This window comes from Hydrogenophaga sp. OTU3427, assembly GCF_038440225.1.
GTDB lineage: Bacteria > Pseudomonadota > Gammaproteobacteria > Burkholderiales > Burkholderiaceae_C > Hydrogenophaga.
Genome location: NZ_JASATI010000030.1, coordinates 1 through 55081, shown reverse-complemented (window position 1 = coordinate 55081; position 55081 = coordinate 1). Strand labels below are relative to the sequence as shown.

52 protein-coding genes (1 of these 52 cut by a window edge) are annotated in these 55081 nt (G+C 69.6%); 25 read left to right on the top strand and 27 right to left on the bottom strand.

Annotation, left to right across the window (positions count from 1 at the left end; genetic code table 11):
- Window positions 1–215, bottom strand: partial view of an indolepyruvate ferredoxin oxidoreductase family protein gene (locus AAHB17_RS16765; protein ID WP_342131787.1) — the beginning only. 3355 nt of this gene lie to the left of the window's left edge; the window shows 215 of its 3570 coding nt (coding positions 1–215); it begins with the start codon at window positions 213–215; its stop codon lies beyond the left edge, outside the window.
- A 257-nt stretch (window positions 216–472) separates the two neighbouring features.
- On the opposite strand from AAHB17_RS16765, the gene AAHB17_RS16760 reads away from it, so the two are divergent.
- The gene (locus AAHB17_RS16760) at window positions 473–3427 is read left to right on the top strand and encodes a bifunctional diguanylate cyclase/phosphodiesterase (protein WP_342131786.1); all 2955 of its coding nucleotides are present in this window, start codon (window positions 473–475) and stop codon (window positions 3425–3427) included.
- A 17-nt stretch (window positions 3428–3444) separates the two neighbouring features.
- A complete protein-coding gene (locus AAHB17_RS16755) occupies window positions 3445–3933 on the top strand; it encodes an Lrp/AsnC family transcriptional regulator (RefSeq protein ID WP_342131784.1) in 489 nt (162 codons plus the stop codon).
- Between the two features lie 161 nt (window positions 3934–4094).
- Here the strand turns inward: AAHB17_RS16755 and AAHB17_RS16750 are convergent, their stop codons facing one another.
- The 3 genes from AAHB17_RS16750 to AAHB17_RS16740 are packed head-to-tail and all read right to left on the bottom strand — an operon-like array spanning window position 4095 to window position 6302.
- Window positions 4095–4994 (bottom strand): amidohydrolase family protein, encoded by a 900-nt coding sequence (locus tag AAHB17_RS16750; RefSeq protein WP_342131783.1) that lies wholly within the window; start codon window positions 4992–4994, stop codon window positions 4095–4097.
- A 5-nt stretch (window positions 4995–4999) separates the two neighbouring features.
- On the bottom strand, window positions 5000–5689 hold the full coding sequence (locus AAHB17_RS16745) for a dienelactone hydrolase family protein (protein ID WP_342131782.1): 690 nt from the start codon (window positions 5687–5689) through the stop codon (window positions 5000–5002).
- A 1-nt stretch (window position 5690) separates the two neighbouring features.
- Window positions 5691–6302 carry a 2-hydroxychromene-2-carboxylate isomerase gene (locus AAHB17_RS16740; RefSeq protein ID WP_342131781.1) on the bottom strand — a complete coding sequence of 204 codons (612 nt, stop codon included), beginning with the start codon at window positions 6300–6302 and terminating at the stop codon, window positions 5691–5693.
- A 95-nt stretch (window positions 6303–6397) separates the two neighbouring features.
- Between AAHB17_RS16740 and AAHB17_RS16735 the strand changes: the two genes are divergently transcribed.
- Both AAHB17_RS16735 and AAHB17_RS16730 read left to right on the top strand, forming a co-directional pair.
- Window positions 6398–7144 carry an SDR family oxidoreductase gene (locus AAHB17_RS16735; RefSeq protein ID WP_342131779.1) on the top strand — a complete coding sequence of 249 codons (747 nt, stop codon included), beginning with the start codon at window positions 6398–6400 and terminating at the stop codon, window positions 7142–7144.
- Between the two features lie 9 nt (window positions 7145–7153).
- A complete protein-coding gene (locus AAHB17_RS16730) occupies window positions 7154–7777 on the top strand; it encodes a MarC family protein (protein ID WP_342131777.1) in 624 nt (207 codons plus the stop codon).
- 142 nt (window positions 7778–7919) lie between these two features.
- On the opposite strand, the gene AAHB17_RS16725 is transcribed toward AAHB17_RS16730, so the two are convergent.
- Both AAHB17_RS16725 and AAHB17_RS16720 read right to left on the bottom strand, forming a co-directional pair.
- Entirely contained in the window at window positions 7920–8903 is a 984-nt protein-coding gene (locus AAHB17_RS16725; RefSeq protein ID WP_342131775.1) for a 2-dehydropantoate 2-reductase, read from the bottom strand.
- Window positions 8904–8939: 36 nt separating this feature from the next.
- Window positions 8940–9428 carry a universal stress protein gene (locus AAHB17_RS16720; protein WP_342131774.1) on the bottom strand — a complete coding sequence of 163 codons (489 nt, stop codon included), beginning with the start codon at window positions 9426–9428 and terminating at the stop codon, window positions 8940–8942.
- Window positions 9429–9535: 107 nt separating this feature from the next.
- Between AAHB17_RS16720 and AAHB17_RS16715 the strand changes: the two genes are divergently transcribed.
- Window positions 9536–11164, top strand: a complete 1629-nt coding sequence (locus AAHB17_RS16715; RefSeq protein WP_342131773.1) for an MFS transporter — start codon at window positions 9536–9538, stop codon at window positions 11162–11164.
- Window positions 11165–11242: 78 nt separating this feature from the next.
- Here AAHB17_RS16715 and AAHB17_RS16710 read toward each other — a convergent pair whose 3' ends face one another.
- From AAHB17_RS16710 to AAHB17_RS16670, 9 genes are all read right to left on the bottom strand, one after another.
- Window positions 11243–12901 carry a DUF5666 domain-containing protein gene (locus AAHB17_RS16710; RefSeq protein WP_342131772.1) on the bottom strand — a complete coding sequence of 553 codons (1659 nt, stop codon included), beginning with the start codon at window positions 12899–12901 and terminating at the stop codon, window positions 11243–11245.
- 25 nt (window positions 12902–12926) lie between these two features.
- On the bottom strand, window positions 12927–13748 hold the full coding sequence (locus AAHB17_RS16705) for a DUF6502 family protein (RefSeq protein ID WP_342131771.1): 822 nt from the start codon (window positions 13746–13748) through the stop codon (window positions 12927–12929).
- A gap of 65 nt (window positions 13749–13813) precedes the next feature.
- Complete coding sequence (locus AAHB17_RS16700; RefSeq protein ID WP_342131770.1) at window positions 13814–15418, bottom strand: acyl CoA:acetate/3-ketoacid CoA transferase; 1605 nt, start codon at window positions 15416–15418, stop codon at window positions 13814–13816.
- Between the two features lie 5 nt (window positions 15419–15423).
- On the bottom strand, window positions 15424–16587 hold the full coding sequence (locus tag AAHB17_RS16695; RefSeq protein WP_342131769.1) for an acyl-CoA dehydrogenase family protein: 1164 nt from the start codon (window positions 16585–16587) through the stop codon (window positions 15424–15426).
- A 145-nt stretch (window positions 16588–16732) separates the two neighbouring features.
- Window positions 16733–17548, bottom strand: a complete 816-nt coding sequence (locus AAHB17_RS16690) for a sugar phosphate isomerase/epimerase family protein (RefSeq protein ID WP_342131768.1) — start codon at window positions 17546–17548, stop codon at window positions 16733–16735.
- Between the two features lie 7 nt (window positions 17549–17555).
- A complete protein-coding gene (locus AAHB17_RS16685; RefSeq protein ID WP_342131767.1) occupies window positions 17556–18182 on the bottom strand; it encodes an NIPSNAP family protein in 627 nt (208 codons plus the stop codon).
- A 17-nt stretch (window positions 18183–18199) separates the two neighbouring features.
- Entirely contained in the window at window positions 18200–19921 is a 1722-nt protein-coding gene (locus AAHB17_RS16680; RefSeq protein ID WP_342131766.1) for an FAD-dependent oxidoreductase, read from the bottom strand.
- Window positions 19922–19933: 12 nt separating this feature from the next.
- The gene (locus AAHB17_RS16675; protein WP_342131765.1) at window positions 19934–20767 is read right to left on the bottom strand and encodes an IclR family transcriptional regulator; all 834 of its coding nucleotides are present in this window, start codon (window positions 20765–20767) and stop codon (window positions 19934–19936) included.
- Window positions 20768–20788: 21 nt separating this feature from the next.
- Window positions 20789–21838 carry a Gfo/Idh/MocA family protein gene (locus AAHB17_RS16670; protein ID WP_342131764.1) on the bottom strand — a complete coding sequence of 350 codons (1050 nt, stop codon included), beginning with the start codon at window positions 21836–21838 and terminating at the stop codon, window positions 20789–20791.
- A gap of 118 nt (window positions 21839–21956) precedes the next feature.
- On the opposite strand from AAHB17_RS16670, the gene AAHB17_RS16665 reads away from it, so the two are divergent.
- The 9 genes from AAHB17_RS16665 (at window position 21957) to AAHB17_RS16625 (ending at window position 31076) form a co-directional block, all read left to right on the top strand.
- Complete coding sequence (locus AAHB17_RS16665; RefSeq protein ID WP_342131763.1) at window positions 21957–22772, top strand: shikimate dehydrogenase family protein; 816 nt, start codon at window positions 21957–21959, stop codon at window positions 22770–22772.
- 63 nt (window positions 22773–22835) lie between these two features.
- Entirely contained in the window at window positions 22836–24584 is a 1749-nt protein-coding gene (locus AAHB17_RS16660; protein WP_446719613.1) for an FAD-dependent oxidoreductase, read from the top strand.
- 115 nt (window positions 24585–24699) lie between these two features.
- The gene (locus tag AAHB17_RS16655) at window positions 24700–25497 is read left to right on the top strand and encodes an SDR family NAD(P)-dependent oxidoreductase (protein WP_342131762.1); all 798 of its coding nucleotides are present in this window, start codon (window positions 24700–24702) and stop codon (window positions 25495–25497) included.
- A gap of 19 nt (window positions 25498–25516) precedes the next feature.
- Complete coding sequence (locus AAHB17_RS16650; protein ID WP_342131761.1) at window positions 25517–26368, top strand: branched-chain amino acid ABC transporter permease; 852 nt, start codon at window positions 25517–25519, stop codon at window positions 26366–26368.
- Window positions 26369–26390: 22 nt separating this feature from the next.
- A complete protein-coding gene (locus AAHB17_RS16645) occupies window positions 26391–27374 on the top strand; it encodes a branched-chain amino acid ABC transporter permease (RefSeq protein WP_342131760.1) in 984 nt (327 codons plus the stop codon).
- A gap of 10 nt (window positions 27375–27384) precedes the next feature.
- On the top strand, window positions 27385–28113 hold the full coding sequence (locus AAHB17_RS16640) for an ABC transporter ATP-binding protein (protein ID WP_342131759.1): 729 nt from the start codon (window positions 27385–27387) through the stop codon (window positions 28111–28113).
- Window positions 28110–28814 carry an ABC transporter ATP-binding protein gene (locus tag AAHB17_RS16635; RefSeq protein WP_342131758.1) on the top strand — a complete coding sequence of 235 codons (705 nt, stop codon included), beginning with the start codon at window positions 28110–28112 and terminating at the stop codon, window positions 28812–28814. Before AAHB17_RS16640 ends, AAHB17_RS16635 begins: the two co-directional genes overlap by 4 nt.
- A 121-nt stretch (window positions 28815–28935) precedes the next feature.
- The gene (locus AAHB17_RS16630) at window positions 28936–30126 is read left to right on the top strand and encodes an ABC transporter substrate-binding protein (protein WP_342131757.1); all 1191 of its coding nucleotides are present in this window, start codon (window positions 28936–28938) and stop codon (window positions 30124–30126) included.
- 29 nt (window positions 30127–30155) lie between these two features.
- A complete protein-coding gene (locus AAHB17_RS16625) occupies window positions 30156–31076 on the top strand; it encodes an NAD-dependent epimerase/dehydratase family protein (RefSeq protein WP_342131756.1) in 921 nt (306 codons plus the stop codon).
- Here AAHB17_RS16625 and AAHB17_RS16620 read toward each other — a convergent pair.
- A complete protein-coding gene (locus AAHB17_RS16620) occupies window positions 31073–31996 on the bottom strand; it encodes a helix-turn-helix domain-containing protein (RefSeq protein WP_342131755.1) in 924 nt (307 codons plus the stop codon). The two genes, AAHB17_RS16625 and AAHB17_RS16620, sit on opposite strands and share 4 nt — an antisense overlap.
- Window positions 31997–32106: 110 nt before the next feature.
- Here AAHB17_RS16620 and AAHB17_RS16615 point away from each other — a divergent pair, with 110 nt between their 5' ends.
- The 3 genes from AAHB17_RS16615 to AAHB17_RS16605 all read left to right on the top strand — a co-directional run bounded on the left by AAHB17_RS16615 (window position 32107) and on the right by AAHB17_RS16605 (window position 35125).
- Window positions 32107–32910: an SDR family NAD(P)-dependent oxidoreductase gene (locus AAHB17_RS16615; protein ID WP_342131754.1), complete on the top strand. Its 804-nt coding sequence runs from the start codon at window positions 32107–32109 to the stop codon at window positions 32908–32910.
- Window positions 32911–33042: 132 nt separating this feature from the next.
- On the top strand, window positions 33043–34728 hold the full coding sequence (locus AAHB17_RS16610) for an FAD-dependent oxidoreductase (RefSeq protein ID WP_446719612.1): 1686 nt from the start codon (window positions 33043–33045) through the stop codon (window positions 34726–34728).
- Window positions 34729–34747: 19 nt separating this feature from the next.
- Window positions 34748–35125, top strand: a complete 378-nt coding sequence (locus tag AAHB17_RS16605) for an NIPSNAP family protein (RefSeq protein WP_342131753.1) — start codon at window positions 34748–34750, stop codon at window positions 35123–35125.
- Here AAHB17_RS16605 and AAHB17_RS16600 read toward each other — a convergent pair.
- Window positions 35077–36180, bottom strand: a complete 1104-nt coding sequence (locus tag AAHB17_RS16600) for an ornithine cyclodeaminase (protein ID WP_342131752.1) — start codon at window positions 36178–36180, stop codon at window positions 35077–35079. The genes AAHB17_RS16605 and AAHB17_RS16600 overlap by 49 nt on opposite strands.
- Window positions 36181–36301: 121 nt before the next feature.
- Between AAHB17_RS16600 and AAHB17_RS16595 the strand changes: the two genes are divergently transcribed.
- Window positions 36302–36721, top strand: coding sequence for an Lrp/AsnC family transcriptional regulator (locus tag AAHB17_RS16595; RefSeq protein WP_342131751.1), 420 nt, complete (start codon window positions 36302–36304; stop codon window positions 36719–36721).
- A 128-nt stretch (window positions 36722–36849) separates the two neighbouring features.
- On the opposite strand, the gene AAHB17_RS16590 is transcribed toward AAHB17_RS16595, so the two are convergent.
- Both AAHB17_RS16590 and AAHB17_RS16585 read right to left on the bottom strand, forming a co-directional pair.
- A complete protein-coding gene (locus tag AAHB17_RS16590; protein WP_342131750.1) occupies window positions 36850–37695 on the bottom strand; it encodes a class III extradiol dioxygenase family protein in 846 nt (281 codons plus the stop codon).
- A gap of 13 nt (window positions 37696–37708) precedes the next feature.
- Window positions 37709–38059, bottom strand: coding sequence for a protocatechuate 4,5-dioxygenase subunit alpha (locus AAHB17_RS16585; RefSeq protein ID WP_342131749.1), 351 nt, complete (start codon window positions 38057–38059; stop codon window positions 37709–37711).
- A gap of 74 nt (window positions 38060–38133) precedes the next feature.
- Here AAHB17_RS16585 and AAHB17_RS16580 point away from each other — a divergent pair, with 74 nt between their 5' ends.
- The 5 genes from AAHB17_RS16580 to AAHB17_RS16560 all read left to right on the top strand — a co-directional run bounded on the left by AAHB17_RS16580 (window position 38134) and on the right by AAHB17_RS16560 (window position 45146).
- Window positions 38134–39054: a LysR family transcriptional regulator gene (locus AAHB17_RS16580; protein ID WP_342131748.1), complete on the top strand. Its 921-nt coding sequence runs from the start codon at window positions 38134–38136 to the stop codon at window positions 39052–39054.
- 336 nt (window positions 39055–39390) lie between these two features.
- On the top strand, window positions 39391–40722 hold the full coding sequence (locus tag AAHB17_RS16575) for a TolC family protein (RefSeq protein ID WP_342131747.1): 1332 nt from the start codon (window positions 39391–39393) through the stop codon (window positions 40720–40722).
- Window positions 40719–43031, top strand: a complete 2313-nt coding sequence (locus tag AAHB17_RS16570; RefSeq protein ID WP_342131746.1) for a type I secretion system permease/ATPase — start codon at window positions 40719–40721, stop codon at window positions 43029–43031. Before AAHB17_RS16575 ends, AAHB17_RS16570 begins: the two co-directional genes overlap by 4 nt.
- Complete coding sequence (locus AAHB17_RS16565; protein ID WP_446719611.1) at window positions 43028–44230, top strand: HlyD family efflux transporter periplasmic adaptor subunit; 1203 nt, start codon at window positions 43028–43030, stop codon at window positions 44228–44230. The genes AAHB17_RS16570 and AAHB17_RS16565 overlap by 4 nt, the downstream gene beginning before the upstream one ends.
- 82 nt (window positions 44231–44312) lie before the next feature.
- A complete protein-coding gene (locus AAHB17_RS16560) occupies window positions 44313–45146 on the top strand; it encodes a creatininase family protein (protein WP_342131745.1) in 834 nt (277 codons plus the stop codon).
- On the opposite strand, the gene AAHB17_RS16555 is transcribed toward AAHB17_RS16560, so the two are convergent.
- From AAHB17_RS16555 to AAHB17_RS16520, 8 genes are all read right to left on the bottom strand, one after another.
- Window positions 45143–45814: a histidine phosphatase family protein gene (locus tag AAHB17_RS16555; protein ID WP_342131744.1), complete on the bottom strand. Its 672-nt coding sequence runs from the start codon at window positions 45812–45814 to the stop codon at window positions 45143–45145. The two genes, AAHB17_RS16560 and AAHB17_RS16555, sit on opposite strands and share 4 nt — an antisense overlap.
- A 65-nt stretch (window positions 45815–45879) precedes the next feature.
- Window positions 45880–46845: a threonine dehydratase gene (locus tag AAHB17_RS16550; RefSeq protein WP_342131743.1), complete on the bottom strand. Its 966-nt coding sequence runs from the start codon at window positions 46843–46845 to the stop codon at window positions 45880–45882.
- A 4-nt stretch (window positions 46846–46849) separates the two neighbouring features.
- Entirely contained in the window at window positions 46850–47542 is a 693-nt protein-coding gene (locus AAHB17_RS16545) for a VOC family protein (RefSeq protein WP_342131742.1), read from the bottom strand.
- Window positions 47539–48378, bottom strand: coding sequence for a PhzF family phenazine biosynthesis protein (locus AAHB17_RS16540; protein WP_342131741.1), 840 nt, complete (start codon window positions 48376–48378; stop codon window positions 47539–47541). Before AAHB17_RS16540 ends, AAHB17_RS16545 begins: the two co-directional genes overlap by 4 nt.
- Window positions 48375–48992, bottom strand: a complete 618-nt coding sequence (locus AAHB17_RS16535; protein ID WP_342131740.1) for a glutathione S-transferase family protein — start codon at window positions 48990–48992, stop codon at window positions 48375–48377. Before AAHB17_RS16535 ends, AAHB17_RS16540 begins: the two co-directional genes overlap by 4 nt.
- A gap of 20 nt (window positions 48993–49012) precedes the next feature.
- Window positions 49013–50191: an aminotransferase-like domain-containing protein gene (locus tag AAHB17_RS16530; RefSeq protein ID WP_342131739.1), complete on the bottom strand. Its 1179-nt coding sequence runs from the start codon at window positions 50189–50191 to the stop codon at window positions 49013–49015.
- Window positions 50188–51129 carry a DMT family transporter gene (locus tag AAHB17_RS16525; RefSeq protein ID WP_342131738.1) on the bottom strand — a complete coding sequence of 314 codons (942 nt, stop codon included), beginning with the start codon at window positions 51127–51129 and terminating at the stop codon, window positions 50188–50190. Before AAHB17_RS16525 ends, AAHB17_RS16530 begins: the two co-directional genes overlap by 4 nt.
- Window positions 51126–51725 (bottom strand): LysE family translocator, encoded by a 600-nt coding sequence (locus AAHB17_RS16520; RefSeq protein ID WP_342131737.1) that lies wholly within the window; start codon window positions 51723–51725, stop codon window positions 51126–51128. Before AAHB17_RS16520 ends, AAHB17_RS16525 begins: the two co-directional genes overlap by 4 nt.
- A gap of 455 nt (window positions 51726–52180) precedes the next feature.
- Here AAHB17_RS16520 and AAHB17_RS16515 point away from each other — a divergent pair, with 455 nt between their 5' ends.
- Window positions 52181–53146, top strand: a complete 966-nt coding sequence (locus AAHB17_RS16515) for an OmpA family protein (RefSeq protein WP_342131736.1) — start codon at window positions 52181–52183, stop codon at window positions 53144–53146.
- A 143-nt stretch (window positions 53147–53289) separates the two neighbouring features.
- Window positions 53290–55081: Ig-like domain-containing protein (locus AAHB17_RS16510; RefSeq protein ID WP_342131735.1), on the top strand; the 1792-nt coding region annotated here is incomplete at its 3' end.

Below are 55081 nucleotides of genomic sequence, written 5' to 3'. Positions count from 1 at the left end.
TGGTCGTAGCCGCCCAGCGGCGAGCCCCGGTAGCCGCTGATGAAGCCGGCCGTGTTCTTGCCCACCAGGGCGTCGCGCTGGCGCTGCAGCATGGGCAGCTTGACCAGGGCCTGCACCCCGCTCATGAAGGCGCGGCCGTGGTCCAGGCTGTATTTGTCGTCCAGTGTGACGGTGTCCAGGGCTTTGCGGATGTGTTCGGGCAGGGGGGCGTTCAAAGTGGTGTCTCCTGGGTTGGCGCCCGCGTTGTGGGCCGGCGTGGGGGCGCCCGCGGCACGGGTGGGGCCGGGGGCGGGTGTGGGCAAAGTGTATGCCTGAGGGGGTGATATGTCTTTGCGTTTCGTGCCCCTGAAAACGGGCTCTGGCAAAGAATCTTTCCAATAGTTTGACAATTTGGATGGATTCTTCAAAATGGCGGGCTTTGCCGTTCCCGACCCCTCTGTTTCGGGGGGCTGCCTCCTCATTGGTCCGTTCCTTGATCGCTTCCCTGTCCCGCGCCTGGCGCGCCGTCTTGTTGCCGCTGGCCCTGGCCCTGGCCTATGCCCTCACGGGTTGGGTGTCCCTGCGCGTGGCCATCCCGCCCGATTACGTGTCGCTGGTCTTCGTGCCGGCCGGCCTGGGCCTGGTGGCGGCCCTCACCTGGGGCGCCCCGGCCTGGCTGGGCGTGGCCTTGGGTTCGCTGACGTTGAACGCCGTGACCAACCTGCACGCCCAGGTGCCCCTGCTGGGCCTGAACCTGCTGGTCACGCCGGCGGCGGCGGCCTTGCAGGCCGCGGCCGGCGCCTGGCTGGTGCGGCGCTGGGTGGGTTACCCCAACCCGCTGGATGCCCCTGGCCGGGTGCTGGCCTTCCTGGCGCTGGGCGGGCCACTGGCCTGCCTGCTCAATGCCAGCCTGTCGGTGCCGGCGCTGGTGCACATGGGCGCCATCCCCGTGCCCGAGGCCTTGTTCAGCTGGTGGACCTGGTGGCTGGGTGACGCGCTGGGCGTGGCCCTGACCGCGCCGCTGCTGCTGGTGTGGCTGGGGCGCCCGCGCGAGGCCTGGCGCAAGCGCGGCACCACCGTGGCCATGCCCCTGGTGGTGGCCATGGGGCTGGCCGGCGCCACCTTTCATCAGGTGCGCGAGAGCGAGGAGCGCAACCTGGCGGCCGGCTTCGAAACCGAGGCCCGCGAACTGGCACGCCTGCTGCAGCGCCGCCTGGACGCCCAGTCCGACAGCGTGTTGTCGGTCGCCAAGCTGCTGGAGTTCAGCACACTGAGCCGCCAGGCCGATTTCCGTGAAGCCGTCACGCCCTGGCTGCGCCGCTACAGCGGCACCCAGAACTTTGGCTGGAGCCCGCTGGTCGCCGCGGCCGAACGCGACAGCTTCGAGCGCGCGCGGCGCGACGACGGCCTGCGCGACTTCCGCATCCTGGGGCGCGACACCCAGGGCCGCACCTTCGCGGCCCTGCCGGCCACCTACCACCTGCCCATCACGCTGGTGGAGCCGCTGGAGAGCAACCGCAGCGTGCTCGGGCTCGACGTGCTGGTTCTGCCGGCGACCTCCGAGGCGGTGATGGCGACCCAGATCTCGGGCCGGCCCGAGGTCACCCAGGGCATACGGCTGGTGCAGGAAAACCAGCAGCAGCGCGGCGTGGTGATGTACCAGGCGGTGTTCGAACGGCAGGCCGACGGCACGCCCTATGGTCCGCTCAAGGGCGTGGTCTCGGCCGTCTTCCGCATGGACGACGTGCTCGCCGCCGCGCTGGGTGCCTCGATGGCGCCATCGCGCCTGCTGGTCTGCCTGATCGACCCGCAGGGCCGCGAAGGCAACCAGCGGCTGGTCGGCGCCGACGGCTGCGAGTCCGCCGAACCGGCGGCCCGGGCGCTGTCGCTGCAGTTGCCGGTGCGTTTTGCCGACCGTTTCTGGGAGCTGCGCCTGAGCGAGGGACCGGCCTACCGCGCCACCCGGCGCAGCTGGACCGCCTGGGCCACGGTGGCGCTGGGCCTGGCGGCGGTGGGCATGCTGGGGGTGTTCCTGGTGGTCATCACCGGGCAGGGCCGGCAGACCCAACTGCTGGTCGACCAGCGCACCGCCGAGCTGGCCGGCAGCAACGCCCAACTGGTGCAGCTGGCCCACTTCGATCCGCTGACCGGCCTGGCCAACCGCAAACACTGGATGGACCAGGCCCAGGCCACGCTGGAGGTGGCGCAGCAGAACGGCGACCAGTTCGGCGTGATGTTCATCGACCTCGACCGCTTCAAGCACGTCAACGACAGCCTGGGCCACAGCCAGGGCGACCGCCTGCTGGCCACGGTGGCCAGCCGCCTGCGCGAGTGCCTGCGCGGGCGCGACGTGCTGGCCCGGCTGGGGGGCGACGAATTCGTGATCCTGCTGCCCCGGCTGCGCGACCGCGAAGGCGCCGCGGTGGCGGCACGCAAGGTGATGGCCGCCTTGTCGCGGCCGATCCCGCTGGATGCCCACGAGGTCAGCGCCTCGGCCAGCGTGGGCCTGGCCTGTTATCCGCGAGACGGCGACAGCATCGAAACGCTGCTGCGCCACGCCGACACCGCCATGTACGCGGCCAAGGACGCCGGGCGCAATGGCTGGCGCTTTTTTGCCCATGAGATGAACGAGCACCTGTCGCAGCGCATGTTCATCGAGATGGGCCTGCGCCGCGCGCTGCAGAACGGCGAGCTGTTCCTGCAATACCAGCCACAGGTCGATGCCCGCAGCGGCCGCCTGGTGGGCGCCGAGGCGCTGGTGCGCTGGCGCCACCCCGAGCAGGGGCTGATCGGCCCCGACCGCTTCATCGCCGTGGCCGAGGACAGCGGCCTGATCGAGGTCCTGGGCCGCTGGGTGCTGGACGAGGCCTGCCGGCAGCTGCGCGCCTGGGAGGACAGTGGCCTGCGTGGCCTGCACCTGGCCGTCAACATCTCGGCGCTGGAGTTCAACCGGCCCCATTTCCTGGAGCAGGTCAACGCCTCGCTGAGCGATGCCGGCGTCAATCCGGCGCAGATCGAACTGGAAATCACCGAAAGCCTGCTGATGCAGGCCCTGCCCGAACTGCGCGAACGCCTGGGCGAACTCACCGCGCTGGGCCTGCAGCTGGCGCTGGACGATTTCGGTACCGGCTACTCCAGCCTGGGCTACCTCAAGCGCCTGCCCATCAGCCGGCTCAAGATCGACCGCTCCTTCGTGGCGGGCGTGCCCGGCAGCCCCGAGGGCGAGGCCATCATCCGCGCCACCCTGTCCATGGCCCACGACCTGGGGCTGGGGGTGGTGGCCGAAGGGGTGGAAACCGAAGACCAGCGCGATTTCCTGCTGAGCCACGGCTGCGAGCGGCTGCAGGGCTTCCTGATCGCACGGCCCATGAACGCCGACGCTTTCGCCACCTGGTGGCGCCAGCGCCTGGATGCCCGCACCCCGGGCGCCTCGTCGCTCACCGTCTGACGCACCGCCGCCCCGCCATGGACCACCTGGACAAATTCGACATCGCCATCCTCAACGAGCTGCAGGCCGATGGCCGCCTGACCAACGCCGAGCTGGCCCAGCGCGTGGGCCTGTCGGCCGCACCCTGCTGGCGCCGCGTGCGCGCGCTGGAGGAGTCGGGCTACATCCGCGGCTACCGCGCCGAGATCGACCGCCGCAAAGTCGGCCTGGGCGTGCTGGCCTTCGTGCGCCTGTACGCCGAGCGCAACAACGGCGACATCACCCGCACGCTGGAAGAGGCGCTGCGGGCCCTGCCCGAGGTGGTGGCCTGCCACTACATCAGCGGCACCGGCACCTTCGAGCTGCAGGTGGTGGCGCAGGACCTCGACAGCTTCTCGCTGTTTGCCCAGCAGCGCCTGCTCAACCTGCCCAACGTGAAGGACCTGCAGACCAGCTTTTCGCTGGGCGAGGTCAAGGCCGGCGGCGCGCTGCCGCTGTCGCACCTGGGCCGGCAGGCCAAGGCCTGAAGCGTTCTCAGTTTTCCATCGCGCCGGAGCGCGACCCGCGACGCATGAAACGGTCGAGCCGGGGGACACCGCCGGGCCGGCTTGGCCGGACGGCTGGTGTCGCCCCTTGAGGGGGGTGCGGCCACGCGCAGCGGGCAAGCGACGGGGTGGTCTGTTTCACTTCAGGGCGTGGCCGGCAGGCCGAACAACCGGGCGCCGTTGCCCCAGGCGACGCGCGCCGCCACGTCGGCGGGCAGGCCCCCGAGCCAGGTGCGGTAGCCGCGCATGAGGTCGTCGTACTGGTCCCAGCGGCCGTTGACCCAGGTGTCCGAGCCGATCAGGAAACGCTCGGGGTACTTCAGCATCAGCGCGCGCCATGGCGGACACAGCTGGCCGGCCTCGCAGGTCAGGCCGGGGCGGTAGGACAGCTCGCCCATCAGGCCGGGGTAGCGCGCCAGCAGCGCGTCGACCCGCTCGGGCGGCGTGCCGCCGATGCCGGTGTGGGCCCAGATCAGGCGCAGCTTCTGGCCGCCGCTGGTGGTGTGGGCCATCAGCAGGTCGATGGCGTCGTCGTCCACATGGGCCAGCACCACCAGCTGCTTCTCCTCGGCCAGCCGCATCAGGCGACGGGCCGTGGGGCCGTTGGCGGCGGGGCTCTGGTAGAGGTGGAATTCGCCCAGGCCACGGTAGGGCCCGGCGGCGGTGCCGGCGGCCAGTTCGGTGTTCACCAGGTCCACGATGCTGGCGTCGGTGGGCCAGCCCTCGTAGTCGGCGCGGTCGCGGTACAGGCGCACGAAGGGCACCACCGTGACGTCGGCCTGCTTCGCGGCTTCAGTGGCCGAGGCCAGGGCCCTGGTGCCATCGTTGGGGCGGCTGTTGGCCAGCACCGCACGCACGCCGTTGCGCTGCATGCGGGCCAGCACATCGGCCAGCGGGTAGGGGCAGGCGGCGCTGGCCTGGTGCACACAGGCTTCGCTGTTGTAGTGCAGGTGGGCGTCGAACAGCGGTCCGGCGTAGGGCGCGGGCTGCGCCCAGGCCGGGAGCGCCAGGCCCAGGGCGAGAGAGGCCAGCCAGCGCCGCATGGTGGTCAGGCCAGGTGCTGGGCGAAAAACGCCAGCGTGCGCTCGCGCGCCAGCTCGGCCGATGGCTGGTGGAAGGAGCCGCGCTGATCGCAGTTGAAGCCGTGGTTGGCGCCGTAGACGTGCACGGTCACACCGGGCTGGCGGGCGCGGAAGGCCTCCACCGTGTCCAGCGGGATCCAGTGGTCCTGGTCGCCGAAGTGGGCCATCACCGGACACAGCGGTTGGCGGCCGGCGTCGGCCTCGGCCGTCATGCCGCCGCCGTAGTAGGGCGCGGCGGCGCTGATGCCTTTGAGGCCGCAGGCGCTGCGCCAGGTCAGCAGGCCGCCCCAGCAGTAGCCCACCACGCCGACCTTTTTGCCGCTGGCCTGGGCGGCGTGGTCGACGGCGGCCTGGATGTCTTGCATCACGCCCGGCGCGGGCAGGGCTTCCACGGCCATCTTCAGGCCGAAGCCGGCCTTCATGTCGGCTTCGGTGTAGCCCAGCTCCACGCCCTGCTGCACGCGGTGGAAGGTGGCCGGCGCCACGGCCAGGTAGCCGGCGGCCGCGTAGCCATCGGCGACCGAGCGGATGTGCGAGTTGACGCCAAAAATCTCCTGCAGCACCACCACCGCACCCTTGGGCGTGCCCTGGGGCTGGGCCACGTAGGCCGGAAAGCCGAAGCCATCGGCGGCCTTCAAATCAACAAAAGAACCCATGTCACTTTGCTCCTAGTTTGCGTTGCAGAAAATCGAGCCGGTCCTGGCCCCAGAAGATCTCGCCGTCGACCACGTAGCTGGGCGCGCCAAACACCTGCGCGTCGATGGCCGCCTGGGTGTGGGCCTGGTAGGCGGCCAGCACGTCCGGGCCTTGCGACTGCGCCAGCCGCTCGGCCGGCAGCCCACCGTCGGCCAGCAGTTCGGCCAGGCAGTCGGGGCTGGCGATGTCACGTTCCTGCGCCCACACGGCGGCCAGCACGGCGCCGGTCAATTGGAGCGCCGCATCGCCGCCATCGTGCCGATCCACGGCCACGATCAGCTGTGCGGCCGGGTTGGCCTGGACGGGAAAAAAGCGCGGCTGCGGTGTCAGCGGCACATCCAGCCATTGGGCAAAACGCGCCAGCTCCACCAGCCGGTAGGCCTGGCGTTGCGGCGCGCGCTTGGCCAGGGGCAGGCCGCCGGACTGCGGGAAGACCTGGCCCAGGTCCATGGGGCGCACGCGCACCGTGGCGCCGGCCGCGCGGGCCATCTGCACGAAGCGGGTGTGCCCGAGGTAGGTCCAGGGGCTGTTGGGTGCAAAAAAGTAGTCGACGGTGGACGCCGGGTCGGTCATGCTGTCTCCGGATTTGGTCTAATTTGCCGCGGTGCCTTTCCGCGGCAACGCGCAAGGTTAGCCCAATCCCCTCCGTTTTGCTGAAAGGTCCGTGCATGTCCCGAGTTCTGTTGGTCACCGGCGGTGGACGAGGCATAGGCGCGGCCACCGCCCTGCTGGCCGCGCAGCGTGGCTACGCGGTGGCGGTCAACTACCAGGCCCATTCCCTGGCGGCCGACGAGGTGGTGCGCCAGATCCGCGCGGCCGGTGGCCGGGCCATGGCGGTGCAGGCCGACGTGGCCGACGAGGCCCAGGTGCTGCGGCTGTTCGAGCAGGTGGACGCCAAGCTCGGCCGGCTCGATGCCCTGGTCAACAACGCTGGCGTGGTGGACACGGCGCAGCGCGTGGACGAGATGAGCGTGGCGCGCTGGCAGCGCATGTTCAACACCAACGTGATCGGCAGCATGGTCTGCGCCCGTGAGGCGGTGCGCCGCATGAGCACCCGGCATGGCGGCCATGGCGGCGCCATCGTCAACGTCTCCAGCGTGGCGGCCAAGCTGGGCTCGGCCGGGCAGTACGTGGACTACGCGGCCAGCAAGGCCGCCATCGACACCTTCACCCTGGGCCTGGCCCACGAGGTGGCCACCGAGGGCGTGCGGGTGAACGCCGTGCGCCCCGGCATCATTGACACCGAGATCCACGCCAGCGGCGGCCAGCCCGACCGCGCCCAGCGCCTGTCGCACCTGATCCCCATGAAGCGGCCCGGCACCGCGCAGGAGATCGCGGCGGCCATCGTCTGGCTGCTCGGCGATGAAGCCAGCTACACCACCGGCGCCATCCTCGACGTGGCCGGCGGCCGCTGAAAGCTGGTCATGGACCTGAAACCCCTCATCACCCTGCTGGCCCTGGTCAACCCGCTGGCCATCGTGCCCTTTTTCATCCATTACACCCAGGGGTTTTCGGTGGCGCAGCGCCAGCGCACCATCACCATTTCATCCATCAGCGCCTTCTCGGTCATTGCCGCCTGTGCCCTGCTGGGGTTGCAGATCCTGGACTTCTTCAGCATCTCGCTGGCCAGTTTCCAGGTCGGGGGCGGCCTGCTGCTGATGACCTCGGCCCTGTCCATGCTGAACGCCCAGCCGGCCGAGGCCAAGACCACCCAGGGCGAGGTCGACGATGCGTCGTCGCGCGCCTCCATCGCCGTGGTGCCGCTGACCATTCCGCTGCTCACCGGGCCGGCCACCATGTCCACCGTGGTGATCTACGCCGACCGTGCCCAGACCTTTTTGCAGCACGCGGCGCTGGTGGGTTATGGCGTGGTGATCGCGCTGGCCACCTATGTGTGTTTCACCCTGGCCGAGCCCATCGCGCGTGTGCTGGGCCAGACCGGCATCAACGTCATGACCCGGCTGATGGGCCTGATCCTGGCGGCCTTGTCGGTGGAGGTGATGGCCAGCGGCTTGGTGAAGCTGTTCCCGGCGCTGGCGGCGGGCTGAGAGGTCCCCCTGGGGGCAGCGACCCGCGACGCACGAAGCGGTCGAGCCGGGGACACCGCCGGGCTGGCTCTGCCAGACGGCTGGTGTCGCCCCCTTCAGGTGGGGATGCGGCCACGCGAAGCGGGCAAGCGATGGGGGTGGGTCAGTACAGCCCGCGTACCTGGGCGTGCACCCGCGCCAGGCCCATCAGCGCCCGGGTGAAGGGCATGGCGGTGGTGGTGAGCTGGCCGAGTTCGATCACCGCGCCCAGCAGGGCGTCCAGCTCCACCGGACGGCCGGCTTCCACGTCCTGCAGCATGGAGGTTTTGAAGGCGCCGAGCTTGAGGGTGACCGCGTGCCGGTCCTCGGGCTCCTGCTCGATGGGCAGGCCGATCTTTTCACCGATGGCGCGCGCCTCCAGCATCACGGCCGAGACCAGGGCACGAACGTCCGGATCGCCCAGGATGCGGTCGGTGGTGGCGCCGGTCAGGGCCGAGATCGGGTTCATGGTCATGTTGCCCCAGAGCTTGAACCAGATGTCGCGCTGTATGCGTGGCGAGACCTCCACCTCCAGGCCGGCGCGCCGCAGCAGCGCCGCCAGCGCCAGCAGGCGCGGCGTGTCCTCGCCATCGGGTTCACCGACGATGAGCTTGTTGCCGAAATGCTGGCGCACCACGCCCGGCGCGTCGACCGAGCAGCTGGCGTGCACCACGCCACCGATCACCCGCCCAGGCGGGATGGCGGCCGCGATGCCGCCGGTGGCGTCCACCGAATGCAGCGAGCGTTGCCGGAGCGGGCTGTTCAGGCCATGCAGAAACCACCAGGGCACGCCGTTCATGGCGGTCAGCACCACCGTGTCGGGGCCCAGCAAGGCGCGCACCTGTGGCGCCACCGCCGCCAGCGCCGGGGCCTTGACGGCCAGCACCACCAGGTCCTGTGGCCCCAGGGCCCGGGCCTCGTGGTGTGCCTTCAGCCGGTGGGTGGTTTCACGCTGGCCGTGGCGTGTGCGCAGGCCATGTTCCTGCAGGGCCTTGAGCGTGGGCCCACGGGCCAGCAGCGAGACGTCGGCCCCGGCACCCGCCAGCGCGCCCGCCAGCCAGCCACCGATGGCGCCAGCTCCGACCACGGCGACGCGTTGCATCTCCATCGCGGTTCTTTCGGTCCGGTTGTGGATGGGCGGCCTTCAGTTGGGGCCGTCCTCGGCCAATTCCTCGGTTTCGAAATCGCTGTCCAGCGCCGTGTCCTCGCTGGGCTTGACCAGGGTGACCGGCACCGGCGCGCCGTGCAGCATCTCCATGGTCACCGAACCCAGCAGCGCCTGGCGCACCATGCCCTTGCCGTGCGCGCCCATCACCACCGCGTCGCAGGCGTGGCGTTCGATCAGCTCGATCAGGGCATGGCCCGGATCGCCCCGCGCCACCACCGCCTCGAAGGACACCCCCGCGGTTTCCACCAGCGACACGGCGGGTGCCAGCACGTGCATGGCCGCGCCTTCGCTCACCTCGTCGATGACGTCCGGATCGTGTGCCACCACCATCTCATAGAGGCTGGCAGGTTCCTGCACATTGGCCAGCAGCAGCTCGGTCTGCAGGCCGGCGTGTGCCAGTTTCAGCACATGGCGCACCGCCTCCAGCGACAGCACGGAGCCATCCACCGGAATCAGGAATTTCATGGGGGTCCCCTCATGTTGTTATCGTTCCGAATGATAGATCGGTTTTGACAATCCCCGGGCGCGGCTGCCCCAGCGGCCGCCGTTTGTCCGGCGGTGGACAATAGGCCATGCCCGACTCGAATCCGCCCGAACGCCCCTCCCTGGATGCCGACAACGACAAGTCGGCGCTGGCGCCCTTGCGCCGACCGGTGTTCCGCATGTTGTGGACCACCTGGTTGATGGCCAACGTCTGCATGTGGATGAACGACGTGGCGGCCGCCTGGCTCATGACCTCGCTGACCACCAAGCCGATCTGGGTGGCCCTGGTGCAGACGGCGGCCACCTTGCCGGTCTTCCTGCTCGGGCTGCCCAGCGGCGCGCTGGCCGACATCCTGGACCGGCGACGCTACTTCCTGATGACCCAGATATGGATCGCCGGTGTCGCCTTGCTTCTGTGCGCGGCCATCGTGCTCGACCTGGTCAACCCGCCCCTGCTGCTGGCGCTGGTGTTCTTCAACGGCATCGGCCTGGCCATGCGCTGGCCGGTGTTCTCGGCCATCGTGCCCGAACTGGTGCCGCGCGCGCAGCTGCCGGCGGCCCTGGCCCTCAACGGCGTGTCCATGAACGCCTCGCGCATCATCGGCCCGCTGGTCGCCGGCGCCCTGATCGCGAGCGCCGGCAGCGCCTGGGTGTTCGTGCTCAATGCCGGCCTGTCGCTGGCCTCGGCGGTGGTCATCTGGCACTGGAAACGCGACCACGTGCCCAACCCCCTGGGCCGCGAGAAGCTCTGGAGCGCCATGCGCGTGGGCGTGCAGTTCGTCGGCCAGTCGGCGCGGTTGCGGGCGGTGCTGCTGCAGGTCTCGCTGTTTTTCCTGCACTCCACCGCCGTGATGGCCCTGTTGCCGCTGCTGGCGCGCGGGCTGGAGGGCGGCGGCGCCGGCACCTTCACCGTGTTGCTGGCCACCATGGGGTCCGGGGCCATCCTGGCCGCGCTGTCCCTGCCGCGCCTGCGCCAGGGCATCACGCGCGACCGCCTGGTGTTTGGCGGCACGGCGCTGCAGTCCATCGGCATGCTGGTGATGGCTGTGGCGCCCAACCTCTATGTGGCGGTGCCCGCGATGTTCGCCGTCGGCATGGCCTGGATCACGACCGCGAACTCGCTCTCGGTGTCGGCCCAGTTGTCGCTGCCCGACTGGGTCCGCGCGCGCGGCATGTCCATGTACCAGATGGCCATCATGGGCGCCAGCGCGCTGGGGGCCGCGTTGTGGGGGCAGGTGGCGACCCTCACCGACGTGCACCTGAGCGTGGGCATCGCGTCCGTCACCAGCGTGGTGCTGATGGCGCTGGCGCAGCGGCACGACACCGACCGAGGCATCGAGGAGGACATGACACCGTCGCGCGTGATCCAGCGCCCGGTGGCCGAGGCGCCGCCCACCCACGGCCAGGTGCTGGTGCACATCGAGTACCTGATCGACCCGGCCCGCGCCGCCGATTTCCGCGCGCTGATGCAGGAAAGCCGGCGCAGCCGCCTGCGCCAGGGCGCGCTGTCCTGGGAGCTGCTGCACGACATCACCGAACCGGGCCGTTTTGTCGAACAGGTGGTCGACGAGTCCTGGACCGACCACCTGCGCCGCTTCGACCGCGTGACCGGTGGCGACGTTGCCCTGCGCGAGCGCAAGCTCGGGTTCCACGTGGCCGAAGCCCCACCGCGCGTGACGCGTTATGTGCTGGAGAGCACAGCGTCGGACAAGTTCTAAAAAAAAGCCCGACGCCCCTTGCGGGGAGCCGGGCTTTGAGGCCTTGGAAAAACGCGTTTTTCTGGTTGTCTCTCTCGTTCAGTCTTCGAAGGACACGCGGGTGGCACTCACCAGCCCGTCCGCCGCCCGCGTGCCCTTGACCTCGACCACCACGCCCACGGCCAGGCCGCTCTCGACACCATCGCGGAAGGTGGCGGCCGCGTAGCTCACGGTCACGCCGTCCACCACGAAGCGGCGCGTCACGGTGTCCAGGCTGCTGATGCTGCCCTTGACTTCGTATTCGCTGCCCGCGGTGGTGCCACTGCCGTCCTCGAAATCCACGGCGGTGGCCACCAGCACGCCATTGCCAACCGTGCCCTTGACCTCGACCACGGCGCCGTCGGCCAGGTTGGCCTCCACGCCGTCCTCGAAGGTGGCCGTGGCGTAGCCGACGGTCACGCCGCGCACCACAAACGTCTTGGCGGTGGTGTTGAGGTTGCTGATCGCACCCTTGACCTCATAGCTGCTGCTGCCGCTGTCGCCCAGGCCCTTGAACTCGACCTCGGTCGCCAGCACCACGGTGCCTGTGGCGTTGAGCCTGCCCTTGATCTCGACCCGCACATCCACGCTCAGGTTGGCGACGGTGCCGTCCTTGAAGGTGGCGCTGCTGTAATCGATGGCCACGCCACGGATCTCGAAGGTCTGTGCGCTGGTGTTGAGGGCGGCGATCGACCCCTTGACCTCGAACTCGCGATCGTCGCCGTCCTCCAACTGGACCTTGGATGCCAGCAGCACACCGCTGCTGAGCTTGCCCTTGACCTCGACCTGCACGCCCACGCCCAGGCCGGCCGGCAGGCCGCTCACGGCCGAGGCGTCCACCGGCACGCCGTTGACCTGGAAGCTGGTTGCGCTGGTGAAGGCGGTGATCAGTCCCTCGACCTCGACCGTGGCCGCCGCGCTGGCGGCACTGCCCAGGGCGGTGGCGCTGCTCAGGCGGGTGGCGACCCACTGGCCCAGGGTGTTGGGGGTGGGCGACAGTTCCACGCGGATGGTCTGCCCGTTGACCAGCGTGAAATTGAAGTTGATCGCGCTGTAGTCGATCAACGCCGCGCCGATCTGGAAGGTCTTGGCTGTGGTGTTGAGCGCGCTGAGCTTGCCGCGGATCTTGTAGACGCTGGCGCTGTCTTCGCGCTCGATGCGGGTGGCGGCGTAGACCCCGTTGGCGTCCACAAAACCATAGACCTCGACCAGGTCACCGGTCGCCAGGCTGGCCAGACCGGCGCTCAGGCTGGTGTCGAACACCGTGCCGGCGCTGACCTTGACCGCCTGACCCAGCACGGTGAACGAGCCGGCGGTGGTGTCGATGGCCGCGACCGGGCCCTTGATCTCGCTGCGGAAGACGATGCTGCGCGCGTTCGAGGTCTGCTGGCCGCTGGCGTCGGTCGCGACGTCCGAACCCTCGACCTCGACCACCATGCCCAGCTTGAGCGCGCCATTGGTCTTGCCACAGGGGTTGTCGTCGGCGGCGCTGTCGTCGCAGACCGAGGCGGCGCTGTCGTCGTAGCGCACGCCGTTGACGATGATGGAGCCGAAGCCGCTGATGGCGCCGCTGGAGAAGGCGCCCGTGCCGCCCGTGCCGACGCCGCCGATGACCGCGCCGCCGCCACCGCAGGCGCTCAGCAACAGGGCCGATCCAGCCAGCAGGGCGCTGGCCGACCAGAGGCGCCAGCGGCGCAAGGTGGGTGTGTGTGTGTGCATGGGAGCTCCGGTGAGTGAGGGGCCGTCAGTCCGCCGGACCGCTGGGGTCCATGGGCTGTGTGAAGGAATAGAAGCCGATGCGAGCGCGCTGGTCCTGCGGGCGGCCGGCCGCCTTGTCGTCGGCGATCAGGGCTTCCAGCGCGGGGACGAGGTTGTTGAACAGCGTGCTCCACTGCGCGGCGATCAGCGAGCGCAGTTTCTGTATCGAGTCTTCGGACAGTTCGTCCGCATAGACCGCTTGTTCGAAGTGGGCCGAACCGTCGCCCAGCACGTTGTCCACCGCGGCGTTCAGGTGGTCGCCGACGTTGTCGCCGAGGAAGGACAACATGCGCGCGAAGTCGCTGCGGGGCACCACGGCGTCGCGCTGCAGTTCGATGCTGTCGCTGGCCTCGTCCCAGCGTGCCAGACCCAGGCGGGTCAGTTCCTCGAGCAGGCTGCGTGGGTGGATGTCGCGTGTGACCGACTGGGCCAGGCTCTCGAAGCTGGGGGCAGTGCCCTGGCGCGCCAGCGTGCGTGGACGGCCCTTGTGGCGGTACTGGGGGTCGCTGAGCCAGCGCGTGAACACCTCGCCGGCTGGCCAGCGGCGCGGTGCGGCATGGGCGGCGTCGGCCTGGAGCAGGCGGGTGACCTCGCGTCGGTTCAGACCGGTGGCCGCGCTCACCCGGCTGACTTCGCCATGGCTGCCTGCGTTGTTCTGCAATTCGCGGGCGGCGTCCACCATGGCCGAGCGCAGCATGTCGTCCAGCCGCGCATAGGGCAGACCACGCGACACCGCCAGCCGCGCCAGGGGCAGCAGCAGCAGGCGGTAGGTGTCCAGCAGCGCGGACTGGTCGGGCGTGTGCAGCATGGGCGGATGATAGCAACAAATGTGCGTTTTGCACATTTGTTGCTGACCGCATCCGCCTGCCCGTGTCAGACCGCTGCCGGCGCCTCCTGGGTGGCGGCCACGAAGTGGCGGCTGTCCATCACGCCCACGCTGGCTGCGATGCGTGGCACGAAGTCCATCTGGTCCAGCACGTCGCGCTGCAGATCGATGCCGGGCGCGATCTCGAACAGCTCCACGCCCTGGGGCGTGAGGCGGAAGTTGGCGCGTTCGGTGAGGTAGAGCACCTCCTGCCCGCGCACCAGCCCCTGTGGTCCGCTGAAGGTGATCTGGTCGACCTGCTTCACCAGTTTTTTCACCGCGCCCTGCTGCAGCACGCGCATCCGGCCGTCGCCGGTGGCCAGCTTCACGCCCTTGGCCGCCAGCGTGCCGCAGAACACCACCTTCTTCGCGTTCTGCGCGATGTCGATGAAGCCGCCGGGGCCCACGGTCACGCCGCCCAGGCGCGAGACGTTGACGCTGCCCGTTTCGTCGAACTCGCCAAAACCCAGGAAGGCGATGTCCAGGCCGCCGCCGCCGTAGAAGTCGAACTGCGTGGCCGCGTCCAGCATGGCGGTGGCGTTGCGGGCGTAGCCGAACAGCACGCCGTCCATCAGCGTGCCGCCGTAGGTGCCGTGTTCGATGGTCTGGTAGATGCGGTGCTGCTCGTTGCGGGCCGCGATCAGCTTGGCCACGGCGTCGGGCACGCCCACGCCGTAGTTGATGACCGGGCGCGCCTTGCCGGTGTTGAACAGCTCCTCGTAGGCGCGCCTGGCCACGGCCTGGCGCTCGCTGAAGGCCTCCTGCGAGGCGGCGAGTTCGCGGGCATGGTCTTCGGCCTCGCTGGCGTGGCGCGCAGCGCCGGTGAGCTCGCCGCTGAAGGCCGGGTCGAAGGGGATGTCGTAGCTGGTGCGCTGGCCAGGGTCGACCACGATGGCGTCGACCCAGGCCGACGGGATGCGCACCTCGCGCGCCTTGAGCGCGCCACGCGGCAGGCGTTCGGCCACCTGCACGATGACGGTGCCGCCGCTGTTGCGCGCGGCCAGTGCCAGGGACTGGGCGTCGAGGTTGGCGGCCTCGTGCTCGAAGCTGATGTTGCCGTCCTCGTCGGCCGCACTGGCGCGCACGATGGCCACGTGGATGGGGAAGGGCTTGTAGCGCAGCCATTCGCGGCCGTCGATGGCCACCACCTCGGCCAGGTCCTCGCGGGCGGCGTCGTTCATGCGGCCGCCGCCGAAACGCGGGTCGCACACTGTGCCCAGGCCCACGTGGGAAATCAGGCCCGGGCGGCCGGCGCCGATCTCGCGCATGAGCTGGCTGCTGACGCCGCCGGGCAGGATGTAGGCCTCGATCTTGTTGGCCAGCGCCAGCTGCTGCATGGCCGGCGACCAGACCCAGTGGCCGCCGATGACCTTGCGCACCAAGCCTTCGTGCGCGAAGCAGTTCATGCCCTTGGTCTTCTTGTCGCCGATGCCCAGCGCGTGCATCAGCGTCAGGCCGCGCGGTGCCTGGGTGGACAGGAAACGCGCCTGCACCGCCTCGAACAGGTGGGTGGCTTCCATCAGGCCGCCACCGCCGCCCATCAGGCCCACGGTGTCACCGTCGCGGATGAGTTGCGCCGCTTCGGCGGCGCTCATGAATTTGCGGGTGCTCATGGGGCTCACCGGTGGATGTCGAACAGCGGGGCGCCTTTTTTCAGCGCGCTCTTTGCGATGACGCCGCGGTGGATCTCGCTGGTGCCATCGAAGATGCGGTAGATGCGCGCGTCGCGGTAGTAGCGCTCGATGGGCAGCTCCTTGCAGAAGCCCATGCCGCCGAAGACCTGCACCGCGCGGTCGACCACGCGGCCCAGGGTCTCGGCCGCGTGCACCTTGACCATGGCGATCTGCTCGCGCGCGTCCAGGCCCTGGTCCAGCATCCACGCGGCCTGGTAGACCATCCAGCGCGCGGCGTTGATCTCGATCACGCTGTCGGCCAGCATCTGCTGCACCATCTGGAAGTCGCCGATGCGGGTGTCGAACTGCTTGCGCTCGCGGGCGTAGTCCAGCATCAGCTCGCACACGTGGGTGGCCTTGCCCACCGCACGCGCCCCCACCTGGGCCAGGCGCACGACGTTGAGCGCGCCCATGGCCAGCTTGAAGCCCTGGCCCTGCTCGCCCAGCAGGGCGGCGTCTTCAAGCACCACGTTGTCGAAGAACAGCTCCAGGTGGGGCGTGCCGCGGATGCCCATCATCATCTGGTCCTTGCCGACGGTGAAGCCGCTCAGGCCCTTGTCGACCATGAACATGCTGATCTCCTTCTCGCCGGTCTTGGCCGAGACCAGGAAGAAATCGCTCCACACGCCATCGCTGATGAAGTGCTTGCTGCCGTTGAGCACCCACTGGCCCTGGGCGTTGCGCCGGGCGTGGGTCTTGATGCCGGCGGCGTCGGAGCCTGCGCCCGATTCGGTGATGGTGATGGCGCAGGTGCGCTTGCCTTCGACGGCGGGCTTGAGCCAGCGCTCGATCTGTTCGCCCTTGCAATGCAGCAGCGGCTCGTAGACGTTGCCGAAGGCGCGGCGGATCAGGTAGTCGCTGGTGTGGCCGAATTGCTCCTCGCAGAGGATGCGGTCCAGGTTGGAGAGGCCGCCACCGCCCAGCTCGGCCGGCATGTTGAGGGCGTACAGGCCCAGTTCTTTCGATTTGGCGTGGATGCGTTGCGCGTCCGCATCGGGCAGGGCGCCGGTGTTCTCCAGCCCGTCTTCCAGCGGTTTGAGTTCTTCGGCGATGAAGCGACGGACGGTGTCGATCATCATTTTCTGTTCGTCGTTGAGTGCGAAATCCATGGGGTGCTTTCGGTTGTTTGATGGGGGTTGAGCGTTGTGTGTTGGGCGAATGGCAAAAATCGCTCAGGCACTGCTGAACCAGCGGGCACCGAAGAAAAAAGGCAGCCTGGAAATGCGCTCGAACGGGATCAGCATGGTGGTGTTCTCAGGCGCGGGGCTCGACAAAGGGCCCGCTCGCGGCCAGGCAGATCGCGGCCCATTCGCCGGGCGTGGCGGTCTTCTCGCGTTCGAAATTCACCACCTCCACGCTGATCGGCAGGTCGGCGGGCAGGGCGTCGAACAGGCCTTGCACATCGATGCTGCCGTCGCCCGGCAGCAGGCGCTCGCAGCGGGCGGTGTGGATCAGCTGCTCGGTGCTGAAGTGGGTGCCGGCGGCGGCGTCGCAGATCTGCGCGTAGTGCAGCAGCTGGCGCGGGATGGCGCGGATGTCGTCCAGCGTGGAGGTGGAGCGGCCGAAGTGCAGGGCGTCCACCAGGATGCCGGCGTTGGCCGGCGTGCCGGCGTTGCGCACGATGCGCAGCGCGCTGTTCGCATCCTTCACGGCGGTCCAGGGCATGAACTCCAGGTCGGCGCTCAGGCCATAAGGCGCCATCACCTCGCACAGGCGCGCGTAGTTCTGCGTCAGCCGCGCCTCGTCGGTGTCGTCGCCGGCCACCAGGATGGCCTTGGCTTTCAGCGCGGCGCAGGCGTCGTACAGCGCGTCCCAGGTGTGGGGATTGAAATCGGCGCCGATGCGGATGATCTCCACATCGAAGATGCCGACGCCGGTGTCGGCCAGCGCGGCCTGGGTCTCTCTGAGCACCTGGGGCCGGTCCAGCAGAAACTGCTGCGGCGCGCCGGGTGCGTTGGGCCACAGGCGCAGGCCCACGTGCTGGTAGCCGTTGGCGGCGGCCACGCGCACCGCCTCGGGCGGCGTGCAGCGGTGCGAGCTCAGATAGGCGAGCGAATAGATGCGCGACATGGGCGGCTCACTTCAAGGGCGACACGGCGGTGGGCAGGGCGATGGTCGAGACCATGTCCGTGGTCAGGTGGGCCGGACCGCCCTTGGGTGGCCAGATGCCTTGGGCCACCGCGTCGGCGCGGGCCTTGGAGCGCGCGTCCAGCGTCGGGTAGGCCCAGATGTTGGTGAAGCGCAGCGGGCCGTCGAGCGCGACCATGGCGACCACACAGGGCGAGAGCCGCTCGCGCGGCGGAACGTACTGCGCCCACAAGTCGATGGTGGCCTGCACGCCGCCGGGCTTGATGCCGTAGGTGCGGATCTCGTAGACCGGACCGCTGATGCCGCTCTCGGCGCTGGGGCGCACCGGCTTCATCCATGGGAAACCCTGGTAGCTGTGCTGTTCCAGCGACTGGAAGAGCTCGCCGCAACCGAAGGGGCTGGCGCTGTGCTGGGTGCGGGCCCGCTCGGCCGCCAGGGTGGCCAGGTCGGCGAAGCCGCGCAGCACGATCATCTGGTTGAGCTGGCCGATGTCGGTGAACCAGCAGGCGAGCAGTTCGCCCTGGGCCTCGGGCGCGGTGCAGAAGGCCTGCACGTGGGTGGCGGCGGCGGCGGCGCTGCCGAAGGGCAGGGTCATCGTGGCGAGTTCGTAGTACATGGGGGGTCCTTGAAAAATCAGGTCGACAGCGGGGTGCCGGCGGCGTGGTGCGCGGCGATGAAACCAAAGGTCATGGCGGGGCCCAGGGTGATGCCGCCGCTGGGGTAGTGGCCGCCCATGAGGCTGTTCATGTCGTTGCCACCGGCGTACAGGCCGGCGATGGGCTGGCCCAGGGCGTCCAGCACCTGGGCGTGTTCGTTGGCGCGCAGCCCGGCGAAGGTGCCCAGGCTGCCGGGCACCACCTTCACGGCATAAAAAGGGCCCCGCGCGATGGGCGCCAGGCAGGGGTTGGGCCAGGGGTTGGCGCTGTCGCCCTGGATGCGGTTGTAGGGGGTCTCGCCCTTGGCGAAGTCGTCGTCGCGGCCCTGCTGCGCCTGCGTGTTGTGGCGGGCCACGGTGGCTTCCAGCGCGCCGGTGGGCATGCCACAGGCCTGGGCCAGGGCCGCGAGGGTGGCGCCGCGCTGCAGGTAGCCGCTGGCCAGCATGCCGCCCAGCGGCATGGGCGCGGGTTTGACGGCCCCCAGGCCGTAATGGCGGATGAAGGCGTGGTCGCAGACCAGCCAGGCCTGCGCGGGCTCGCCGGTCGGGGTGGCGGCCAGCAGGCCTTGCATGAAGTCGTGGTACGAGTCGGCCTCGTTGGTGAATCGCCGGCCGGCCCGCGTGACGGCGATCAGCCCGGGCTTGGCGCGTTCGATCAGGTGCGGGAAATGGGCTACCGAGCCGTCGGCGCGGGGCACCAGCGAGACCGGTGCCAGGGCCGCCGCCTGCGCCAGGTCGGTGGCCACGGTGGCGCCCACCGATTCGCCCAGGCGCAGGCCGTCGCCGGTGTTGCCGCGGGCGGCTGCGGACCAGTGTTCGGTGCCACTGGGCGCGTGGGGCAGCAAGGCCTTCTTGCGCGCGGCGTCGTGCGGAAACCCCCCGGCCGCCAGCAGCACGCCGCGCGTGGCGTGGATCTCGATGTCGCCGCGGGGTGTCGACAGCACCGCCCCCGTCACCTGGCCCTGGGCCTGGAGCAGGCGGCGCGCCGTGTGCTGGACGCGGATCTCGCCGCCGGCCTCGAACAAGGAGGCCGCCAGGCCCGCGACCAGGGCGTTGCCGTTGACCAGGCGCAGGCCCCGGCGGTGCAGCAGCAGGTCTTTCCAGTGCGCCAGCACGCGCCGGGTCACGTACCCGAAGGAGGCCGGCGAGCGCATCGCATGGAGGAAATGCCGCAGCTCCGCGCCCGAGGCGATGCCCATGCCCCACAGCGTGGTTTCGGCCAGCGGCGGCTTGAGGTCGGCGATGCGCGCGCCCAGGCGCCGGCCGTCAAAGGGCGCGGCGCAGACCGAGCGCCCGCCGGTGCCGGCGTGGGGCGTGCGGCCATGGAAGTCGGGGATGGCGTTGCCGTCGATGAAGCGCAGGGCGGTGCGGCTGCGGAAAAAATCCACCATGCGCGGGCCCTGTTCGAGGAAGGCGCGCACGCGGGCCTCGTCGAAACGCTCGCCCAGCTCGTGCCGAAGGTAGGCCAGGGGTTCCGAGATCGGCTCCTGGATGCCGGCCTCGACCGCCAGCGGGTTGCGCGGTATCCACATCCAGCCGCCCGACCAGGCGGTGGTGCCGCCGTACTGCGCTTCTTTTTCGGCGACGATGACCTTGAGCCCGAGGTGGGCCGCGGTCACGGCGGCCGACAGCCCGCCCGCGCCGGAGCCGATCACCAACAGGTCGCAGTGGGTCGAGGAGGGGGATCGGTCGGCGGGCATGAAGGGGTGGGCCTAGACGGCGTAGATCGGCTTGCGGCCGGCGGCACCCGAGGGCGTGCCGGTGTCGGCCGTGAGGGTGAAGAAAGGCGAGGCGCCGCTGGCGGCGGCCAGCTGTTGCGCGATCGACAGCAGCTCGGGGGCGAGCGCGGCCATGCGCTCGGCGGTGAAGCGCACCGTGGGGCCGGCGATGGTGAGCACGCCGATGGCCGGCTGACCGGCAAATCGCACCGGCGCCGACATGGCCGACAGGCCCAGGCTGTAGGTGTCGGTGGTCATGCTGTAGCCGCGCTCGCGGGTCTCGTGCACCGCGGCCAGCACGGCCTGCAGCGTGGTCGGCGCGGCGGGGCCGAAGTCGGCCGGCTGGCCGATGCCCTGCTTGGCCACCAGGGCCAGGCCATCGTCGTCGTTCATGGTCGACAGCCAGGCCCAGCCCGAGGACGAGCACGACAGGCGGGCGTCGCTGCCCATGTCGGGGTCGTAGCGCAGGCCCTGGCGCGCGCCCTGGGCACGTGCCACCCAGGTCAGGCGCTCGCCGTCCACCACCGACAGGCGCACCAGCTCGCCCGACACCTCGGCCAGGCGGTTGAGCAGCGGCTGGGCGATGTCGACGATGCCGGAGTTGCTGAGGTAGGACAGGCCCATGCTGACCAGCTTGGTGGTCAGCAGGTAGTCGCCGTGGCCGCGGGTCTGGCGCACATAGCCCAGGCGCACCAGGTCGGCCAGCAGGCGGTGCACCGCGCTGCGCGGGATGTTGAGCTGGTCGGCGATGGCGGCCAGTTCCATGCCTTCGCCGTGCTGCGACAGCAGTTCGAGGATGCCCAGGGTTCGTTCGAGTACGCCGTTCATGGTGTGTGCTTCGCTTCTGTTTCAAGAAGCCGGAACGGTACATGAAATGGCGCCACCGCTGCGCGCGGCCTCCAGCACGGCCAGGGTGGCCCGCAGGGTGCGCTGGCCGTCGGTGGCGCTGCACAGCGGCGCCTCGCGCCCCTGGATCACGGCCGCGAAATGCCGCAGCTGGGCGCTGTAGGGGTCTTGCCGGTGCACGCTGTCCTGTTCGCGGGTGATCTCGGCGTGCCAGTGGCGTTCGCCTCGGTAGTGCCACAGCGCCAGGTCGGGCAGGGACAAGGACCCGTGGGTGCCGGCGATGAAGTGCGACTGGACGTTCTGCGGTGGGTACTGGTCCTGTTCGCCGGCGCAGAAGTCCCAGCACCAGGGCGCGGCGGCGGTGTCGGACAGCGTCACCGTGCCCAGCGCGCCGTTCTCGAAGCGCAGCACGGCGGCGGCCGTGTCCTCCACCGCGAAGCCGCGCACCGCGTTGCTGCTGAGCGCCTGCACCGACACGATCTCGCCGCACAGGAAGCGCAGCATGTCGATCTCGTGGATCAGGTTGATCAGCACCGGGCCACCGCCAGGCTCGCGGCGCCAGGCGGCCTCGAAGTAGGTCTCGGGCTTGTAGAAGCTGGCCATCACGTTGGCGCTGACCAGACGGCCCAGGCGGCCCTCGGCCACGATCTGGCGGGCCCGGCGGTTGATGGGGTTGTGGCGGCGGTGGTGGCCCACCAGCACCGGCACCTGGGTGCGGGCCTGGGCGTCCACCAGCAGCTGCGCCTCGGCGACGGTGTCGGCCACCGGCTTCTCCACCAGGGCGGCCACGCCACGCTCCAGGCAGTCGCTGGCCACGCCCACGTGGCTGGCATTGGGGGTGGCCACCACCGCGCCCTGAGGCCGGACGCGCTCCAGCAGGCCGCGGTGGTCGGCCGACCAGGGCACGCCCAAGCGTTCGGCCAGTTGGCGGCCCGCGTCCGTCGGATCGGCGATGCCGGCCAGCGCCAGGCTGGGGTCGCGGGCGATGCGATCGATGTGGGTGCGGCCGATGGCGCCGGCACCGATCAGGACGAGGGAGGTGGGGGTGTTCACGGGGCGGGGTGTGGCTGGTTTGCCCGAAGTGTATTAAAAATCAGAACAAAATTCAATAGTTGAATAGTATTCCATTTGTGAGTAATATCGCCGCCAATCGTTTGAAAGGACCTCAGCCATGACCCTCGAACTCAGCGGTGCCACGCGCCTTCACTACATCGTGGGCGACCCGATCGCCCAGGTGAAATCGCCTGCCGGCGTCACCGCCGACCTCCAGGCTGGCGGTCACAACGCGGTCTGCGTGCCGGCCCACGTGGCGCCGGCGGACCTGGCCGCGTGGACGGCGGGCGTGTCGCGGGCGCAGAACGTGGACGGCATCATCGTCACGGTGCCGCACAAGTTCGCCTGTTTCGAGCTCTGCGCCACCACCTCCGACCGCGCCGCCTTCCTGGGCACCGTCAACACCATGCGGCGCAACCCCGACGGCAGCTGGCACGGCGACATGTTCGACGGCCTGGGCTATGTGACGGCCATGCGGGAAAAAGGCTGCGACCCAGCCGGCAAGAAGGCCTTGCTGGTGGGCGCGGGCGGCGCCGGCTCGGCCATCGCCCACGCGCTGTTGACGGCCGGCGTGAGCGAGCTGGCCCTGTTCGATGCCGACGACGTCCGACGCACCGCCCTGGTGGAGCGCCTGGCCGCCATGGGCCGCTGCCCGGTGGGTCACGGCACGGCCGATCCCAGCGGATTCGATATCGTGATCAACGCCACGCCCATGGGCATGAAGGCCGGCGATCCGCTGCCGGTCGACGTGACGCGCCTGCGGCCGTCCATGTTCGTCGGCTGCGTGATCACCTCGCCGGCGGTGTCGCCGCTGGTGGCCGCAGCGCGCGCCCAGGGTTGCAGCAGCATGACCGGGGCCGACATGTTCGCCCGGGTGCGCGACCTGATGGTGGCGTTTCTTGTGACCCCCTCGTCACCGGCTCGCTGCGCGTAGCCGCATCCCCCCAGGGGGCAACACCAGCGGCCTGGCAAAGCCAGCTCCGCGGTGTTCACCCGAATGAAAACCAAGGGTCTGCATATGAACGTCTTCGAGTCATTGAACGAACTTCCCGCTGACGCGGCCTTCGATGTGGCCGTGATCGGCGCCGGCGCGGCCGGCCTGTCCACCGCCCTGTTCGCGGCCCTGGCCGGCCAGCGGGTGCTGATCGTCGAGCGCACCGGGCACGTGGGGGGCACCAGCGCCTGGTCGGCCGGCACCACCTGGGTGCCGGGTACCCACCACGCCGCCAGCGTCAACCCGGGCGACACCCTGGCCGACGCCGCGCGCTACCTGGACAACGCCATCGGCGAGCGCACGCCCAAGGCGCTGCGCCAGGCCTTCCTGGACCACGGCGCCGAAGCCGTGGCGCTGGTGGAGCAACGCTCCGAACTCAGGTTCCGGCCCTACGCCAAACACCCGGACTACATCTCCGACCTGGGCGGCTCCACGCTCAACGGCCGCGCGTTGGAGCCGCTGCCCTTCGACGGGCGGCTGCTGGGCGATCTGTTCAAGCTGGTGCGTCCGCCCATCCCCGAGTTCACCGTGCTGGGCGGCATGATGGTGGACCGCAACGACATCAACCACCTGCTGGGCATGGGGCGTTCGCTGGCCTCGCTCAGGCACTCGGTCAAGATCGTGCTGCGCCACCTGGCCGACCGCCTGCGTTACCCGCGTGGCACGCGGCTGGTGATGGGCAATGCGCTGGTGGCGCGGCTGCTGTATTCGCTGTCGCGGCACGCCAACGTGACACTGATGCTCAAGACCTCGGTGGCCGACCTCGACGTCACCGGCGCCGGTGTGCGTGGCCTGACCCTGCTGCAGAACGGCGTCCGCCGCAGCCTGCGCGTGGCCCGTGGCGTGGTGCTGGCCAGCGGCGGCTTCAACCGCCATCCGGCCCTGCGCCAGGCCATGCTGCCCGGTGCCGACATCGGCTGGTGCCCGGGTGCGCCAGGCCACACCGGCGAGGTCCATGCGCTGGCGCGCAACGCCGGCGCGCGCTACGGCGAAGGCGCGCTGAGCAATGCCTTCTGGGCGCCGGTGTCGCGGCGCCTGCGCGCCGACGGCAGCACGGCGGTGTTCCCGCATTTCGTGATGGACCGCGCCAAACCCGGCATGCTCACCGTCAACCACGCTGGCGAGCGTTTCGTCAACGAGAGCACGTCCTACCACCTGTTCGGCCTGGCCATGTTGGAGGCCCACCGCCAGCGGCCGTCCATCCCGGCCTACCTGGTGTGCGACGCCGATGCCTTGCGCAAATACGGCCTGGGCATGGTGCGCCCCGGCGGCAAGGGCCTGGCGCCATTCCTCGCCGACGGCTACCTGGTCAGCGGGCAGACCCTGGCCGAGCTGGCGCAGCGGCTGGGCCTGCCGGCGGGATCGCTGGAGCGGACCGTGGCCCGCTTCAACGCCCACGCCGAGGCCGGCGGCGACCCCGACTTCCAGCGCGGCGTGACCGCCTACCAGCGCAACATCGGGGACGCCGACTGGCCGGGCAAGAACCCCAACCTCGGTCCGCTGGCGCAGGCGCCGTTCTACGCCGTGCGCCTCTACCCCGGCGACATCGGCGCCGCCACCGGCTTCGCCACCGACGGCGATGCCCGCGTGCTCGACGCCCAGGGTCAGGCCATCGCCGGTTTGTACGCGGTGGGCAACGACATGCACTCCATCATGGGCGGCGTCTACACCGCGCCCGGCATCACCCTCGGCCCTGGCCTGGTGTTCGGCTACCTGGCGGCGCGCCACGCGGCCGCGCGGCCCTTGGACTGAGTGCACGAAATGTCCAGTAGTTGGCATCAATCGTCGCATCGCGAAGTGGCACGGGTTCTCAGAATCACGTCCCATTGAGCCACACGGGTGGCCGCAAAAAGACTGGAGACAAACCATGGGACACGCACCCCAACACACCGTGCTGATCACCGGCGCGGCCGACGGCATCGGCTGGGCCACGGCGCGACACATGGCCGGACAGGGCTGGCGCGTGGCGCTGCTGGACCTGCGCGCCGATGGCGCGTCGCGGCGGGCCGCCGAACTCGGTGACGGGCACCTCGGGCTGCAGGCCGATGTGAGCGACGCGGCCAGCGTGTCAGCCGCCGTGGCCGGCGCCATGGCACGGCTGGGCCGCATCGACGCGCTGGTGAACAACGCCGGCGTGGGCGACCAGGCCGTGCCCACGCTGGCGCAGGACATCGACGCCTTCGACCGCGTGCTGGCGGTCCACCTGCGTGGCAGCTTCCTCATGAGCCAGGCGGTGCTGGCCCACATGCGTGAACAGGCCCGCGACACGCGTGGCAACCGTGGCGCCATCGTCAACCTGGGCTCCATCGCCGCGCTGGGCGGCATCCCCGCGCGCAACGCCTACAGCGCGGCCAAGGCCGGGGTGCTGGGCATGACGCGGGCCCTGGCCATGGAGTGGGCGCGCGAGGGCATTCGCGTCAACGCGGTGGCGCCCGGTTACGTGGCCACCGACCTGATCGCCACGCTGGCCCGCCAGGGCGCGGTCGACGCCGATGCGATCCGCCGGCGCACGCCGCTGGGCCGCATGGCCGAGCCGGCCGAGATCGCCGAAGTGATTGCCTTTCTTGCCTCGCCCGCGGCCAGCTACATCACCGGCGCCACCGTGTCGGCCGATGGGGGCTGGTCGGCGCTGGGCGCACCCGAAGGGGCGCTGGCGCCCCACTGATTTTCAAGGAGACAAACCGATGTTGACGATCAACCTGTTCAACGGCCTGGTCTACGGCGCATTGCTGATCGTGATGTGCTCGGGCCTGGCCCTCATCTACGGCCTGCGGCGGGTGGTGAACTTCGCCCACGGCTCGCTCTACATGCTGGGCGCCTATCTCGGCTACAGCATCGCCGCGCAGAGCAACTTCTGGGTCGCGCTGGTGGCCGCGCCGGCCATCATGGCGCTGCTGGGCGTGCTGCTGGACCGCTACGGCTTTCGCCTGCTGCAGGACCGCGATCCCCTGACCGTGGTGCTGGTCACCTTCGGCCTGCTGCTGGTGATCGAGGACGCCGTGCAGACCCTCTGGGGCAAGAGCAACCTGTCGGTGCCCACGCCCGAGGCGCTGAACTTTTCGCTCGACCTGTTCGGCACGCCGGTGCCGGCCTACCGCCTGGGCGTCATCGTCGTCGGTGCCGGCGTGGCGCTGGGCCTGAGCCTGTGGCTGCGCCACTCCAAGATCGGGCTGTTCGTGCGCGCCGCCAGCACCGACCCCACCACCACCGCCATGCAGGGCGTGCACACCGACGCGCTGAGCGCCGGCGTGGTCGGCCTGGGCACCGCGTTGGCCGGCCTGGCGGGCGTGGTGGCGGCACCCTTCCTGTCGCTGTCGCCGTCCATGAGCGCCGACGTGATCATCGACTCCTTCGTGGTCGTGGTCATCGGCGGGCTTGGCTCGCTGGCCGGCGCCTTCATCGCCGCCATGGTGCTGGGCATGGTGCAGGCGCTGGGCGCGGTCTACCTGCCCGACGCCGCCGTCCTGCTGCCCTTCGTGCTGATGGTGGCCATCCTGATCTGGAAACCCGCGGGCATCGCGGGCAGCCGTACCTGAACCCCCAACGGGAGTCCTTGCCATGAACCTTTCCCGCCTGGGTCTGACGACCCTCATCGCCCTCGCCGTGGGCGCCGCCGTGGCCAACCTGGTCGGCTCCGGCACCGTGCTGAGCCTGCTCACGCAGGCCACCATCTACGCGCTGTTCGCCAGCGGCGTGGGCCTGCTGCTGCGCCAGAACGGCATGATCAGCTTCGGCCACGCGCTGTTCTTCGGCGGCGCCGGCTACGCGGTCGGCATCCTCATGCAGCTGCGCCTCATGCCGGCCGAGCTGGCCATCGTGGCCACCTTGCTGGGGCTCACCGTGGCGGCCTTCGTCATCGGTCTGGTCATCGTGCGTGTGCCCGGCGTGGCCTTTGGCATGCTCACGCTGGCGGTGGGGCAGATGGCCTTCCTGTCGGCCTCGCGGGCACGTGGCCTCACCGGCGGCGCCGACGGCATGAACATCGACTGGCCGTCCACGCTGTTCGGCATCCCGCAGGCCACCCTGCTCAAGCCGGCCGTGCTGTTCGTCGTCTGCTGGAGCGCGCTGGTGTTGGTCCTGCTGCTGCTCGCGCTCCTGCTGCGCAGCCGCTTCGGCGGCATCACCGAGGCGGTCCGCGACAACGAGGAGCGGGCCCGCTTCATTGGCATCTCCACCGTGCTGCCGCGTGCGGCCGTCTATGCCCTGTCGGCCCTGGTCACCGGCGTGGCCGGCGTGTTGTCGGCGCTCAACACCGGTTTCGTCTCGCCCGAGAGCCTGCACTGGAGCCTGTCCGGCATGACGCTGATGATGGTGGTGGTGGGCGGCTTCAAGGCCCTGTGGGGGCCGGCCCTGGGCGCCGTGGTCTATTTCCTGTTCAAGGACCTGCTGGGCGACCACGCGACCCACTGGATGAGCATTTTTGGCGTCGCGCTGATCACCGTCATCGTGTTCTCGCCCACCGGCATCGCCGGTGCGCTGGGGCGCCTGCTGAGCGGTGGCACATCCAAGGCCGGCGCGGCCAAGCCCGCCGCCGCGCACTGAGGAGACACCCATGAAAACCACCCCCCGATATGTATTGCAGGCCGAGGACGTGGCCATCCACTACGGCGGCGTCAAGGCGCTGGACGGCGTGGCCATCACGCTGGAGAAAGGTCAGATCCGCGGCCTCATCGGCCCCAACGGCGCCGGCAAGTCCACCGTCATCGACGCCATCACCGGCCGGCGCCGGCTCACGCGCGGCAAGGTCTCGCTGATGGGCGAGGACGTGAGCGCCTTCGGTGTCGTCGAGCGCCGCCGGCGCGGCCTGTCGCGCAGCTTCCAGCGCACCAGCATCTTTGGCCAGATGCCGGTGCGCAAGCAGGTCGAGCTGGCCTCGCACAAGATGGGCGTGGCCGATTCCGCGGCCGACGCCGATGCCGTGCTGCGTGAGCTGGACCTGCACCGCATGGCCGACGTGACGGCCGAGGACCTGGGCTACGGCGAGCAGCGCCGTCTGGACCTGGCGCTGGCCCTGGTGGGGCGGCCCAGCGTGCTGCTGCTGGACGAGCCCATGGCCGGTCTGTCCGTCAAGGAATCGCTGGACCTGGCGCAGCACCTGAAGGCGCTGACCTCGCGCTGGGACGTGTCGGTGCTGCTGGTCGAACACGACATGGACGTGGTGTTCGGCATCTCCGACGTGGTCACCGTGTTTGAACTCGGGCGCGTGATCGCCGGCGGCACCCCCGCCGAAGTGCGCGCCGATGCGCGTGTGCGCGAAGCCTATCTCGGGAGTGCCGCATGAGCCACCTGCTCGAACTCAAGAACGTCCACGCCTACTACGGCTCCGCCCACATCCTGCACGGCCTGAGCCTGCATGTGCACGCGGGCGAGCGCGTGGCGCTGATCGGCCGCAACGGCGTCGGCAAGACCACGGTGGTCAACACCATCCTGGGCCTGGCCCAGCTCAAGTCGGGCCAGGTGCGCCTGGGCGAGAAGGAGCTGCCCCAGCCCCGCCCCTACATGGCCGCGCAGAACGGCGTGGTGGTGGTGCCCCAGGGGCGGCGCATCGTCGCCAACCTCACGGTGGAGGAGAACCTGCAGCTGGGCGCCGCCGTCGGCCGCAAGGGCCCCTGGAACGTGGCCGAGGTCTACAGGCTCTTCCCCATCCTGCAGGAGCGTGCCCACACGCCTGGCACGGCCCTGTCGGGCGGGCAGCAGCAGATGCTGGCCGTGGGCCGCGCGCTCATGGCCAACCCCAGCCTGATCCTGCTCGACGAGCCCACCGAAGGCCTGGCGCCGGTCATCGTCGACCAGCTCGCGACCATCTTCAAGCAGGTGGCCGACCAGGGCACGGCGCTGCTGCTGATCGAACAGAACATGAGCCTGGTGGTGCGCGTGGCGCACCGCTACCTGGCCATGGCCAAGGGCTCGGTGATCGCCGAAGGCCGCGTGGTGAATTCGCGCGAGGGCCTGCACGACCTGGAGTCCCACGTGATGGTCTGACCCACCGGGCGTCCCACGCGCCGCCTTGCACGCCGCCCCTCGGGGTGGCGTGTTGGCCCGGCCCTGCCCGCTTTCTTTTTTCAACCCCGCCGCTGAAGGCACTTTTCCTCTGGAGACAAGCATGTTCAAAATGAAATCCCTGCACGCATCCCTGGCCGCTGCCCTCGCGGTGGCCGCACTGCCCCTGGCCGCGCTGGCCCAGGGCAAGGAGCCGGTCAAGATCGGCCTGGTGTCGTCCAAGTCGGGCGTGTTCTCGCAGCAAGGCGAGGAAGTGATGCGCGCGATCCGTTTCGCGATCGAGGAGGCCAATGCCAAGGGCGGCATCGACGGCCGCAAGGTGGACGTGGCCGAGGCTGACGACGAGGGCACGCCCGACGCCGGCCGCCGCGTCGCCGAGAAGCTGGCGCGCGACGGCTACAACCTGCTGATCGGCGCCATCCCGTCGTCCATCTCGCTGGCCATCGCCCAGAACCTGGACCGCTGGGACGCCGCTTACTTCGCGGTTGCCAGCAAGTCCGACAAGCTCACCGGCGACACCTGCAAGCCGCGCAGCTTCCGCACCGTGCACTCCGACGCCATGGACATCGCCATGGTCAACGAGTGGGCCAAGGGGTTGAAGGAAAACAACTTCGCCGTGCTGGGCGCCGACTACGTGTGGGGCCGTGACTCGGGCGAGTCCTTCAAGAAGGCAGTCGAGGCGCAGGGCAAGAAGGTGCCGCTGTCGCTGTACGTGCCGCTGGGCACCAAGGACTTCTCGCCCTACATCGCGCAGCTCAAGGCCGCCAACGTGGACGCCGTGTGGGTGGCCGAGACCGGCCGCGACGCCATCGCCTTCGTCAAGCAGGCCGAGGAGTTCGGTCTCATGCCCAAGACCAAGCTGATCGGCCACGCGCTCATCCTCGACTTCATCATGGCCGCCACCGGCAAGGCGCTGGATGGCACGCCCGGCAACACCCCCTACGCCGCCAGCCTGGACAACCCGCGCAACAAGGCCTTCGTCGCCGCCTGGAAGGCCAAGTTCAACCGCCTGCCCACCGACACGGAAGGCCAGGGCTACAACGGCGCGCAGGTGATCTTCGAGGGCGTCAAGCTGGCCAAGAGCGCCCGGCCCGAGGACGTGAGCAAGGCGCTGCGCGGCGCCCAGATCGACACGGTGTACGGCAACGTCACCATGCGCGCGGCTGACAACCAGCTCATGCTGCCCAACTACGTGGCCCGCGCCAAGATGGTGGACGGCGCCCTGCGCCCGGTGGTCGAGCAGACCTTCGCGCCCTCGGTGATCCCGGCGCCGTCGCCGCTGTGCAAGATGTGAAAACACCGGCGGACCCGGCGGGAGACAGGATGCGGCGCCTGAACCAGGTGTTGGTCACCGGCGGCAGCGGCTTCCTCGGCGCGTGGATCGTGCGCCGGCTGCTGGCGCAAGGCATGGGCGTGCGGGTGTTCGACGTCCACGACCGGCGCGACACCGTGGTCTCGATCAACGGGGCGGCGGCGCACGCGCTCGACTGGCGGGTGGGCGACATCAGCCGGGCCGAGGACGTGCGGCAGGCGATGTCGGGCTGCGACGGCGTGATCCACCTGGCCGGTGTGCTGACGCCCGACTGCAGTGCGCGGCCGGTGCGTGGCGCCGAGGTCAACCTCATCGGTTCGCTGCACGTCTTCGACGCGGCGATCGCGCTGGGCATCCGGCAGATCGTTTACGCCAGTTCGGCCGGCGTGTTCGGCCCGGACGATGCCACGCGCCCGGCGCCGGCCACCCACTACGGCGCGTTCAAGCTGGCGGTGGAGGGCGCGGCCCAGGCCTATTGGCGCGAGCACGGCATCGCCAGCGTCGGCTTCCGGCCCTTCGTGGTCTACGGTCCGGGCCGCGAGAGCGGCGCGAGCGCCGGCCCGAGCCTGGCCTGCCGCGCGGCGGCGCGTGGCGAGTCTTTCACCATCGCCATGACCGGCGCCTGTGGCCTGGTCTACGTCTATGACGTGGCGCAGGCCTTCGTGTCGGCCCTGCAGACGCCGGTGTCGGGCGCGCCGGTCTACAACATGGTGGGCGAGACCGCCTCCATGGACGAGGTGATGGCCGAGATCCGCCGCCTGGCACCGACCGCGCAACTGCGCGCCGAAGGCCGCCCGCTGACGATCGCCGCCGGCATCACCGAGGACGGCCTGGACGCCCTGCTGCCGGGCCGGCAGAAGACGCCGCTGGCGCAGGGCCTGGCGGCCACGCTGCGGCACTACCGCGCGCTCGCCGAGCAGCGTGCCGGCTAGAACTCCGCCGGTGTCTCGTGGATCTGCTCCAGCGCCCGGGCCCGGAAGGCCTTGGGGCTGAGGCCGGTGTGCTTGCGGAAGAAGCGGCTGAAGTAAGCGTCGTCCTCGAAGCCGAGGTCGGCCGCGAGCTGCTTGACCGGCAGGTGGGTGTAGACCAGCTCGCGCTGGGCCTCGTGCAGGATGCGGGCATTGATGACGTCCAGGCTGGACAGGCCCAGGCACTCGCGGCACAGGCGGGTGAGCTGGCCGGCGGTGATGCTCAGCGCCCCGGCGTAGAAGGGCACCGAACGCTGGACGCGGAAGTGCTGGTCGACCAGGCCGCGGAAACGTTCGATCTGGCGCGCCTTGCGCGAGGACGGCTGGCCCGCCTGCGGCGCTTGCACGTCCGACATCTGGCACAGCCGGTCGATCTGCACCATCAGCGCCATCAGCAAGGACATGCTGGCCGCCACCTGGCCGCTGGCGGGGGTGCGCGATTCGCGCTCCAGCGCGAGGAACAGCGGCATGAGCTGGTCCACGTAGCGCATCTCGTCCTGCAAGCCCACCACGCGCGGACGCCGCAGCGTGGGCAGCAGCTCGGGCATCACCACCGAGGCCAGCGATTCCAGCGTCTTTTGTGTCGCCGTCACCACCGGGCCATCGACGTCGCTGGCGAAATGAAAGCCGTGCACGTGGCCGGCCGGGATCAGCACCAGGCAAGGCGCCAGCGCACGGTGCACGGCGTCGTCGATCTGGACCTCGGCCGAGCCCGCGGTGAGGTAGAGCAGTTGCACGAAGGCATCGTGCCGGTGCGGCTGGATGGTCCACTGGTAGGGCGCCGAGCGCTGCGGAATCCACTCGAAGTTGAACAGGCTGGCCCAGGCCGGTGGGGCCTGGTCGCCGTACAGCGCGTAGTTCGGTATGGCCCTGGAATACGCCATGGGTGTGTTGCCTCCTTGCACGAATTGTCCGCTCCTTGGCTGCAATCGTCAAAGCCGACGCGCGCCCCGCGGCGAACAATGCCAGGCATTCGAACACAGGAGACACACCCATGAGTGAGACCCCCCACTGGCTGCAGCTGCGCGGCCAGGTCTGCGCCGTCACCGGTGCCGCCAGCGGCATAGGTGCTGCGATCGCACGCGGTTTGGCCGATGCCGGTGCCCGGGTGGCGCTGCTCGACCGCGATGCCGAAGGCTGCCGGCGCGTGGCCGAGGCACTGCGCGCCGGTGGCCACACCGCCCTGGCCGTGGCCTGCGACCTGTCCGACGAGGCGCAGACCTTGAACGCGGCCCGAACTGTCCAGGCCGAACTGGGTGACTGTGCGGCCCTGGTCAACAACGCCGGGGTGCTGCGCCCGGGCTCGCTGGAGCAGGTGAGCCTGGCCGACTGGAACCAGGTGCTGGCCGTCAACCTGACCGGCTACCTATTGTGCGCGCGGGCCTTTCTGTCCCAGCTGCGCGCCACGCGTGGCGCGGTGGTCCACGTCGCGTCCATCGCGGCGCACTTTCCGCAAAGCCACAGTGGCGCCTACAGCGCCGGCAAATCGGGCGTGCTGCTGCTGTCGCGCCAGATGGCGGCCGAATGGGGGCCACAGGGCGTGCGCAGCAACGTGATCTGCCCCGGCATGATCCGCACCGCGCTGTCCGCGAAGTTCTACGAGGAACCCGGCTTCGAAGCCAAGCGCGCGGCCGTCACCGCCAGCCGCCGCGTGGGCGAACCGCAGGACATTGCCGACGTGGCCCTGTTCCTGGCCAGCCCGCGCGCGGCCTACGTCAATGGCGCGGAGATCGCGGTCGACGGTGGCATGTCCTCCATGTTGATGGACATGGTGCCCCGCCCGGGTTTCAACCAATGAAGGCCCCCACGCTCCGCCGCTGCGCGGGTCGCTGCCCCCCGTGGGGGCGCGGGCCTCGCCTTGGGGCGGCACGGCGGCGGACCCTGACCTCCACGTGCCGCCACCGCGGCCCAAGATTTTGAGGAGACCGACATGAAGACCGAATACGACCTCATCGTGGTGGGCTCCGGCGCCGCCGGGCTGGCCACCGCCATCACCGCCAAGAAGCGCGGGCTGGACGTGGTGGTGCTGGAAAAAGAACCGGTGTTCGGTGGCACCACCGCGCTGTCGGGCGGTGTGTTGTGGATTCCGCTGGGCCCGCATGGCCGCCAGCAGAACCCGGCCGACACGCGCGAGGCGGTGCGCCGCTACATGATGGAAGAAACCGGCGTTTTCTATGACGAAGCGGCGGTGGACGCCTTTCTGGACAACGGGCCCAGGATGGTCGAGTTCTTCGAGCGCGAGACCGCGATGCGCTTCGTGCCCACGCTCTACCCCGACTACCACCCCGACGCGCCCGGGGGCGTGGACCTTGGCCGTTCCATCCTGGCCGCGCCCTACGACATCCGGGGGCTGGGGGCCGACATGCCGCGCCTGAAGCCGCCTCTCAAGACCATCACCTTCATCGGCATGATGTTCAACTCGTCGAACGCCGATCTCAAGCACTTCTTCCAGGCCACCAAGTCGCTGACTTCCTTCCTCTACGTGGCCCGGCGCCTGGCGACCCACATCAAGGAACTGCTGGTCTACCGCCGTGGCATCAACGTCACCAGCGGCAACGCGCTGGCCGCGCGGCTGGCCCAGTCGGCGCTGGACCTGGGCATCCCCATCCTCACCAGCACGCCGGCCCAGGGCCTGGCGCTCGAGGGCGACCGCGTGAGCGGCGTGCGCAGCGCGTCGGGCACGCTGCGCGCGCGCCACGGCGTGGTGCTGGCCTGTGGTGGGTTTCCGCACGACGCCAAGCGCCTGGCCCAGGCCTACCCCCACGTCCAGCGCGGCCACCAGCACCTGTCACCCACCCCGACCAGCAACACCGGCGACGGTGTCAACATGGCGGAGCAGCTGGGCGGTGTGGTGGACATCCGTTTCAAGGACGCCGCCGCCTGGATGCCGGTGTCCCGCGTGGACTACGGCCGCGGCGAGGTCGGCGTGTTTCCGCACCTGCTGGACCGCTACAAGCCCGGCATCATCGGCGTGCTGGCCAACGGCCGGCGGTTCACCAACGAGTCCAACTCCTACCACGACGTGGGCGCCGCCCTGGTGCGCGCCTGCGAAGGCCGGGCCGAGACGGCCATGTGGCTGGTGTGCGACAAGACCACGCTGGCCAAGTACGGCATCGGTTTCGTGAAACCCGCGCCCATGCCCATTGGCAAGTTCCTGCGCAATGGCTACCTGATCCAGGGCCGCACACTGGCCGAACTCGCGAAGAACGCGGGCATCGATCCGGCCGGCCTGGAGCAGACCGTGCGCGACTACAACGTCGGCGCGGTCAAAGGCGAAGACCCGGCCTTTGGCCGCGGCCGCACCAGCTTCAACCGTTACCTGGCCGATCCGGCCCACCAGCCCAATCCCTGCGTGGCGCCGGTGGCCAACGGGCCGTTCTACGCCGTCAAGGTGATCATGGGCGACCTCGGCACCTTCGACGGCATACAGACCAGCGTGGTGGGCGAGGTGCTGCGGCGCGATGGCTCGGCCATCGCCGGCCTGTACGCCGTGGGCAACGACCGCGCCAGCATCATGGGCGGAAACTACCCGGGCGCGGGCATCACCCACGGACCGAACATGACTTTTGGTTTTGTGACCGGCAACCACATCGCGGACCTGGTCGCGGCCCACTGAACGCACCGAGAGGACGGCCATGAACGCCACCGACCTGCCCCTGATCGACCACCGCTGCTACACCATCGCGCTGCGCAAGATGCCCGAGTTCATCGAGGTCTTCAACCGCCTGGCCATGCCGGTGCTGATGCAGACACTGGGCCACCCGCTGGGCTTCTACACCAGCCTGGTCGGGCCGCAGAACCAGTTTGTGCACCTGTGGGCCTACGAGAGCCTGGCCGACTACGAGCGGCGTTGCCACGCGCGTGACACCCACCCGGACTTCCCGGCCTACCTGGCCGCCTCTAGCCACCTGATCACCGCGCAGGAGACGCGGCTGATCCGTGCGCTGGGCCCTGAGGCGCTGCCTCAGGCGTGGGCGGGCGCCGTGACGACGGCGCGCGGCACCGCCGGCTGACGCAGTGACGCAAACAGGTTCTTGGGGTCGGCCAGTTCGGGGATGAGCTGCAGCGTGTCGCCCAGGCCCAGTTCGGCCGCGGTGTCGCGCACGAAGCGCAGGGCCGAGAAGTCCTCCAGCGCAAAGCCCACCGAGTCGAACACGGTCACCGCATGGTCCGAGGCGCGACCGGACCGCTGACCGGCCAGCACCTGCCAGAGCTCGGTCACGGCGAAGTCGGCCGGCAGCTGCTGGATGTCGCCTTCCACGCGGGTTTGCGGCGTGTACTCCACAAACACCTGGGCCTGCCGCAGCACGTCGGCGTGCAGCTCGGTCTTGCCCGGGCAGTCGCCGCCCACGGCGTTGAAGTGCATGCCGGGCTCGACCATGTCGGGGGTGATGATGGTGGCGTTGGTCTTGTCGGCCGTGACGGTGGTGACGATGTCGGCGCCCCGCACCGCTTCGGCCGTGCTGCCACACACGCTCACGTCCAGGCCGCTGCCGGCCAGGTTGGCCACCAGTTTGGCGCTGGCGCGCGGGTCCACGTCGAACAGCCGCAGGGTGGTGATGCCGACCAGGTGCTGGAAGGCCAGGGCCTGGAATTCGCTCTGCGCGCCGTTGCCGATCAGGGCCATCACGCGGCTGCCGGGCCGGGCCAGGGTGCGCGCGGCCAGGGCCGACATGGCGGCCGTGCGCAGCGCGGTGGTCAGGGTCAGTTCGCTCAGCAGCAGCGGGGCGCCGGTGTCCACATCGGCCAGGACGCCAAAGGCCATCACGGTGGACAGGCCGATGCGGGTGTTCCTGGGATGGCCGTTGACGTACTTGAAGCTGTAGAGCCGGTCGTCGGCGATGGGCATGAGCTCGATCACGCCGTCACGCGAGTGGTTGGCCACGCGGGCCGATTTGTCGAAGGCGGGCCAGCGCAGAAAGTCGGCGTGGATGTTGTCTGCGATGCCACGCAGGCTCTGGGCCAGGCCCTTGCGGCGCACCAGTTCGGCCACGGCGGGGGCGCTGAGGTAGGTGGTGTCGGTGGCGGGGCGGGTGGCCGGGCGGGTGGTGTGGTGGGAGGCGTTCATGAGAGGCTTTCGGTCGGTGGACAGAGTCTCTCGCTCGGCCATGTCAAAGTAAATCGCCAGTTAAGCCTTCTTTTTGGTAAAAAAATAGCAAAACGGTAGAGTTCATTGCCAAAATGGCGAAATGGACAGCACAGACCAAGCCCTGATCGCGCTGTTGCGCCAGAACGCCCGCTGGAGCGTGGCCGACCTGGCGCACAAGCTGGGGGTGTCGCGCGGCACCGTGACCAACCGCATGCGCCGGCTGGAGGACGATCAGGTCATCGTGGGCTACACGGTGCGCCTGCGGCCCGAGGCCGAGCCCGAGCGCATACGCGCGTGGATGGGGGTGCTGGTGGAGGGCAACCAGACGCGCCAGGTGATCGCCAGCCTGCTGGGTGAGCCCGGCGTGTCGGCCTTGCACGACACCAATGGCCGCTGGGACCTGCTGGCCGAGCTTGAGGTGCGCAGCATGGGCGAGCTGTCCCAGGTGCTGGAGCGCATCCGCCTGATCAGCGGCATACGCAGCACAGAGACCAGCATCCACCTCTCCAGTTACAGGTAGCCCACCCCCGTTTCTCGCTCACTTCGTGTAGCTCGAATCCCCCCTCAAGGGGGCGACACCGGCCGTCCGGCAGAGCCGGCCCGGCGGTGTCCCCGGGTAAGACACGGATTGCCTACCGCGTTGGGGCTTTATTCACACGCCAGCGCCATCAAGCCGGTGGCGGTGTTGGAGATGGGGATGTGGTAGTTGCGGTGCACCTCGCGCACCGCGTGTCCGCCGGCCGTGCCCAGGGCCGCGCGCATGGCCAGCCACATCAGCAGCTCCACCCCCTGCGTGCCGGTCTTCTCCACCAGCTCCAGCACCGAGAAGCGCGTCGCCCACTGCGGGTTGCTCACCAGGCTGTCCATGAACTGCAGGTCGAAGGCCTTGTTGATGAAGCCGGCGCGTTCGCCGTCGAGCTGGTGCGACAGGCCACCCGACGCGATCACCGCCACCTTCTTGGGGCTGTCCCAGCTGCGGATGGCCTCGCCCACCGCCTCGCCCAGCGCGAACACACGTTTGGCTGAGGGCAGCGGGAACTGCACCGTGTTGATGGCCACCGGCACGATGGTGACCGGACAGTCGCCGGGCCAGAACAGCTTGAGGGGCAGGGTGCAGGCGTGGTCGACCAGCATCTCCTGGCAGGTGGTGATGTCGAATGCTTTGTCCACAAGGGTGTTGATCAGGTGCCAGGACAGGTCGAGCTCGCCGGCGATGGGCGCCGTGGTCGGGATGCCCCAGCCTTCGTCGGCGTTGCGGTATTCGGCCGCCGCGCCGACCGCGAAGGTCGGCATCTTGTCGAGGAAGAAGTTCAGGCCGTGGTCGTTGTAGAACACCACCACCACGTCGGGGCGCTGCTCGCCCAGCCAGTCGCGCACCGGCGGGTAGCCGTCGAAGAAGGGTTTCCAGTAGGGTTCCTGCTGCAGGCCCTTGGCGATGGCGTTGCCGATGGCCGGGATGTGCGAGGTGGCGAGACCGCCGATGAGTTGTGCCATGGTGGGGTGTCCTTTACTGGAATGCCGCGTCGCGCAGCTTGGCCTGGAAGGCTTCTTTGCTCATGCCGGTCTGCTGGGCGCCGATGTCCTGCATGTCGAGTTTGAAGATGCCGGCGAACTTGGCCAGGTAGTAGGCGTTGCCGCCGGCGGCGATGAGCTGCAGCACCTGGCGCGAACGGATGGCGGCGGCCTGTTCGTCGCTCAGGCCGTAGCGGCGCATGTAGCCTTCCTCGTCGGCCAGGAAGGCGGCGCGGTTGGCCGCGTCGTTGAAGGAAAAACACATCTTGTTGAGGGCGTAGCCCTTGCGGGCCTGTTCGCCGTCGAACGGGGTGGTGCCGGGGATGCGGATCGGGGGGTGGGGCATGGGGGTCTCCTTGGATGCCCCGCAGTATCGCGATCCTGTTGCCACAGATAAAGCGATGCGTCATCATGTGACACATGAGCAAAACAGATGGATCAGCTTGGGACGCCCGCTTGCTGCAGCTGCTGGTGGCGGTGGTGGACGCGGGCTCCATCACCGGGGCGGCGCAGCAGCTGGGGGTCACGCAGTCGGCGGTCAGCCACCTGCTGGACAAGCTGCGCGCCATCACCGGCGATCCCCTGTTCGTCAAGTCGGGCCGTGGCATTGTGGCCACCGCGCGCGCCGAGGCCCTGGCACCGCGGGCGCGCGAACTGCTGCGCGAGCTGCAGCAGTTCGCGCAGTGGGGCGACTTCGATCCCGCCCAGTGGCGAACCACGCTGACCATCGCCGCCAACGACTTCCAGCGCGACCTGCTGCTGCCCGCTCTGGCCCTGCGCCTGCGCGAGCAGGCGCCGCAGGTGCTGCTGCGGGTGGTGCCCTCGGCCGTGCCGCGACTGGACATGCTGCGTGCCGACGAATGCCAGCTGGTCATCAGCCCGCGCCCGCCGGACGGCAGCGACATCGTGCAGAAGCGCCTGTTCGAGGACCGCTACCGCGTCTTCTACGACCCGGCTGTGCGCGCGGCGCCGCGCCACCGCGCCGACTACCTCGCGGCCGACCACGCCACCGTGGTCTACGAACCCCGGCGCAGCCTGGACCTGGACCAGCACTTGGCCGCGCAGGGTGTGTCGCGGCGTTTTGTGGTCATGGTCCCGGGCTTCAGCGCCTTGCCGGCCTTCATGCTGGGCACGCCGCTGCTGGCCACCGTGCCGGGCCTGCTGGCGCTGCACACGCTGGCTGGCCTGGCGCATGTGAAGCCGCCGCTGCCGTGCCCGACCATGCCCATGTACCTGATCTGGCACCAGCGCTACAGCCAGGACCCGGCCCACCGCTGGCTGCGTGGCCAGCTCGACGCGGTGGTGGCGCAGGCGCGCCGCGCGGGGCGGCTGGGACCTTGAACGGCATGTGGATGTGTGCATTGAATGTTAATCAATGTCACATCCAAGCCGGTGCACACTCGGATGTGCCGAACGGTACTTGCGCGGTCGCCTGGACCGTCACTACAATGTAAAAAGCAAGTGGTTGGTGCTTAACGGTCTGTCAAAGCCGACGCACACAACCGGCATAAAAAAAGCGCTCGCGACAGGGCGTTCAGGGAGTAGAAAAAAATGAAACATCGCATGCCCTTTGCGGGCAGGCGGCTGTGGGCGCTGTGTTTGCAGGGCTTTGCGGTTGCCAACGTCTGTGCCCAGTCCGGGCCGGACTGGACATCCCCTTCAGGTGCCTTGGGCTTCATGCGGCCCCCAGCGGTCCAGGCCGCCGGGCCGGTGGGCGCACAGGCCATGTCACAGGCGGTGCTGCGCGCACCCGCCCCATCCCCGGTCAGTGCTTCCCGCGGCGTCGAGCTCGGTGCCGAGCTGGACCTGGTGCGCGCCGTGCAGGCGGCCGTGGCCTGGCAGCCGGCCATTGGCGCGGCGGTGGCCCAGGTGGCGCAGCAGGGCAGTGGCGTCGAGGTGGCGCGGGCGGGTTACATGCCGGCCTTCCAGGCCGGCTTGAACGCCGGGCGCCAGTCGGTGTCGGCCACCGGGCCGTCGGCCTCGCTGGCGGCCTCGCAGATGCTGTACGACTTTGGCAAGGTGGGCAGCCAGGTCAACGAGGCCGAGGCCGGCGTGCGCCGCGCCCAGGCCGAGGTGCTGCTGCAGATCGACACCGTGGCGACGCAGGCGGCCCTGGCGGTGGTGGAGCTCAGCCGCTACCAGGCGCTGGAAAAGATCGCCACCGAGCAGGTGGCCGCGCTCAACGACGTGGCGCGAGTCACCGATCTGCGGGCCCAGCTGGGCGCCAGCACCAAGGTGGACCCGGTGCAGGCACGTGCCCGCGTGCAGGCGGCCCAGGTCTACGGTTTGCAGCTGCAGTCGCAGTCCCGACAGTGGCGGGCGCGGCTGATTTCCCTGGTGGCCGGGGCCTTGCCCGAGCGGGTGGCGCCGCTGCCGGCCGCGCGCCTGGGGGCGGCGCTGGCCACGCCGGCCACGGCCCAGGCCTGGCCGGCGGTGCTGGTGGCCGAGGCCGAGCGCCAGGCGCTGCTGGCCCGGCTCGACGGCACCCGCGCGGCCCGCAAGCCGACCGTGTCGCTCGAGGCCTCGATGAGCCGCTACCTGAGCGGCCAGGTCAACGGGCGCAGCGGCGACCATGGCCTGTTCGTCAAGCTCAGCAGCGCCACCTTCCAGGGCGGCGCCATGGCGGCCCAGGAGCAAGCCGCCGCGCAGGCGGTGCTGGGGGCCGAGGCCCGGGTGGACGCCAAGCGCATCGAGATCGAGGACAAGCTCAAGGGCTTGCGGGAACGCATCGATGGCCTGGTCGCCTTGCGCGAACCGCTGCTGCAACGCCAGCGCAGCATCACCGACACCCGCGGCCTCTACCGCGAACAGTACCTCTCGCTGGGCACCCGCAGCGCGCTGGACCTGCTCAATGCCGAGCAGGAGATCGCGCAGGCGGCTTTTGACGTCGCCCAGAACCAGCACGACCTGTGGTCGGCCTTGGTCAACTACATCGAGGCCAGCGGCCAGGCCCGCGACGTCTACGAGATCAACCACAACCAGGTGCAGGGCTTGGAGGTGCTGCCATGAACACGAACGAAACGCTGCGGCCGCCCGCCCAGGCCGACGCTGCCACCACCCAGGCGACGGCCGATCCGGCGGCGTCGCAGGTGCACCCGCGTGCGCGGGCCTGGCTCGACGCGCTGCTGGCGGTGGCCCGTCACTACCGTGTCGAGGGCTCGCCCGAGCGCGCCAAGGTCGAGGCGGACTGGCTGGCGCGCGACGTGCCGCTGGACGAGCTGGTGGACCACATGGGTCGCCAGCTGGGCCTGGCGGTGGTCTTTGAGCGCTTCAGCCGCGACATGCTGGATCCCTGGCGCCTGCCCCTGATTGCCGATCTGGGTGGCCAGCAGTTGGCGGTGATCGAGAAGGTCGGCGCCTCGGGCGAGGTCAGCCTGCGCCTGAGCGGCGAGCATGGGCTGCTGACCACGCTCAGCACGGCCGAGCTGGAAGGCCGCGTGCTGCGGGTGCTGCTGGCCAAGCCCGTGGCCTCGGTGCCCGACGCGCGCGTGGACGACTACATCCGTCCCTACCGTGCCAACTGGTTCTGGCAGATGGCCTTGCGCGACTGGCCGCGTTACGGCGACGTGATGGTGGCGTCGCTGGTGGCCAACGTGCTTGCCATGGGCTCCATGCTGTTCAGCATGCAAATTTACGACCGCGTGATCCCGGCGCAGTCCGAACACACCTTGTGGGTGCTGCTGGGCGGGCTGCTGCTGGCGGTGCTGTTCGGCTTTGCCATGCGCCTGGCACGCACCCACTTGTCCGACCTGGTGGGCAAGCGGGCCGATTTGCGCATTTCCGACCGCGTGTTCGGCCACGCCCTGCGCATACGCAACGACGCCCGGCCCGCGTCCACCGGCAGCTTCATCTCACAGATCCGCGAGCTGGAGCAGGTGCGCGAGCTGATCACCTCGACCACGGTCACGTCCCTGGTCGACATGCCGTTTTTCCTGCTGTTCGCCTTTGTGATGTGGGGCCTCGGCGGCCCGCTGGTGTGGGTGCCGCTGGCGGCCATCCCGCTGCTGGTGATTCCGGGCCTGCTCATGCAGCGGCCGCTGGCGCGTCTGTCGCAGGAGGGCATGCGCGAATCGTCCCTGCGCAGCGCCATGCTTGTCGAGACCGTTCAGGGCCTGGACGACATCAAGCTGCTGCGCGCGGAGCCGCGCTTCCAGGGCCAGTGGAACCACATCAACGAGGTCTCGGCCAACGTGGGCATGCGGCAGCGTTTTGTGGCGGGCCTGCTGACCAACTGGACACAGGAAGTGCAGACACTGGTGTACGCCGGTGTGCTGGTGGTGGGGGCCTACCAGGTGATGGCGGGCAACATGACCACTGGGGTCCTGATCGGCTGCTCCATCATGTCCTCGCGCATGATCGCGCCGCTGGCCCAGCTGTCGGCGGTCATGACACGCTGGCAGCAGGCCAAGGTGGCGCGCAATGGGTTGAACGAGTTGATGAAGAAGCCGGTGGACCAGCCCGAACGCAGCCAGCAGGTACACCGCCCGCAATTGCGTGGCGACTACGAGCTCAAGAACGCGCTGTTCCGCTACAGCCCGCAGGAGCCCAGTCCGATCATTTCCATCGAGCAACTGCGCATCCGCCCGGGTGAAAAGGTGGCGGTGCTCGGGCGCAACGGCGCGGGCAAGTCCACGTTGCTGCAGTTGCTGGCCGGCATGCAGATGCCGCAGGAGGGGCAGGTCATGCTCGATGGCCTCAAGCTCTCGCTGATCGATCCCTCGGATGTGCGCCGCGATGTCGCGCTGCTCAACCAGCACGCCAGCCTGTTCTACGGCAGCCTGCGCGACAACATCACCATGGGCATGCCGCACGCCAGCGAGGACGACCTGGTGCGGGCGCTGCGCCTGAGTGGCGCGGCCGCCCTGGTGCAGCAGCTCGCGCGCGGGCTCGACCACCCCATCCTGGAGGGCGGCAAGGGCTTGTCCGGCGGGCAGCGGCAGACGCTGTTGCTCGCGCGCACCTTGATCCGGGAACCCCAGGTGCTCTTGCTCGACGAGCCCACCGCCTGGCTGGACGACGCCAGCGAACGTCAGCTGATCGAGCAACTGGCGCCCTGGCTGCGCCACCGCACCCTGGTGGTGGCCACCCACCGGCCCGCGGTCTTGCAGTGGGTGGACCGGATCGTGGTGCTGGACGCCGGCCGGGTGGTGGCCGACGGCCCGCGCGACCGGATGATGGGCGGCGCCCGCGACCCGGGCGCACCGCCGGGCTCAAGGACACCACCCAGCAGCGCTGCGCCGGCCGGCGCGCCACGGCCAGGTGCGACGGTGGTCCGTCTGCCGCGCACGGAAATGTTGCCCGAAGGAGGTGCGCAATGAACGCGGTCCAACCCTCTCCTGGCGCGGTGGTGCGCCGGGGCGCGTCGGTGTCGCCAGGCAATGGCGCCTTGCCGCGTGCCTCGATGATTGTCTGGCTGGCCGTGCTCGCCGTCCTGGCGCTGGGGGCCTGGGCCTACCGTGCGCCGCTGGACGAGGTGACGGTGGGCACCGGCAAGGTGGTGCCTTCCAGCCGAGAGCAGGTGGTGCAGTCGCTCGAGGGCGGCATCCTGGCCGAACTCATGGTGCGCGAAGGCGACGAGGTGCGGGTGGGGCAGGTGCTGGCCCGGCTGGACCCCACCCGCATCGAAAGCACGGTGGGAGAAAGCGATGCCCGACTGCAGGCCGCGCTGGCCACGGCGGCCCGGTTGCGGGCCGAGGTCGGTGGCACGCCGCTGGTGTTCCCGAAATCGGTGCTGGCCGACGCCGGCCTGGTGCGGGCCGAGACCGCCTTGCACCAGTCGCGCCTGAACAGCCTGCGCGACACCGTGTTGGGGCTGGAGGAGACGCTGGCGCTGATCCTGCGCGAACTCAAACTGACCGAATCGCTGGTGGCGCAGGGGGCCGCCAGCGACGTGGAAGTGCTGCGCCTGAAACGCCAGGTGAGTGACCTGCGCACCAAGATCAGCGACACCAAGAGCCAGTACCTGGTGCGAGCGCGCGAGGAACTGGCCAAGGCCAATGCCGAGATCGAGACCCAGGGGTCCATCACACGGGGGCGCAGCGACTCGCTGAGTCGCACGGTGGTGCACTCGCCCGTCAAGGGGGTGGTCAAGAACATCGAGGTCAACACCGTGGGCGGGGTGATTCCCCCCAACGGCAAGTTGCTGGAGATCGTGCCGGTGGACGAGCAGTTGCTGGTCGAGACCCGCATCGCGCCGCGTGACGTGGCCTTCATCTACCCGGGGCAGCGGGCCATGGTCAAGGTCACGGCCTATGACTACGCCATCTACGGTGGACTGGAGGGCCAGGTCGTCAACATCTCGCCCGACACCATCCAGGACGAGGTCAAGCGCGACCAGTTCTATTACCGCGTGTACGTGCGCACCACGCAGGACCACCTCAAGAATGCCCAGGGTCGGCGCTTCCCGATCGCGCCTGGCATGGTGGCCACCGCCGACATCCACACCGGCAGCAAGACGGTGTGGGAGTACCTGGTCAAGCCGCTGAACCGCGCCCGCGAGGCCTTGCGCGAACGCTGAACCCGCCGCGTGCCCGGCGGCGCGGACATACACTCGAGGCCGGGGCGCGTGGCGTTCCGGCCTTTTCTTTGTTGTGTCCACCATGCAATTGCCATCCCGCTACTGGTCCGAACTCAGCACCCGCGACTTTGCCCGGCTGGCCGCCGCACCCGACCTGGGCGAGGTGGTGGCCGTGCTGCCCCTGGGCGCCACCGAACAGCACGGCCCGCACCTGCCGCTGGGCGTTGACACGGTGCTGGTGGACGGTGTGGTGCGCGCGGCGCTGCCCCAATTGCCGGTCAGCCTGCCGGTGCTGGTCCTGCCCACACAGACCGTGGGCCTGAGCCCGGAACACGCGCGGTTTCCCGGCACCCTGACCCTGTCCTCGCAGACGCTGATCGCGCTGTGGCGCGAGATCGGCGCCGGCGTGGCGCGCGCCGGCATCCGCAAGCTGGTGCTGTTCAATGCCCACGGTGGGCACGTGGGAGCGATGGACATCGTGGCGCGTGAGCTGCGCGCCGAACACGACCTGATCGTCTACAGCAGCAGCTGGTACAGCCTGCCGCTGGGCGACGCGGTCAACGGCCTGTTCCCGGCCGAGGAGCACCGCTTTGGCGTGCACGCCGGCGCGATCGAGACGTCCATGATGCTGGCCCTGGCGCCGCAGTCGGTGGACATGGGACAGGCCGCGAACTTCGAGTCGGCCTCGCAGGTGCGGGCACCACACCACCCCATCCTGGGCAACGGCCGCAGCGCCAAGCTGGGCTGGCAGATGCAGGACTACAACCCGCAGGGCGCGGCCGGCAACGCATTGGCCGCCACGCCGCAGAAGGGCCAGGCGCTGCTGCAGGCGGCCGCGACCCAGCTCGCGCTGCTGCTGCAGGAGGTTTCGCGCCTGCCGCTGTCCACCTTGCGCGACGGGCCCGGCACGTTCTAAGCGTAGGTCACCCAGTCGGCGTGTTCGGCGCTGTCCAGGTGGGGCAGGGTGTTGTAGGTCAGCAGCATGTGCCGTTTGGGGTTGAAGGCGAACTCGGTCACGGCGCTGTTGCGTATGCGCATGTTGAGTTCGATGGTGGTCTCGGCAGGTGTGCCCAGGATGTGACCTACCGCCGTGCTGATGGGGCCACCGCTGGACACCAGCAGCACGCGCTGGCCATGGTGGTGGCGTTTCACGTGGTCGAGCGCGCTGGTGATGCCGGCCACGAAGTCCACATAGCTGGGCATGCCCCGCGGCGTGACGGTGCCCGCCATCCATTGAGCCAGGCCGTCGCGCAGCAGGCGGAAGTGCTGGCGGTACTTCTCGGGTGTGTCGGCTTTGTCCAGCGGATGCGGGTGGACGGCGGCGATCACCGCTTCGCTGTCGTATTCGTTGAGGCCGGGCCACACCAGCGGCTCGGGCGTGGCGCCGAGGCCATCGCGTATGCCGGCCCAGGTCTGGGCGTGGCGCTTGAGGCTGCCCGTCAGCACGGCGTCAAAGCCCAGGCCCTTGGCGCGGAAATACTCGCCCAGGCGCCGGCTCTGGCGCTGGCCCAGCTCGCTGAGCTGGTCGTAGTCTTCGGCGCCAAACGAGGCCTGGCCGTGGCGCACAAGGTAGAGCTGTCCCATGGCGGCCATTGTGGCCAAAGGCGGGCCCGGGTTCCAGCGCGCGCAGTCGCGTAGGCGGCTGTCGCTCAGGTGGCTGCGCCCATCAGCACGCGGGCGAACACCTCGGCGTCCACGTTTCCCCCACACAGGGTCACACCGACCTGCTGGCCGCGCAATGCGGCACGCTCCTGCCAGGCGGCGGCAAAGGCGGCCGCACCGGCGCCTTCGGCCACGTTGTGCGTGTCGGTGAACAGGTCGCGCATGGCCTGTGCCACCGCTTCGTCGCTGACCACCACCACGTGGTCCAGGTGTTGCTGCAGGATGGCCAGCGCGTCGGCATCGGCCACCCGCACCGCCATGCCGTCGGCCAGCACCGTGTTCACGGCGGTCGGCACCACGTGGCCGGCGGCCAGCGAATCGGCGTACGTGGTGGCGCCCCCGCTGACCACACCCACCACCCGTGTGCGGTGGCCCAGCGCCAGCTTGGCCGCGATGGCGGAACACACGCCCGAACCCAGGCCGATGGGTACGTAGATCACGTCCAGGCCAGGGGCGGCGCGCAGGAATTCCCACCAGTAGGTGGCCACGCCGCGCAACAGGCTGGGGTGGAAGCTGGGCACCATGAGTGCGCCGGTGTCGGCGGCCAGCGCGGTGGCGTGTTCGCGGCTGGCCTGGAAGTCCTCGCCGTGTTCGATCAGGGTGGCGCCCAGGCTGCGCATGGCGGCGTTCTTCTCGGCCGAGTTGCCGTGAGGCACGACGATGCTGCAGGGCAGGCCGTGGGCGCGCGCTGCCCAGGCCACGCTCTGGCCGTGGTTGCCGCGGGTGGCGCTGATGACGGCCCGCGGCAGCTGGCCGGCGCGCTGCAGGTCGTCGAAAAAGGTCAACCCGCCACGGATCTTGAACGCGCCCACGGGCGTGTGGTTTTCGTGTTTGACCCAGCAGTCGGTGCCCAGCCGCTGGCTCAGCGTGGCCCAGCGGTACTGGGGCGTGGGCGGGAAGGCGCGGTAGATCACGTCGGCGGCGGCTTCGATCTCGGACAGGGTGGGCAGCATGGGTTCAACCGTACGAATGCAAGGCGCGCGGGCCGTTGGGGGTGTCGAGGGTGGCCGTGAGCCGTGGCGCACCGGCCGTGACCGCCACACCGTTCAGACCGATGGCGGCCAGCGCCTGCGCGAGGCGCTCGTGTTGGGGGTGCTGAAGCGCGAGCCGGTCGAGGCGCAGGCCGCTGGCGGCCATGCCGCGCGCAGGGTGGGTGTCGCCCCATTCGATCAGGGTGGGCAGGCAACCGTCGAGCAGGCGTTGGCCATCGTCGCGCACGCTCAGCCGCCATTGCAGCAGGCCGACCGGGGTGGGGCGCGAGGCCGCAATGGCCGGGCCACGCGCCAGGCCCAGCGCCGCCCAGGCGCGCAGCGAGGCCTCCAGATCGGGCACACGCGCCACCCAGTGGATGAGCTGCGGGCCGTGGTCGGCCAGGTGCTGCCGCAGGACAGCGTCGTCGAGGTCGAACCAGCGTTTACGCGGCGCGGTACGCGTGGGCGTGGCGGCTGGGTCGACGGCGATGATCTCCAGATAAGCCGGTGGATCCTGTGGCGCGCCATCGAAGCGCAGCAGGCGGTTGTGGGTGCCGAACAGGGCGTGTGCCCCGCCTGGGCCGGGCGTGACGCCCAGCGTCTGTTCGCACCAGGCCACGCCCTCGGCCAAGGTGCGTGCGGCCACCACCAGGTGGTCGATCGCGGCGCTGGGGCTCACAGCGTGACCTGGCCCTGGATGCAGCTCACGCTGTCGCCGCCGACCCAGATGGCGCCGTCGGCGTCGCGCTCCAGGTACACCCGGCCGGCGCGGCCCAGCACCGTGCCCTGCGCGGCGGTGTAGCGTGCCGGGGCCAGGCCGGCGCCCATCAGCCACTGTGCCAGCGCGGCGTTGAGACTGCCGGTCACGGGGTCCTCGGCCAGGCCGTTGTGGCCGGGGAAGAAGGCGCGCACTTCGAAGTCGGTGTCCTGCCCCGCCGCCTGCGCGCCGACCACGCCCACCTCCAGCCCGGCCAGCACGCTGCTGTCGGGCCGCAGCGCCAGCACCTGCTGGGCCGAACGCAGCATCACGCCGCGCCACTGGGGGCCGTTGTCGCACCAGGCGTGGGCCAGGATGTCGTCGCGCGCCACGCCCAGGCCCCGTGCGATGAGGGTCACGTCGGCCTCGGGCAGCGGACCAACCTGGCGCAGGGGCGGCGCGGCGAAGGCGAGGCGGGCGCCGTCGCGGCGGATTTTCACCAGGCCCACACCACATTCCTGCACGATCAGCTCGCCCTGTGGCACACCACCGGCCGCCAGCCAGGCGTGGCAGCTGCCCAGGGTGGGGTGGCCGGCGAAGGGCAGCTCGCGGCCTGGGCAGAAGATGCGGACCTTGTAGTCGGCGCCGGCCTGCGTGGGCGGTAGCAGGAAGGTGCACTCCGACAGATTGGTCCAGTCGGTGAAGGCCTGCATGGCTTCGGTGTTCAAGCCGCGGCCATCCAGCACCACGGCCAGCGGGTTGCCCAGGTAGGGCGTGGCGGTGAAAACGTCGATCTGTTGGAAGGGGCGTGAGGTCATGACAGCTCCAGGGACAGGACGGTGGCGGCCGGGCGTTCTTGCATGCGCCGGTACCAGGCATCGATGTGGGGGGTGGCCGGGCGCGGCTGGGGCAGGCCCCACCAGCGGTGGATTTCGCAAGCGATCACGATGTCGGCCATGCCGAAGTGTTCGCCCGCCATGTGGGGCTGCCGCGTGAGCTGGGCGTCGATCATGGCCAGCAGCGGCTCGGTGGCGGTCACGGAGGCGGCGATGGCCGTGTGGTCGCGCCGCTCGGGCGGTGTGCGTATCCACTGCACGAAGGCGGGGCCGCCGGCGCGGTTGAGCGTGGTCTGCTGCCAGTCCATCCAGCGTTCGGCGTCGAAGCGCTGGCACAGGTCGTCCGGGTAGAGCCGATCCGGCGCGTACCGGGCCAGCAGGTAGCGCACGATGGCGTTGGACTCCCACAGGACAAAGCCGCCGTCGTCGATCAGCGGCACCAGGGCATTGGGGTTGTGGGCGCGGTAGGCGGGCGTGTCGACGATGCCGAAGGCCATGCCGGCGTCCACGCGCTCGAAGGGCACGCCGGCCTCCTGGGCCGCCCAGACCACCTTGCGCACATTGATCGAACTCAGCCGTCCCCAGATCTTGAGCATGGTGGCCTCGGCGGAGTGGGTCAGCGTTGCTGCTGGAACTGGCGGATGGCCTGGGCCAGCGCCGCCACGCCGGTGCGGATTTGGTCTTCGCTGGCGGTGACGAAGGACAGGCGGATGCTGCGCGCGTCGGGCTGGTCGGCATAGAAAGCCGAGCCGGGCACGAAGGCGACGTTGTGTTCCACCGCCAGCGGCAGCAGCTTGACGGCGTCCACACCGGCGGGCAAGCGGCCCCAGAGGAACATGCCGCCATCGGGCGCGTTCCATTCGAGCAGGCCGCTGCAGTGTTCGGCCAGCGCGCTCAGCATGGCCTGGCACTGGCGCTTGTAGAGCGCGCGGATGGTGGGCACGTGGCGCTCGATGAAGCCGTCCTTGAGCACCTCGGCGACGATGCGCTGGTTGAAGCTGGGCGTGTGCAGGTCGGCGGCCTGCTTGGCCTGCAGCAGCTTGGGCATGACGGCCTTGGGCGCCACGATGTAGCCCAGGCGCAGGCCGGGCGCCAGGATCTTGGAGAAGGAGCCCAGGTAGACGCTGTTGTCGGGCACCAGCGACGAGAGCGCGGGCGGCGGCGGCGTGTCGAACCAGAGGTCGCCGTAGGGGTTGTCCTCCACCAGTGGCACGCCGGCGGCCGCCGCGGCCTGGGCCAGAGCGATGCGGCGCGCGGCGCTCATGGTGCGGCCGGTGGGGTTCTGGAAGTTGGGCAACACGTACATGAAACGCGCGCCCGCGGCCTTGGCCGTGAAGTCCGCCACGTCCACGCCTTCGGCGTCGCTGTGCACGCTCACGAATTCGGGCTCCATGGGCGTGAAGGCCTGCAGCGCGCCCAGGTAGGTGGGGGTCTCCACCAGCACGCGGCTGCCGCTGTCGATCAGCACCTTGGCGATCAGGTCCAGGCCCTGTTGCGAGCCGGTGGTGATCAGCACCTGGTCGGCACCGACCGACATGCCCTGCTTCTTCAATTCGTTGGCCACCCAGTCGCGCAGGGGGCCGTAGCCCTCGCTGGACGAGTACTGCAGCGCGGCGCGGCCGTCTTGCGCGAACACGCGGGCGGTGGCCTCGGCCATGGCCTCGATGGGGAAGGTGCTGGGCGAGGGCAGGCCGCCGGCAAAGCTGATGATGCCTGGCTTCTCGGTCACCTTGAGGATCTCGCGGATCACGGAAGGGTTCATCTTGTGGGCGCGTTGCGCCAGGGTCCAGCTCATGTGGGGCTCCTCGTGGTGTGGGTATGGGATGGGATGTGCGGCGCGGCCACGGGCATGCGTTTGCCGATGAAGACCGTGGCGACCACCGCCAGGCCGAAGCCGACGGTGGCGGCGTCCAGCGATTCACCGAGCAGCGGCACGGCGAACAGCATGGACAAAAAGGGCTGGGCCAGTTGCACCTGGCTCACGCGCACCGTGCCGCCCAGGGCCAGGCCGCGGTACCAGGCAAAAAAACCCAGCCACATGGAGAACACGGCCACGTAGGCGAAGGCGCCCCAGGCGCTGGCGGGCAGGCTTTCGGTGGGCCACGACCAGGCGGCCAGGGGCAGCGTGACGGGCAAGGCCAGCAGCAGCGCCCAGCAGATGACGTGTTCGGCCTGCATGTGCTGCGACAGGCGGGCGCCGTAGCCGTAGCCCACGGCGGCGCACAGCATGGCGGCCAGCAGCAGGGCGTCGGCCGGGTGCAGGCTGAGGCCGCCATCGCTCGAGCGCAACACGGCGTACAGCACCACCAGCGCACTGCCCAGGCCGGCGCAGGCCCAGAAGCGCAGCGATGGCCGCTGGCGGTGCAGCAGCGCGCCCACGGCGGCGGTGGCCAGGGGCAACACGCCGACGATCACGCTGGCGTGCACCGCCTCGACGTGCCGCATAGCGACCGAGGTCAGCAGCGGAAAGCCCAGCACGACACCGAACGCGGTCATGGCCAGCGGGCTCCAGTCCTGGGCCTTGGGCCAGGGAGCCCGCGTCCAGGCGAGCCACACGGCGGACAGGCCGGCCGCGGCCACCGCGCGCCCCATGGCCACGAACAGGCCCGACATCAGCGGTGCGTCGGTCGTGCCCACGGCCAGGCGCGTGAGCGGCAGCGTGAGCGCGAAGATACCCACGCCCAGCAGGCCGAGCCACATGCCGTGGGTGTGCGTGGAGGTGTGGGAACTCATCGCCAGGCCATCCACATGGCGGTGAGCACGAGCACGGCGGCCATGGCGCGGTTGAACCACAGCAGCCTGTGGCCCTGTGCCAGCCAGTGCCTCAGCAGGGCGCCCGCGGACGCATAGGCCAGGTTGCTGGCGAAGGCATACACCAGCATCACCGGCAGCACCAGGGCCACACGCTCCAGGGTGTTGTCGCGGCCAGCGATCCACCCGGCAACGATGGTGAGGGCCAGCATCCACGCCTTGATGTTGACGAACTGCAAGGCCACACCCTGGACAAAAGTCACATTCAGACGAGCGGCATCGGTCGGGCCGAGCTGCCCGCTGCCGCTGAGCTTGAGCGCCAGCCACAGCAGGTAGGCCGTGCCCGCCACCTGTATCGCCCAGTGCAGGGCCGGGATGGCCAGCACCAGGGCCCCCAGGCCGGCGCTGCAGACCAGCAGCAGCAGGCCCCAGCCCACCGGCACGGCCGACACGAAGTGCAAGGCCCCCCGCAGGCCGCGGTTGGCCGCCAGCGTGGTGGACAAGGTGGTGTTGGGGCCGGGGCTGAAGCTCATGGCGGTGGCCAGTGCCAACAATGCGGTGAATTCTTGCCAAGTCATAGTTGCGCACTTTAGCGGTCAATGCCATTACAGAACCAATACAGTTTGAGATCCATATGGGTTATCTGTAATGTTTTATTTACTAATACAGTTTGTGTGGGTTCGTGGGGGACATGTGGGATGGTGCCCGCATCGATGTCAAAAATGACGCGTGGCGTCCTGACAATCCTTTGATTTCCGACGTGGACGCGGGACACAAGATTCCGTAACATCTCGACAACGTCAAAGACGGGCATGCCATCGTTGAGATTTGGCAGCCTGTGTGGTGGCGTACAGGTGACAGGCAACAAGAGATCAGGGAAGCGCGCGAGTGGCCAACACGTCATTGTGTCTGGCGCCGCGTGGGTATGGGCGATGTGGCCACACATTCGCATGAAACTCCCCTGAGGACGGTTGGCTGTGGCCATGCTGACGCAACGGTGTTGTGCCGACGTGCAGTTTGATCAGGGGGATGCATGAAAAACAAATGGTTCAAGGTGGGTGCGTTGTTGGCTGCCGCATGGCTGGTTGCTGCGTGTTCGGTACCGGGTGGCAAATTGCAGGGGCCCGCCGGTGGCTTCACGGCCTTGCAGACCACGCAGGCCAATGAGGCCGTGCTGGTGTTCTTCCGCGAGGGCGGATCGGATGCCCGGGTGCCGTTGGTGCTTGCCAACGACCGTGTCGTCGGCTCCTTGCTGGCCGACCGTTATGCCCAGGCCAGGGTGTGTGCCGGCGCGCTGATGGCGGGCACCGCGGATCGGGCCGAAACCGTGGGTGTGCCCCGTTACCAGGCGCTGACCGCGCAGGCTGGCCAAGTCATCTACCTGCAGGTCAACGACAACCCGGCAGGCCCCTTCAGCGTGACGCCCGTGCCTGCCGAGCAGGCCCGGCAGCGCCTGGACAAGCTCCAGATGGCCTCCCACATCATCAACCGGCACGTGCCCGATTGCACGCCCAAGCAGGCTGCGGTGGTGCCGGCGGTGGCCACGCCGCCTGTGCCCGTGGTGGTGCCCACCGTGCCGGTGGTGCTCAAACGGGTGCAACTGGGGGCGGATGCGCTGTTCCAGTTCGACAAATCGGGTGAAAAGGACATGCTGCCCAAGGGGCGTGACGCGGTGGACGCGCTGGCACGCGAGATCCGTGCACAAGGTGTCCAGATCGAACGCCTGCGCGTGGTGGGCCACACGGACCGCCTGGGCACCGAAGCCTACAACCTGAAGTTGTCGCAGGCCCGTGCCGACACCGTGGTGGCGCGCCTGCGCGCTGGCGGGCTGGCCATGCCGATCGCGGCCGAGGGGCGGGGCGAACAAGAGCCCGTCACCACGCAGTGTGAAGGCCAACAAGCCAGCAAGGCCTTGGTGGCCTGCCTCCAGCCGGACCGGCGGGTGGCCATCGAGCTGATTGGCAGCGTGCCCCAGACCGGTGGCACCTTGGCGCCATGAAACACACGCCGGCCATCTGCCCACCGCAGCTGGCCGGTGACCGATCAAGAAGACAGGCCGCGACTCAGGGCACCACCCCACCGCAGGGTTGAGCGGGCGCGGACCAGGCCATAGAGCCACAAACAAAACAGGGAAGCATTCAAATGAACAAGCAATTGCAGTGGTTCGTCAACGGCACCAACGGGGAGCGTGTGGTCACGACCGTGAACACCGATGCTGGCAAGGCGGGCAAGCCGCTGGTGGTCAAGGCGCAAAGTGGCGTCACCTACGAATTGAAAGACCCGCTCAAGGGCGTGGCACCGGACCAGATGCTGGTGCGTCGGCGCAAGAACGATCTCGAGATCGTGCTGGCGGTGGAAGGCCGCGCGGAGGAGCGTGACGCGCCCGCGGACATCATCGTCGAGGACTACTTCAAAGCGGACAGTACCCGCCTGGTTGGCCTGGCCGAAGACGGTCAGTACTACACCTATGTGCCCCAGGAGGGCGAGGCTTCGCTGCTGTCGTGGAACCTGGCCAACGAGGCCTACTCGTACCACAGCCTGGGTTACAGCGATGCGAGTGCATTGCCCTGGTGGCCCCTGCTGCTGGGCGGCTTGTTGCTGGGTGCCGGTGGCGGCGGTTCTTCGTCCGCGCCGACCCGCAAGCCGCCGGTGGTCGTGATCACCGAGGACGCGAACAACGACGGCACCATCAGCAAGGAGGAACTCAACGGTCAGGTGGACGTCCGCGTCACGTTGCCGGCCGACGCCAAGGTGGGCGAAACCCTGGTGGTGCGTGACAACCAGGGCAACACCCAGCAAATCGTGCTGACCCAGCCCGACATCGACCGTGGCACGGTCGATGTCACGTTCCCGCCGCCCAGCGCCGGCACGACCCTGGTGGTGGAGGCTGAAGTCAAGGACACCGGGGGCAACCCGGGTCCCAAGGGGCAGGACACCGCGATTCTGCCGTCCGTCGAAGTGGTGGATGGGCCCTCCGTGCCTTCCCCTCCTCCCCCGTCCCCGCCTCCTCCGGTGCCACCTGCACCCGCGCCCGAGCCCGTGCCAGCACCCCCGGCCCCTGCGCCCGTGATCACGGTCAACGCGCCCGACAACACGCCCGACACCACGCCCACGATCACCGGCACCACCGACCAGCCACCTGGCAGCACGGTGACCGTGACCATCACCGACAGCACCGGCACGCCGCAGACCATCACGACCACCGTGCAACCGGGCGGCACCTACACGGTCACGCCCACAACGCCCCTGCCTGAGGGGCCCTACACCGTCGTCGCGACCGTGACCAACCCGGCCGGCATCCCCGGCACGGCCACCGACCCCGGCAGCATCGACATCACGCCCCCGTTGGTCACGGTCAACGCCCCGGACAACACGCCGGACACCACCCCGACCATCACCGGCACCACCGATCAGCCGGTGGGCAGCACCGTGACGGTGACCATCACCGACAGCACCGGCACGCCACAGACCATCACCACGACGGTCCAGCCTGGTGGCACCTACGAGGTCACGCCCACCACACCCTTGCCTGAGGGCTCGTACACGGCGACCGCCACGGTGACCGATCCGGCTGGCAATGTGGCCACGGCCACCGATCCGGGCAGCATCGACACCACGGCACCTCTGGTGACGGTGGATGCACCCGACAACACCGAAGACAAGACTCCGGCCATCACCGGCACGACCGACCAGCCGGTGGGCAGCACCGTGACGGTGACCATCACCGACAGCACCGGCACGCCGCAGACCATCACCACGACGGTCCAGCCTGGCGGCACCTACGAGGTCACGCCCACCATACCGTTGGTGGAAGGCCCGTACACCGCCGTGGCAACGGTGACCGACCCGGCCGGCAACGTTGGCACAGCGACGGACCCGGGCAGCATCGATACCCTTCCGCTGGCCCAGGCCGATGAGGCCAGCATCGCCGAAG

Excerpts from the sequence above, each read along its gene's own strand:
- AAHB17_RS16755 (WP_342131784.1), top strand. The coding sequence starts at position 3,445 with ATGGACCACCTGGACAAATTCGACATCGCCATCCTCAACGAGCTGCAG.
- AAHB17_RS16750 (WP_342131783.1), bottom strand. The coding sequence starts at position 4,994 with ATGCGGCGCTGGCTGGCCTCTCTCGCCCTGGGCCTGGCGCTCCCGGCC.
- AAHB17_RS16745 (WP_342131782.1), bottom strand. The coding sequence starts at position 5,689 with ATGGGTTCTTTTGTTGATTTGAAGGCCGCCGATGGCTTCGGCTTTCCG.
- AAHB17_RS16740 (WP_342131781.1), bottom strand. The coding sequence starts at position 6,302 with ATGACCGACCCGGCGTCCACCGTCGACTACTTTTTTGCACCCAACAGC.
- AAHB17_RS16735 (WP_342131779.1), top strand. The coding sequence starts at position 6,398 with ATGTCCCGAGTTCTGTTGGTCACCGGCGGTGGACGAGGCATAGGCGCG.
- AAHB17_RS16730 (WP_342131777.1), top strand. The coding sequence starts at position 7,154 with ATGGACCTGAAACCCCTCATCACCCTGCTGGCCCTGGTCAACCCGCTG.
- AAHB17_RS16725 (WP_342131775.1), bottom strand. The coding sequence starts at position 8,903 with ATGGAGATGCAACGCGTCGCCGTGGTCGGAGCTGGCGCCATCGGTGGC.
- AAHB17_RS16720 (WP_342131774.1), bottom strand. The coding sequence starts at position 9,428 with ATGAAATTCCTGATTCCGGTGGATGGCTCCGTGCTGTCGCTGGAGGCG.
- AAHB17_RS16715 (WP_342131773.1), top strand. The coding sequence starts at position 9,536 with ATGCCCGACTCGAATCCGCCCGAACGCCCCTCCCTGGATGCCGACAAC.
- AAHB17_RS16710 (WP_342131772.1), bottom strand. The coding sequence starts at position 12,901 with ATGCACACACACACACCCACCTTGCGCCGCTGGCGCCTCTGGTCGGCC.
- AAHB17_RS16705 (WP_342131771.1), bottom strand. The coding sequence starts at position 13,748 with ATGCTGCACACGCCCGACCAGTCCGCGCTGCTGGACACCTACCGCCTG.
- AAHB17_RS16700 (WP_342131770.1), bottom strand. The coding sequence starts at position 15,418 with ATGAGCACCCGCAAATTCATGAGCGCCGCCGAAGCGGCGCAACTCATC.
- AAHB17_RS16695 (WP_342131769.1), bottom strand. The coding sequence starts at position 16,587 with ATGGATTTCGCACTCAACGACGAACAGAAAATGATGATCGACACCGTC.
- AAHB17_RS16690 (WP_342131768.1), bottom strand. The coding sequence starts at position 17,548 with ATGTCGCGCATCTATTCGCTCGCCTATCTGAGCTCGCACCGCTGCACG.
- AAHB17_RS16685 (WP_342131767.1), bottom strand. The coding sequence starts at position 18,182 with ATGTACTACGAACTCGCCACGATGACCCTGCCCTTCGGCAGCGCCGCC.
- AAHB17_RS16680 (WP_342131766.1), bottom strand. The coding sequence starts at position 19,921 with ATGCCCGCCGACCGATCCCCCTCCTCGACCCACTGCGACCTGTTGGTG.
- AAHB17_RS16675 (WP_342131765.1), bottom strand. The coding sequence starts at position 20,767 with ATGAACGGCGTACTCGAACGAACCCTGGGCATCCTCGAACTGCTGTCG.
- AAHB17_RS16665 (WP_342131763.1), top strand. The coding sequence starts at position 21,957 with ATGACCCTCGAACTCAGCGGTGCCACGCGCCTTCACTACATCGTGGGC.
- AAHB17_RS16660 (WP_446719613.1), top strand. The coding sequence starts at position 22,836 with ATGAAAACCAAGGGTCTGCATATGAACGTCTTCGAGTCATTGAACGAA.
- AAHB17_RS16655 (WP_342131762.1), top strand. The coding sequence starts at position 24,700 with ATGGGACACGCACCCCAACACACCGTGCTGATCACCGGCGCGGCCGAC.
- AAHB17_RS16650 (WP_342131761.1), top strand. The coding sequence starts at position 25,517 with ATGTTGACGATCAACCTGTTCAACGGCCTGGTCTACGGCGCATTGCTG.
- AAHB17_RS16645 (WP_342131760.1), top strand. The coding sequence starts at position 26,391 with ATGAACCTTTCCCGCCTGGGTCTGACGACCCTCATCGCCCTCGCCGTG.
- AAHB17_RS16640 (WP_342131759.1), top strand. The coding sequence starts at position 27,385 with ATGAAAACCACCCCCCGATATGTATTGCAGGCCGAGGACGTGGCCATC.
- AAHB17_RS16635 (WP_342131758.1), top strand. The coding sequence starts at position 28,110 with ATGAGCCACCTGCTCGAACTCAAGAACGTCCACGCCTACTACGGCTCC.
- AAHB17_RS16630 (WP_342131757.1), top strand. The coding sequence starts at position 28,936 with ATGTTCAAAATGAAATCCCTGCACGCATCCCTGGCCGCTGCCCTCGCG.
- AAHB17_RS16625 (WP_342131756.1), top strand. The coding sequence starts at position 30,156 with ATGCGGCGCCTGAACCAGGTGTTGGTCACCGGCGGCAGCGGCTTCCTC.
- AAHB17_RS16620 (WP_342131755.1), bottom strand. The coding sequence starts at position 31,996 with ATGGCGTATTCCAGGGCCATACCGAACTACGCGCTGTACGGCGACCAG.
- AAHB17_RS16615 (WP_342131754.1), top strand. The coding sequence starts at position 32,107 with ATGAGTGAGACCCCCCACTGGCTGCAGCTGCGCGGCCAGGTCTGCGCC.
- AAHB17_RS16610 (WP_446719612.1), top strand. The coding sequence starts at position 33,043 with ATGAAGACCGAATACGACCTCATCGTGGTGGGCTCCGGCGCCGCCGGG.
- AAHB17_RS16605 (WP_342131753.1), top strand. The coding sequence starts at position 34,748 with ATGAACGCCACCGACCTGCCCCTGATCGACCACCGCTGCTACACCATC.
- AAHB17_RS16600 (WP_342131752.1), bottom strand. The coding sequence starts at position 36,180 with ATGAACGCCTCCCACCACACCACCCGCCCGGCCACCCGCCCCGCCACC.
- AAHB17_RS16595 (WP_342131751.1), top strand. The coding sequence starts at position 36,302 with ATGGACAGCACAGACCAAGCCCTGATCGCGCTGTTGCGCCAGAACGCC.
- AAHB17_RS16590 (WP_342131750.1), bottom strand. The coding sequence starts at position 37,695 with ATGGCACAACTCATCGGCGGTCTCGCCACCTCGCACATCCCGGCCATC.
- AAHB17_RS16585 (WP_342131749.1), bottom strand. The coding sequence starts at position 38,059 with ATGCCCCACCCCCCGATCCGCATCCCCGGCACCACCCCGTTCGACGGC.
- AAHB17_RS16580 (WP_342131748.1), top strand. The coding sequence starts at position 38,134 with ATGAGCAAAACAGATGGATCAGCTTGGGACGCCCGCTTGCTGCAGCTG.
- AAHB17_RS16575 (WP_342131747.1), top strand. The coding sequence starts at position 39,391 with ATGCGGCCCCCAGCGGTCCAGGCCGCCGGGCCGGTGGGCGCACAGGCC.
- AAHB17_RS16570 (WP_342131746.1), top strand. The coding sequence starts at position 40,719 with ATGAACACGAACGAAACGCTGCGGCCGCCCGCCCAGGCCGACGCTGCC.
- AAHB17_RS16565 (WP_446719611.1), top strand. The coding sequence starts at position 43,028 with ATGAACGCGGTCCAACCCTCTCCTGGCGCGGTGGTGCGCCGGGGCGCG.
- AAHB17_RS16560 (WP_342131745.1), top strand. The coding sequence starts at position 44,313 with ATGCAATTGCCATCCCGCTACTGGTCCGAACTCAGCACCCGCGACTTT.
- AAHB17_RS16555 (WP_342131744.1), bottom strand. The coding sequence starts at position 45,814 with ATGGGACAGCTCTACCTTGTGCGCCACGGCCAGGCCTCGTTTGGCGCC.
- AAHB17_RS16550 (WP_342131743.1), bottom strand. The coding sequence starts at position 46,845 with ATGCTGCCCACCCTGTCCGAGATCGAAGCCGCCGCCGACGTGATCTAC.
- AAHB17_RS16540 (WP_342131741.1), bottom strand. The coding sequence starts at position 48,378 with ATGACCTCACGCCCCTTCCAACAGATCGACGTTTTCACCGCCACGCCC.
- AAHB17_RS16535 (WP_342131740.1), bottom strand. The coding sequence starts at position 48,992 with ATGCTCAAGATCTGGGGACGGCTGAGTTCGATCAATGTGCGCAAGGTG.
- AAHB17_RS16530 (WP_342131739.1), bottom strand. The coding sequence starts at position 50,191 with ATGAGCTGGACCCTGGCGCAACGCGCCCACAAGATGAACCCTTCCGTG.
- AAHB17_RS16525 (WP_342131738.1), bottom strand. The coding sequence starts at position 51,129 with ATGAGTTCCCACACCTCCACGCACACCCACGGCATGTGGCTCGGCCTG.
- AAHB17_RS16520 (WP_342131737.1), bottom strand. The coding sequence starts at position 51,725 with ATGACTTGGCAAGAATTCACCGCATTGTTGGCACTGGCCACCGCCATG.
- AAHB17_RS16515 (WP_342131736.1), top strand. The coding sequence starts at position 52,181 with ATGAAAAACAAATGGTTCAAGGTGGGTGCGTTGTTGGCTGCCGCATGG.